Annotated in this window: 52 protein-coding genes, 1 tRNA gene and 1 pseudogene (1 of these 54 cut by a window edge); 21 read left to right on the top strand and 33 right to left on the bottom strand. The window is 56.7% G+C overall.

Translation table 11 applies throughout. The annotated features are described in order from the left end of the window. The 3 genes in view from ACNKH6_RS05085 to ACNKH6_RS05075 are tightly spaced (at most 22 nt apart) and all read left to right on the top strand, a layout consistent with a single transcriptional unit that may run on beyond the window. On the top strand, positions 1–24 hold the 3' portion of the coding sequence (locus ACNKH6_RS05085) for a universal stress protein (RefSeq protein ID WP_417914460.1). It extends 807 nt beyond the left edge of the window; only the last 24 of its 831 coding nucleotides appear in the window; its start codon lies off the left edge, out of view; its stop codon occupies positions 22–24. Between the two features lie 22 nt (positions 25–46). Beyond that, positions 47–598 (top strand): hypothetical protein, encoded by a 552-nt coding sequence (locus ACNKH6_RS05080; protein WP_417914459.1) that lies wholly within the window; start codon positions 47–49, stop codon positions 596–598. A gap of 12 nt (positions 599–610) precedes the next feature. Beyond that, positions 611–1795, top strand: a complete 1185-nt coding sequence (locus tag ACNKH6_RS05075; RefSeq protein ID WP_417914458.1) for a Glu/Leu/Phe/Val dehydrogenase dimerization domain-containing protein — start codon at positions 611–613, stop codon at positions 1793–1795. Here the strand turns inward: ACNKH6_RS05075 and ACNKH6_RS05070 are convergent, their stop codons facing one another. From ACNKH6_RS05070 to ACNKH6_RS05035, 8 genes are all read right to left on the bottom strand, one after another. Beyond that, positions 1796–3778: a tetratricopeptide repeat protein gene (locus ACNKH6_RS05070; protein ID WP_417914457.1), complete on the bottom strand. Its 1983-nt coding sequence runs from the start codon at positions 3776–3778 to the stop codon at positions 1796–1798. It abuts the gene before it with no gap. A gap of 78 nt (positions 3779–3856) precedes the next feature. Beyond that, positions 3857–4417: a DedA family protein gene (locus tag ACNKH6_RS05065; protein WP_417914456.1), complete on the bottom strand. Its 561-nt coding sequence runs from the start codon at positions 4415–4417 to the stop codon at positions 3857–3859. Between the two features lie 166 nt (positions 4418–4583). After that, positions 4584–6539, bottom strand: coding sequence for a methionine--tRNA ligase (metG, locus tag ACNKH6_RS05060; protein WP_417914455.1), 1956 nt, complete (start codon positions 6537–6539; stop codon positions 4584–4586). 52 nt (positions 6540–6591) lie between these two features. Further along, the gene (locus tag ACNKH6_RS05055; protein ID WP_417914454.1) at positions 6592–7137 is read right to left on the bottom strand and encodes a hypothetical protein; all 546 of its coding nucleotides are present in this window, start codon (positions 7135–7137) and stop codon (positions 6592–6594) included. 30 nt (positions 7138–7167) lie between these two features. Beyond that, complete coding sequence (locus ACNKH6_RS05050) at positions 7168–8121, bottom strand: PSP1 domain-containing protein (protein WP_417914453.1); 954 nt, start codon at positions 8119–8121, stop codon at positions 7168–7170. A gap of 31 nt (positions 8122–8152) precedes the next feature. After that, entirely contained in the window at positions 8153–9130 is a 978-nt protein-coding gene (gene holB, locus ACNKH6_RS05045) for a DNA polymerase III subunit delta' (RefSeq protein ID WP_417914452.1), read from the bottom strand. 9 nt (positions 9131–9139) lie between these two features. Further along, positions 9140–9805, bottom strand: a complete 666-nt coding sequence (locus ACNKH6_RS05040; RefSeq protein ID WP_417914451.1) for a response regulator — start codon at positions 9803–9805, stop codon at positions 9140–9142. After that, a complete protein-coding gene (locus tag ACNKH6_RS05035) occupies positions 9802–11226 on the bottom strand; it encodes a HAMP domain-containing protein (RefSeq protein WP_417914450.1) in 1425 nt (474 codons plus the stop codon). The genes ACNKH6_RS05040 and ACNKH6_RS05035 overlap by 4 nt, the downstream gene beginning before the upstream one ends. 15 nt (positions 11227–11241) lie before the next feature. On the opposite strand from ACNKH6_RS05035, the gene ACNKH6_RS05030 reads away from it, so the two are divergent. Then, a complete protein-coding gene (locus ACNKH6_RS05030) occupies positions 11242–11382 on the top strand; it encodes a hypothetical protein (protein WP_417914449.1) in 141 nt (46 codons plus the stop codon). Positions 11383–11478: 96 nt separating this feature from the next. On the opposite strand, the gene ACNKH6_RS05025 is transcribed toward ACNKH6_RS05030, so the two are convergent. From ACNKH6_RS05025 to ACNKH6_RS04990, 8 genes are all read right to left on the bottom strand, one after another. Further along, positions 11479–12876 (bottom strand): NAD(P)(+) transhydrogenase (Re/Si-specific) subunit beta, encoded by a 1398-nt coding sequence (locus ACNKH6_RS05025; protein ID WP_417914448.1) that lies wholly within the window; start codon positions 12874–12876, stop codon positions 11479–11481. Beyond that, positions 12873–13325: an NAD(P) transhydrogenase subunit alpha gene (locus ACNKH6_RS05020; protein WP_417914447.1), complete on the bottom strand. Its 453-nt coding sequence runs from the start codon at positions 13323–13325 to the stop codon at positions 12873–12875. The genes ACNKH6_RS05025 and ACNKH6_RS05020 overlap by 4 nt, the downstream gene beginning before the upstream one ends. 219 nt (positions 13326–13544) lie before the next feature. Next, entirely contained in the window at positions 13545–14315 is a 771-nt protein-coding gene (locus ACNKH6_RS05015) for an undecaprenyl-diphosphate phosphatase (protein WP_417914446.1), read from the bottom strand. A 44-nt stretch (positions 14316–14359) separates the two neighbouring features. Next, on the bottom strand, positions 14360–15496 hold the full coding sequence (locus ACNKH6_RS05010) for a Re/Si-specific NAD(P)(+) transhydrogenase subunit alpha (RefSeq protein ID WP_417914445.1): 1137 nt from the start codon (positions 15494–15496) through the stop codon (positions 14360–14362). A 31-nt stretch (positions 15497–15527) separates the two neighbouring features. Further along, positions 15528–17051, bottom strand: a complete 1524-nt coding sequence (locus ACNKH6_RS05005; RefSeq protein ID WP_417914444.1) for a hypothetical protein — start codon at positions 17049–17051, stop codon at positions 15528–15530. Positions 17052–17237: 186 nt separating this feature from the next. Continuing rightward, positions 17238–20399, bottom strand: a complete 3162-nt coding sequence (gene recC, locus ACNKH6_RS05000) for an exodeoxyribonuclease V subunit gamma (RefSeq protein WP_417914443.1) — start codon at positions 20397–20399, stop codon at positions 17238–17240. 172 nt (positions 20400–20571) lie between these two features. After that, entirely contained in the window at positions 20572–20832 is a 261-nt protein-coding gene (locus ACNKH6_RS04995; protein ID WP_417914442.1) for a hypothetical protein, read from the bottom strand. Positions 20833–21085: 253 nt separating this feature from the next. After that, a complete protein-coding gene (locus tag ACNKH6_RS04990; protein WP_417914441.1) occupies positions 21086–21424 on the bottom strand; it encodes a hypothetical protein in 339 nt (112 codons plus the stop codon). Positions 21425–21427: 3 nt separating this feature from the next. On the opposite strand from ACNKH6_RS04990, the gene ACNKH6_RS04985 reads away from it, so the two are divergent. The 11 genes from ACNKH6_RS04985 to ACNKH6_RS04935 all read left to right on the top strand — a co-directional run bounded on the left by ACNKH6_RS04985 (position 21428) and on the right by ACNKH6_RS04935 (position 33500). Then, complete coding sequence (locus ACNKH6_RS04985; RefSeq protein ID WP_417914440.1) at positions 21428–22363, top strand: hypothetical protein; 936 nt, start codon at positions 21428–21430, stop codon at positions 22361–22363. Then, entirely contained in the window at positions 22350–22895 is a 546-nt protein-coding gene (locus ACNKH6_RS04980; protein WP_417914439.1) for a hypothetical protein, read from the top strand. The genes ACNKH6_RS04985 and ACNKH6_RS04980 overlap by 14 nt, the downstream gene beginning before the upstream one ends. Beyond that, positions 22892–23422, top strand: coding sequence for a bifunctional adenosylcobinamide kinase/adenosylcobinamide-phosphate guanylyltransferase (cobU, locus tag ACNKH6_RS04975; RefSeq protein ID WP_417914438.1), 531 nt, complete (start codon positions 22892–22894; stop codon positions 23420–23422). The genes ACNKH6_RS04980 and cobU overlap by 4 nt, the downstream gene beginning before the upstream one ends. Before the next feature lie 31 nt (positions 23423–23453). After that, a complete protein-coding gene (locus tag ACNKH6_RS04970) occupies positions 23454–24386 on the top strand; it encodes a D-alanine--D-alanine ligase family protein (protein WP_417914437.1) in 933 nt (310 codons plus the stop codon). Further along, positions 24387–25385 (top strand): adenosylcobinamide-phosphate synthase CbiB, encoded by a 999-nt coding sequence (cbiB, locus tag ACNKH6_RS04965; protein WP_417914436.1) that lies wholly within the window; start codon positions 24387–24389, stop codon positions 25383–25385. An 80-nt stretch (positions 25386–25465) separates the two neighbouring features. Next, the gene (locus ACNKH6_RS04960) at positions 25466–25855 is read left to right on the top strand and encodes a hypothetical protein (RefSeq protein ID WP_417914435.1); all 390 of its coding nucleotides are present in this window, start codon (positions 25466–25468) and stop codon (positions 25853–25855) included. Positions 25856–26008: 153 nt separating this feature from the next. After that, a complete protein-coding gene (locus ACNKH6_RS04955; protein ID WP_417914434.1) occupies positions 26009–26365 on the top strand; it encodes a hypothetical protein in 357 nt (118 codons plus the stop codon). Between the two features lie 33 nt (positions 26366–26398). Beyond that, complete coding sequence (locus ACNKH6_RS04950) at positions 26399–26527, top strand: hypothetical protein (RefSeq protein ID WP_417914433.1); 129 nt, start codon at positions 26399–26401, stop codon at positions 26525–26527. Then, entirely contained in the window at positions 26502–27830 is a 1329-nt protein-coding gene (locus ACNKH6_RS04945) for a hypothetical protein (protein ID WP_417914432.1), read from the top strand. Before ACNKH6_RS04950 ends, ACNKH6_RS04945 begins: the two co-directional genes overlap by 26 nt. Continuing rightward, positions 27817–29337 carry a tetratricopeptide repeat protein gene (locus tag ACNKH6_RS04940; protein ID WP_417914482.1) on the top strand — a complete coding sequence of 507 codons (1521 nt, stop codon included), beginning with the start codon at positions 27817–27819 and terminating at the stop codon, positions 29335–29337. The genes ACNKH6_RS04945 and ACNKH6_RS04940 overlap by 14 nt, the downstream gene beginning before the upstream one ends. Further along, entirely contained in the window at positions 29334–33500 is a 4167-nt protein-coding gene (locus tag ACNKH6_RS04935) for a translocation/assembly module TamB domain-containing protein (RefSeq protein WP_417914431.1), read from the top strand. The genes ACNKH6_RS04940 and ACNKH6_RS04935 overlap by 4 nt, the downstream gene beginning before the upstream one ends. A 246-nt stretch (positions 33501–33746) precedes the next feature. Here the strand turns inward: ACNKH6_RS04935 and ACNKH6_RS04930 are convergent. The 6 genes from ACNKH6_RS04930 to ACNKH6_RS04905 all read right to left on the bottom strand — a co-directional run bounded on the left by ACNKH6_RS04930 (position 33747) and on the right by ACNKH6_RS04905 (position 38737). Then, positions 33747–33823: transfer RNA gene (locus ACNKH6_RS04930), tRNA-Pro, on the bottom strand. A gap of 80 nt (positions 33824–33903) precedes the next feature. Then, positions 33904–34182: an HU family DNA-binding protein gene (locus ACNKH6_RS04925; protein WP_417914430.1), complete on the bottom strand. Its 279-nt coding sequence runs from the start codon at positions 34180–34182 to the stop codon at positions 33904–33906. 102 nt (positions 34183–34284) lie between these two features. Further along, positions 34285–35082, bottom strand: coding sequence for an ATP-dependent sacrificial sulfur transferase LarE (gene larE / locus ACNKH6_RS04920; RefSeq protein WP_417914429.1), 798 nt, complete (start codon positions 35080–35082; stop codon positions 34285–34287). 8 nt (positions 35083–35090) lie between these two features. Further along, complete coding sequence (locus ACNKH6_RS04915; protein ID WP_417914428.1) at positions 35091–36311, bottom strand: homocysteine biosynthesis protein; 1221 nt, start codon at positions 36309–36311, stop codon at positions 35091–35093. Between the two features lie 40 nt (positions 36312–36351). Beyond that, complete coding sequence (locus ACNKH6_RS04910) at positions 36352–37704, bottom strand: TrpB-like pyridoxal phosphate-dependent enzyme (RefSeq protein WP_417914427.1); 1353 nt, start codon at positions 37702–37704, stop codon at positions 36352–36354. 334 nt (positions 37705–38038) lie between these two features. Then, the gene (locus ACNKH6_RS04905; RefSeq protein WP_417914426.1) at positions 38039–38737 is read right to left on the bottom strand and encodes a Crp/Fnr family transcriptional regulator; all 699 of its coding nucleotides are present in this window, start codon (positions 38735–38737) and stop codon (positions 38039–38041) included. A gap of 111 nt (positions 38738–38848) precedes the next feature. On the opposite strand from ACNKH6_RS04905, the gene hcp reads away from it, so the two are divergent. Further along, positions 38849–40471 carry a hydroxylamine reductase gene (gene hcp / locus ACNKH6_RS04900; protein ID WP_417914425.1) on the top strand — a complete coding sequence of 541 codons (1623 nt, stop codon included), beginning with the start codon at positions 38849–38851 and terminating at the stop codon, positions 40469–40471. A gap of 101 nt (positions 40472–40572) precedes the next feature. On the opposite strand, the gene ACNKH6_RS04895 is transcribed toward hcp, so the two are convergent. Beyond that, positions 40573–41790 (bottom strand): right-handed parallel beta-helix repeat-containing protein, encoded by a 1218-nt coding sequence (locus ACNKH6_RS04895; protein ID WP_417914424.1) that lies wholly within the window; start codon positions 41788–41790, stop codon positions 40573–40575. A gap of 211 nt (positions 41791–42001) precedes the next feature. On the opposite strand from ACNKH6_RS04895, the gene ACNKH6_RS04890 reads away from it, so the two are divergent. Genes ACNKH6_RS04890 through ACNKH6_RS04880 form a run of 3 tightly spaced genes read left to right on the top strand, consistent with a single transcriptional unit; the run spans position 42002 to position 43809 of the window. After that, the gene (locus ACNKH6_RS04890; RefSeq protein ID WP_417914423.1) at positions 42002–42742 is read left to right on the top strand and encodes an HD domain-containing protein; all 741 of its coding nucleotides are present in this window, start codon (positions 42002–42004) and stop codon (positions 42740–42742) included. A 3-nt stretch (positions 42743–42745) separates the two neighbouring features. After that, entirely contained in the window at positions 42746–43090 is a 345-nt protein-coding gene (gene cutA / locus ACNKH6_RS04885; protein WP_417914422.1) for a divalent-cation tolerance protein CutA, read from the top strand. Further along, the gene (locus ACNKH6_RS04880) at positions 43087–43809 is read left to right on the top strand and encodes an ATP-binding protein (protein WP_417914421.1); all 723 of its coding nucleotides are present in this window, start codon (positions 43087–43089) and stop codon (positions 43807–43809) included. Before cutA ends, ACNKH6_RS04880 begins: the two co-directional genes overlap by 4 nt. On the opposite strand, the gene ACNKH6_RS04875 is transcribed toward ACNKH6_RS04880, so the two are convergent. From ACNKH6_RS04875 to ACNKH6_RS04855, 5 genes are all read right to left on the bottom strand, one after another. After that, positions 43806–46157 (bottom strand): O-antigen ligase family protein, encoded by a 2352-nt coding sequence (locus ACNKH6_RS04875; RefSeq protein WP_417914420.1) that lies wholly within the window; start codon positions 46155–46157, stop codon positions 43806–43808. The two genes, ACNKH6_RS04880 and ACNKH6_RS04875, sit on opposite strands and share 4 nt — an antisense overlap. 9 nt (positions 46158–46166) lie before the next feature. After that, positions 46167–48452 carry a GumC family protein gene (locus ACNKH6_RS04870; RefSeq protein WP_417914419.1) on the bottom strand — a complete coding sequence of 762 codons (2286 nt, stop codon included), beginning with the start codon at positions 48450–48452 and terminating at the stop codon, positions 46167–46169. 111 nt (positions 48453–48563) lie between these two features. Next, positions 48564–49451 carry a polysaccharide biosynthesis/export family protein gene (locus ACNKH6_RS04865; RefSeq protein ID WP_417914418.1) on the bottom strand — a complete coding sequence of 296 codons (888 nt, stop codon included), beginning with the start codon at positions 49449–49451 and terminating at the stop codon, positions 48564–48566. A gap of 29 nt (positions 49452–49480) precedes the next feature. Next, positions 49481–50863: an outer membrane beta-barrel protein gene (locus ACNKH6_RS04860; RefSeq protein WP_417914417.1), complete on the bottom strand. Its 1383-nt coding sequence runs from the start codon at positions 50861–50863 to the stop codon at positions 49481–49483. An 18-nt stretch (positions 50864–50881) separates the two neighbouring features. Beyond that, positions 50882–51400 carry a hypothetical protein gene (locus ACNKH6_RS04855; RefSeq protein WP_417914416.1) on the bottom strand — a complete coding sequence of 173 codons (519 nt, stop codon included), beginning with the start codon at positions 51398–51400 and terminating at the stop codon, positions 50882–50884. Between the two features lie 714 nt (positions 51401–52114). Between ACNKH6_RS04855 and ACNKH6_RS04850 the strand changes: the two are divergent. Then, positions 52115–53466 (top strand): annotated as a pseudogene (locus ACNKH6_RS04850) (sigma 54-interacting transcriptional regulator). Here the strand turns inward: ACNKH6_RS04850 and ACNKH6_RS04845 are convergent. From ACNKH6_RS04845 to ACNKH6_RS04835, 3 genes are read right to left on the bottom strand one after another with little or no spacing between them, the layout of a single operon-like run. Then, a complete protein-coding gene (locus ACNKH6_RS04845) occupies positions 53417–54151 on the bottom strand; it encodes an amidohydrolase family protein (RefSeq protein ID WP_417914415.1) in 735 nt (244 codons plus the stop codon). The pseudogene ACNKH6_RS04850 and the gene ACNKH6_RS04845 sit on opposite strands and share 50 nt — an antisense overlap. After that, positions 54148–54363: a hypothetical protein gene (locus tag ACNKH6_RS04840; protein ID WP_417914414.1), complete on the bottom strand. Its 216-nt coding sequence runs from the start codon at positions 54361–54363 to the stop codon at positions 54148–54150. Before ACNKH6_RS04840 ends, ACNKH6_RS04845 begins: the two co-directional genes overlap by 4 nt. Further along, positions 54332–54898: a peptidoglycan-binding domain-containing protein gene (locus ACNKH6_RS04835; protein ID WP_417914481.1), complete on the bottom strand. Its 567-nt coding sequence runs from the start codon at positions 54896–54898 to the stop codon at positions 54332–54334. The genes ACNKH6_RS04840 and ACNKH6_RS04835 overlap by 32 nt, the downstream gene beginning before the upstream one ends. Here ACNKH6_RS04835 and ACNKH6_RS04830 point away from each other — a divergent pair. Next, a complete protein-coding gene (locus ACNKH6_RS04830; RefSeq protein ID WP_417914483.1) occupies positions 54845–55102 on the top strand; it encodes a hypothetical protein in 258 nt (85 codons plus the stop codon). The genes ACNKH6_RS04835 and ACNKH6_RS04830 overlap by 54 nt on opposite strands. 193 nt (positions 55103–55295) lie before the next feature. Here the strand turns inward: ACNKH6_RS04830 and ACNKH6_RS04825 are convergent, their stop codons facing one another. Both ACNKH6_RS04825 and ACNKH6_RS04820 read right to left on the bottom strand, forming a co-directional pair. Next, entirely contained in the window at positions 55296–55799 is a 504-nt protein-coding gene (locus ACNKH6_RS04825) for a hypothetical protein (protein WP_417914413.1), read from the bottom strand. Continuing rightward, the gene (locus tag ACNKH6_RS04820; RefSeq protein WP_417914412.1) at positions 55796–56074 is read right to left on the bottom strand and encodes a hypothetical protein; all 279 of its coding nucleotides are present in this window, start codon (positions 56072–56074) and stop codon (positions 55796–55798) included. Before ACNKH6_RS04820 ends, ACNKH6_RS04825 begins: the two co-directional genes overlap by 4 nt. Positions 56075–56179: the final 105 nt, after the last annotated feature.

Raw genomic sequence — 56179 nt, 5'->3', positions numbered from 1 at the left:
GGCGGCAAAACGGCTACGGTTTAACATATAATTTTCCCTTCACTTCATGAGCTGGCAGCACGAAATACGCCACATCCGGCTTCCGCAGACGGTCTGGGAGACAATCACCGCCCATTGCCGGAGAAAAATGGCGGGCGAGTTTCTTCCCGGCGAAAGTCCGGTCAAGCGGGCCTTCGGCATCTTGGCTGGGGTGCGCAGCGGCGACGAACTGCATGTGCGGCACGTTGTGGAAATCAAGAAGAACGCCCGTAATGTCGAGCCGCTGAAGAGCTTCATGGACAAGCTCATGGAGCAGTACGCGATTCCTTCCACCACGCCGATGGACCAGCGCGGCTGGGTCACGGATCCGCAGGAGTTCAAGCAGTGCATGGACTTCTGCAAGCGCGAAGGGTTGATCATGTTCGGGGCCTACCATATCCATATCGTGCCGTGGCCCGGCGATCCGCTCCGTGACACCCCGACCGGCCTTGACACGGTGCTGGTCAAAGGCAGCAAGCTGTACTCCTTCATTATCTCGCTGGTTAATCCAGAGCAGCCGATCATCCGCGCCTTTTATGAAGGCGAGATCAATGCCGAAACCCCTATCCTGATCGCATGACCCCGCAGCGGCATGAAAAAGCCTGAACTGATTGTTGAATACACCGACCCGCTGGAGGGCTTCAAAGGCTGGCTGGCGATAGACTCCCTCACGCACCGGATGGCCGCAGGCGGGATGCGGGTGCAGCGCGGCCTTACCCGCGAGGTGGTGGGGGATTTGGCCGCGACCATGACTCTGAAGATGCGCATTGCAGGCATCCGGGCGGACGGGGCAAAATGCGGTATTGACTATGATCCGGCCAGTCCAAACAAGCAGGAGGCCATGCTCCGCTTCATCCGGGCGATCAAGCCGTATCTGCTCGAACGCTACTCGATGGGGCCTGATCTCAACACCACCATGCCGGAGCTGGACGAGGTCTGCGCCCGCATCGGCATCAGCTCGATCAAGGCGGTGATCGCCACGTGTCAGGAATTCACTCCGGCTGAGTTCGAGGAGCGGGTGCGGCTGCTCAAGCGGCCTGTCGGCCATGCCACGCTGGGCAAGTTGCGCTCTGGTGCTGGCGTTGCGGCCTCCTGTCTCGCGGTCTTGGAGTTCTTGCAGATTCCGGCAGCGGAGGCGAAAGTGGTCATTCAGGGCTTCGGCAGTCTGGCCTCCAGCGCGGCCTATTTCCTGCATCAGGCCGGGGTGCCGATCATCGGGCTGGCTGACTGCGAGAAAAGCCTGATCAGCGAGGACGGCGCACCCTTGGATATTGCTGACCTGCTCGACCGTGTCTGCGCCGACTGCACCTGTCAGGCCAAGGGGCTGATCCCCAAAGAAGCGGCGGTGGGCTGCTACGGCAGCCGGAAGGAGATATACAGCCTGCCTTGCGATGTCTTTATCCCTGCGGCCATTGAGCGGGCCATTGACCGGCAGGCGGCGGAAACTATGCAGATCAAGGCGGTGGTCGCCGGGGCAAACTTGGCTGTGACCGATGAGGCCGAGGCCATCCTGCATCAGCGCGGCATTATTGTCATCCCAGATATGGTGGCTGGTTGCGGCGGCTCGCTCTCCATGCAGGGCCTGTTCGGGCCGGAAGAGCCGCCTTCAGCGCAGGACGTGCTGCGTCACGTTGACCGTAAAACCCGCAGCATCATCAGAAATCTGCTCGAACGCAGCCACCGGGACAGCATCTCACCGCGTGAGGCCGCACTGCGCATCTGCGCCGAGGCCCCGCTGCATCCTGACACCAAGCCGTATGGTGGGCTGGGTTCATGACTATTTTTTTTCACCTGATTTTCCTTCTGATGCCACGCGCAGATTATTTTTAGCCAGCTCGTAACTTGGATCAAGTGCCAAGGCCTTTCCGCAAGCCTCTTGGGCTTTCTCCCATTCAGCCAGCGCATTGTATGCGCTGCATATATTGTTATATGCGACAACATTGCCTGGTGCCAAGCGCAGCACTTTTTCACAGACAGCAATGCTGCGTTGAAATTCTCCAGCATTATAATAACTCAGACTGAGATTGATATAGGCCGCCTCTTGCGGATTTTTATCTATGTCGCTCTCTTGCTGCAGCAGCGCATCTAATTTCTTGTCCTGCGCTGTTTTCAGCCGCTGATACAGTTCATGAAACCCGTCGTAGTTGGGGCTTATTTTTATGCCCTGCTCAATTAACTTGAGAGCCTCGGCTGCTCTTGAATGTTTTTCAAGAAATACAGCATAATAATAATAGGAATTTGGATTCAGGGCATGATATTGAAGTGCTTTTTTGAAATGCTCCTCGCCTTCTTCCGGTTTGCCCATAGCATTTTTCAAAATACCCATATTGATATGCACATACGACCAATTGGGCATCAATGCCAAGGCCTTGTTGTAATAAAGCAAGGCATCGTCATATTTCCCTTTTTCCATCAAGGCAAGGCCATAGTTCAGCTGAACTCTTGCGTTGTTTGGCGATTTTACGGCTGCGTCACCCCAAAGCGATTCTGCTGAATCCCAAATAATATTCCGCTGATATGTGCCGTAAGCATGAAGTCCTATGACCAATAAATACAAGGCCGCAGCAGCAGGAAGTGCAGCCTTGCTCGTCTCTGTGTTGTCGCGTATCTGAATGATTTTCAGAGCAATCCACCAACCTGCCGCCATGACAAGCCCGATATAGGGGAAAAAGGTGCGGTGATCATTGGCAATTTGTCCGAACGGGATGAAACTTGAGGTCGGTGCTAAAGCAAAAAAGAACCAGATGATGCCGAAGGCTATTGGACGTGTCTCCTGTTTTCGTGAAGCATAAATGCCAAATCCAGCTATTGCCAACAGCAGAGCAAGACTGAGCAGCACCTTCCGCTGGAGCGGATTGGTGATGAGGGAAAAATCCGTGTCAACGCTGAGATCAAGCGGAAGAATAAAATTGCCGAGATAATGTGCAATGACGTACCATTGCGTGACAAAATAATCAAAAGCCTTTGAAAATCCTGAACCGCTTGACGGCAGCGGATTTCCCTGTTTGAAGCCGTGCCGTTCCAGATGAAAAACTAAGGCAGCAATTAAGAGAATCGGCGTTGCTTTTGTAATAAATCTGACAGTTTTTCTGAAATTTTTTGTTATCAGCAACGCCCCCCAGAATGGCATTTGTTCCTCAAACAGCAGAATATATGCTGCCAGCAGCGGCGCGAAGATGAAACCGGTGGCTTTGGTTCCCAAGCCAAGAAAAAAGGTTATGTAATGCAATTTGAATCGTCTCGCGCTTGCATCAAAATAAAGAATAAACGAGGCGACGATCATCAATGTGGAAAATGAATCTGACCGCATGATGATGTAGTTTATTGTCTCGGCATTGGCTGCGTGCTGCATATAAAACGCAGTTGCCAGCATGGCAAACCAGCTGTTCCAGCGATCAGCACGTGATAAGTCAAAAATTGTTTTAAAGAATAAGTGGAGGAAAGCTCCGAGCAGTAAATAGCTGACAAAAATTGATATATGAAAAACTTTTGGCTTCAGGCCGCCTCCAATCCAGTAATCAATGGCATTGAGCGTGACCAGCACCGGATTAAATGTTCTGTTGTCCGGGTTAGTGCCGTAGGTCTCAATATCTGTAAAGAAACGGCCAATACTACCGATATCTCTGATATGTGTGTTGTTGACTATGGTATGGAAATCATCAAATTGAAATCCATTGTCAAAATGATTTGCGTAGCTCAAACAAAGCAGCGCAGTGAAGGCCAGTGCTGCTGCGGAAAAAAAAACTTTTTGTAGATTCATTATGCTGCTCTGTAAACAAAAATGACAAGCGTATAATTATTTCACAATACCATAGCCATATCATGTAAAATCATGAATCTACATAAGGTTATCAGGAGGAGATTTTCTTCTAAAATAGAAGAATAAGGCAACAGCACCAAGTACTGCAAGTGCGGCTATTTCATATCGCTTGATTTCAATAAGAATTTTTTCAAAAGCAGGCCCAAACACGTAGCCCAATATCCCGACAGATATGGCCCAAATTAATGCGCCAATAATGTTGTAGATCAAAAAACGTTTCGGATCAACCTTGCTTGCGCCGATAAGAAATGGTGATATTGAACGAAGTCCATACAGGAAACGAAAAATAAGAATAAGCCATATTTGATGCTTGTCTAACAAAACAAAGAGCTTTTCAGATTTTTTTTTCCATTTTGGCCTCTTTTTGATAAAACTTTTCCCCTTTATGCGTCCTATGTAATAATAAAGTTGGTCTCCTAACAAAGTGCCAATAAATGCCCACGTGATTACCCACGGCAATTCAAGATAGCCACGATATGCCGCGAAACCTCCCAAGACTAAAATTGTCTCGCCTTCAAAAAAGGTACCGATGGCAATTGCAGCATATCCGTATGTTGCAATTAGCTGTTCAAGAAACATATTTTTAATTAACCTATGATTGTCTTAGGCCGAGTGCATTTCTCGAAAATGCACCAAAAGACCGTGAGATACTGAATCTAATCTGCCGCCAATCTGCTTTATAGCGCCTGCATTTATTGGCGGCTCTATAGACCTATCCCCATCGGGCTGCAGGCGAATCTTTCAATTACGCCACCCTCGACCCAACCGCAATATCCGCCGCCACGGCAGAAAGCACCAGCCGCTCGTTGCCGTCCGCGTCCTTCTCCTTGGCAGCCAGCACCATGCCTTGCGAAGCAATTCCCATCAGCTTGGCAGGCTTGAGGTTGGCCACAATAATCACCTTGCGCCCGATCAGCTCTTCTGGCTGATAATGCTTGGCAATGCCCGCCACCAGCGTGCGCTCTTCCGGTGCCTTCACCGTCAGCTTGAGCAGCTTCTCCGCCTTGGCGATTTTTTCCGCCACGACAATCTCCGCCACCCGCAGCTCAACCTTGCCGAAATAATCAAAGCTGATCAGGCCATCCTCTTCCTGCGCCGCTGGCTCTGTCTTCTTTTCCGTCTTGGCCTGCGGCTTGACTTTCTCCGGCGCGGCAGGAGCAGCAGCCTTTTTCTCCAAGCGAGGAAAGAGTGCCTCGCCAACGTTCAGCGCAGTGCCGGGCTGCATTCCTCCCCAGCGGCCTGCTTCAGACAGCACGGCTTTGTCTAACGCCTCGCTCAAACCAAGCGCGGCAGCCATTTTTCCTGCCGCAGTCGGCATGATTGGGCGCAGCACCAGCGCGAGAATCCGCAGGCTTTCCGCGAGGAAATAAAGCACTGTCCGCAGCCGTCCGGCTTGGGCCGCATCTTTGGCCAGCTCCCACGGCGCATTGGTGACAATAAAACGGTTCAGCATTCCAATTACTTCCCAGACTGCCTGCAAAGCGCGGTGGAACTCAAAGCCATTCATGCAGGCCGCGTAATCAGCCAGCATCTTCTCGATAGCGGCAATCAACGTCCGATCTTCCTCAGTAATGGCAGCATCGTCCGGCTGCGGCACCTGTGCGTCCGCATACTTGGCTAACATCGTCAAGGCGCGGGAGAAAAGATTGCCAATATCGTTGGCTAAATCGGAGTTGCGGCGTTCAAAGATTGCTTCTTTGGAAAACGAGGCATCGCGGCCAAAGCTCATCTCGCGCAAAAGGAAATAACGCACCGTATCCGCGCCGTATTCGTCAATCAAATCAACGGGCCTGATGACATTGCCGATGGATTTCGACATTTTGGTTTCATCCACATTCCAGTAGCCATGCACATGCAGCTTTTTGTAAGGCGGCAGTCCAGCGGCCTGAATCATGGTCGGCCAATAAATGGCGTGCGGCTTGAGAATATCCTTGGCAACAATGTGTTCTGCAACTGACCAATATTTGGTGAAATTATGGCCGTCAGGATAACCAATGCCGGTCAGATAATTGATCAGCGCGTCAAACCAGACGTAGGTGACAAAGTTTTTGTCAAAGGGCAGGGGAATTCCCCAAGTCAGGCGCGAGCAAGGCCGGGAAATGCACAAATCCTCCAGCGGCTCGCTGAGGAAGGACAGCACCTCGTTGCGGTAGCGTTCCGGCGTGATGTAGTCAGGATTGGCTTTGATATGATTGATCAGCCAGTCTTGATATTTTGACATGCGGAAAAAATAGTTCTGCTCGCTCACCTCGTCTGGCGCAGTCAGATGATCTGGACATTTGCCGTCAACTAATTCTTTCTCGGTCAGAAAACGTTCGCAGCCCTTGCAGTAATGCCCGGAATAAGAGGAAAAATAAATGTCGCCCTGATCATAGACCTTTTGCAGAATGTCCTGCACCACCTTGATGTGTTCAGGATAGGTGGTGCGGATGAAATGATCCGGCGCGATATCTAACAGCGGCCAGGTGTCGCGGAAGGCGGCGGAAATTCGGTCAACGTACTCACGCGGGGCTATGCCCTCTTTCTCCGCTGCTTGAACGATCTTCTCGCCGTGCTCATCCGTGCCGGTCTGAAAGCGCACGTCATCGCCGCAGAGCCGCCGGAAACGGCTGTAGGTGTCGGCAATGATGGTGGTATAAGCATGGCCGATGTGCGGCGTGGAATTGACGTAGTAAATCGGGGTGGTGATGTAGGTGGTCATGGTTAGATACGCAGGCTGAAAAGCGTGTTTGGCCTCGATAAAAGCAAAGCTGCTACCTCAAGGTTATCCGCTTATGATCAAAGAAAAAGTTAGAATCCTTCTTCAGGAATTTTTCTAAATAGGATTTTTTCGCATAACGATATTTCAAGGCATTAAGCGGAGCAACAAACAGTTTCTCTGGCTTATCCGGTTCTCCGCCCAAACCGATGACGACAAAAACAGGAATATTATTTTTCTCAGCATATTCATTGTAGTTCTGTATTTTTTTATCTCCGCCTGCCCAGTCAATTGACTCTTCTCCATCTCCTCTTTTCCACCAATCAGCTCGCCATTTGCATTCAACTGCGAACTGAGAAGAAGATGGTTTGTATTCAAGAACTAAATCCGGGTACTTGTTCGATTCAGGATAGAAGCCATTGCTTCCTTTATCGCTCCGCATGTCTTTCAATCGAAAAAATTTCCGATCAAATTTGCTGACAACATAGTTTTCAAATGCGTCGCCTTTTTCCTTGGCAGTTTTTTCTTCCTCCGCATCAGGTGCAGCCTCATTCGTTTTGCCAAAACCGAATAGCTTTGAAAGCACATCAAAAAAGCCCATTTTTACCTCCGATGGTAATTGCTTGTTGCATCAAATTTTCTTGTTTTTCCTGGGAAAACTCTTCACCGCAGCACCTTCTTTAGGCTTGCCCTTCTTCCGCGCCTCATCCCCGCGCAGCACCGCATTCTCCGCCTCGCGCCACTGCGTCTCGGTCAGCGTCACCTCCGCGCCGCCCTCTTCGGCGACCGCCTGCACCGTGCCCTGCATCGGCAGCACCCGCGTGACTTTATACATTTTGTCGGCATGATAGAGCTGCTGCCCCAGCCGGGGCATCTCGCGCTTGATCGCCCGGTAGCTTTCAAATTCGTAGGTCAGGCAGCAAAGCAGGCGGTTGCAGACCCCGGAAATTTTGGCCGGATTAAGCGGCAAATCCTGCGCCTTGGCCATTCTGATGGACACCGACTCAAAATTGCGGAGAAAGGCGGCGCAGCACAGCTCGCGCCCGCAGGCCCCGATGCCGCCGGTCATCTGCGTTTCGTGGCGGACACCGATCTGGCGCATCTCCACGCGGGTGCGGAACTCATGCACCAGCTCCTTGACTAACTCGCGGAAATCCACCCGGTTTTCAGCGGTGAAATAAAAAATCACCTTGGAGCCATTGGCGTAGCATTCCGCCTGCACCAAGTGCATGGGCAGATTTAAGGCCCGGATCCGCTCCTTGCAGAAAACGGCGGCGGCGCGTTCGCGGGCAGGCAGCTGGGCGAGACGGTCCTTCTCCTCGGCGTTGGCGCGGCGGGTGATCTCCCAAGCGTGGTCAGCGCATTTGCCCGGCAGCGGCGCAGGAAGATGGCAGACAAGCGTCACCGGCTCCAGCCTCTCCTCCGTCCTGATCAGCACGATTTCGCCGGGAGAAAAATCCGCCTGGAGGCTGCGGGCGAGATGCTCCTGCCCCAGCGGGCGGCAGCGGACGCGGTAGAAATGAACTTCTCCGTCCTGACGGGCATCCGGCAGAATTTCCTGTGCTGCCGCTGTATGTTCTGTCATTTATGAAAAATATGAGTATGTTCTGTGCCATTCACCCGCAGAACAGCTCCAACAGCAGCACCTCGCAGACCAAGGCGCGGCTGCAATTTCTCGCCAGATCGCTGCGGGCCGATTCAACCGCCTCCACCATAGCAGAAAGCCGCTGCAAATTCCAGCGTTCTCTTGCTTTGGCCAGCGGATGGCCAGCTTCCAGCTCCTCCCCGCAAAGGAGGGCGGTCATCAGCTCTTTGCAGGAGAGGGCAAGGAGATCAAAAAAAAGATTCAGCTCGTCTTTCAATTCCGCCAGCCGCCCGGCCAGAGCAAGCGCCTGCTCAACCGCCGCCGCCTCGCCTGCGCTTTCGGCCAGCAGGGCACGCAGGCAGTCTTGATGCAGCTGCAAGGCCTCGCTGCTGTGCAGTGATTCAGCGCGGCCCGGACAGCCGCCGGTGAGCTTGGCCATAGTCCGCACCTCGTCCATGCTGAATTGAGGATGGGCGCGGCGGATGACCTGAACCGTCTCCGCCTCAGTCAGCGGGGCAAAGGGAATGACTTGGCAGCGGGAAACAATAGTTTCCAGCATCGGCTCGGCATCCGAAGCGATGAGCAGAAGGATGTTGTCCGGCGGCGGTTCCTCCAGCAGCTTGAGCAGGCTGTTGCCTGCCTCGCGGCCCATGCTCTGCGCGTCTTCGATGATCACCGTCCGCATTCCCCGCTCGAACGGCGGAAAGGTCAGAGCCTTTTTCAGCTCACGGATTTGATTGATTTTGATGCCCGCGCCTTCGGGCTGAAGCAGGAGAAAATCAGGATGGCTGCCTGCGGCGAATTTCCGGCAGCCGGGGCATTGATTGCAAGGCGGGCCGCTCTCTTTTCGCTCACAAAGCAGCGTGGCGGCCAAGGCATGGGCAGTGGTGCTTTTGCCCACGCCTTCTGGCCCGGTGAACAGATAGCCGTGCGCCAGCCGCCCGCCATTCAGGGCGCGGCGGAGCAGGCCCAGCGCCTTGCGCTGACCGATAATTTGGGAAAAGGGCATGAGGCGGCGTTATTCGGCTTCTTCCAGCAGGCCGAGCTTGGCCGCGTAGCGAACCAAATCCGCCGTGCTGTGCAGGTCGAGCTTGCTGAGAATGTTGGCCCGATGATTGGTGACGGTCTTCACGCTGATGCAGAGCTGGTCGGCGATATCTTTGACCGCATCGCCGCGTGCCAGCATCCGCAGCACCTCCTGCTCCCGGCTGGTGAGATTGCCATAGGTCGCGTCGGCAATGTCCATGACCTCAGCGGTTTCCAGCAGCCGGGACGCAATTTCTTGAGAAAGCGCGGCATCAAGATAATGCTCGTTGCGCAGCACAGCCTCCAGCGCATCGCGCAGGCAGCCAGAGACCGACTCTTTGATCACATAGCCCGTCGCACCAGCCCGGAGCGCACCGACAATATAATCTATTTTCGAGTGCATACTGACGATGACGATCTTCGTCTCCGGCACTGCCAACCGCAAAATCCGGGTGAGCTGGATGCCGCTCCGATCCGGCAAAGAGAGATCAATCACGGCCAAGTCAGGGCGGAGCCGCCGCACTTCCGCCTCACCTTGGCGCGAGTCGGCGGCTTCGCCCGCGACCGTGAACCCGGCCATCCTGCCGATGATCTGCCGCAGGCTGGCCCGGAACGTGTCGTGATCGTCTATGATGACTATGCGTTTCTGCGCGTTCATGGCTCTGCGCCGGTCTGAAGTTCTGCCTGATCCAGCGGCTCCTCCTCATCTGGCGGAGCGGCGATCAGGCCCGGAAATTCTACAAAAATTCTTGTGCCTTCCTGCGGCGCAGATTGAATGCGGAACAGCCCCTGCATCATCCGCACCCGTTCTTCCATGCCGAGCAGGCCGAAGCGTTTTTCCTGCCGCGCCCGGCTGTAGGTCTCTGGCAGGAGAAAACCGCAACCCTTGTCGTCAATGCGGAGGATGAGGCTGCTCCCGGAGACGATCAGGCGGAGTTCTGCCCGGCCTGCCGCCGCGTGCTTGCTGATGTTGTTCAGTGCCTCCTGCGCCAGCCGGTAGATGTTAATAGCATATTTGAATTCAAGCTGCAAATGTTCCGCGCCAACAGCGGAAAATCGCACCGCCACGCCGGTGCGGCGGAGGAAATCACGGCAGAGATCGGCAAGCGCGCTGGCCAAGCCGATTTGTTCCAGACCGGGCGGACGGAGATTGTAGGACAGCTCGCGCACGGTGCGGATGCAGCGGTCGAGCTGGCCGCTCCAGTCATGCAATTCCTCCTCCTGTCCTACGGAGGAACCGCTGAACAGCGCGCCTGCTGCGATTTTGAGCGACGACAGCTCCTGCGCCACCTGATCATGCAGGTACAGGGCAATCTGCTGCCGCTCTCGCTCCTGCACGGTCAGCAGCTCCTGCGAAAGCTGATGCACCTGTTCTTCGGCCCGGCGCAGTTCGGCATTGGCATGAAGCAGCTCCTGGGTGCGCTCCTGCACCTTCTGTTCCAAACTGCCGTGATACTCGGCTAACTGTTCGGCCATTTTGCCAAATTCCTCCGCCAGAAATTCAAACTCATCGCCGGAGCGAATCAAAGGCCGATGCTGCAAATTGCCCGCGCCGAGCTGTCTGGTGCCTTCTTGCAGCACCTGCACTGGACGCAAGACCGAGCGCATCAGCAGAATAAACACCATCACCGCCAACAAGGCCGCCGCCGCGCTGGTCAGAACGACCACCAGCAGGGTGTGCTCGTATTGCTCAGAAACAAAGGCTTCGGTTTTTGTCAATTCTTGCAGATGGAGCTGGAGATGCCCGTCAATCACTTCGCCCATTTTTTCCAGCTCCTGCCGCACGACTGCGGCAATCTGGGCAAACTCCTGCTCCGGCCAGCCGCCAGCGGATTCGTTGAGTATATATTTCGACAGGCTCATGGCGAGGACACTATGATGGAGCATTTCATGCGCGGCTTGACCTGCGGGATCAGTCTGCGTGTGCGTGTGGCGGGCGGCATGAGTGCCAATCAGTTTTTGCAATTGCGCGGCCTCAGCGGCGATTTTTTCCCGGTCAATCCGCTTTTCCCTCAGACTTTGCTCCAAAGAAAGCAGAAGTTTTTTCAGCTCCAGCGACGTTGCCGCGTTTAGAGCCATGTCATTCTGCAAGGCATGAAATTGCCGGTGAATGCCGGAAAAAGTGCAAACGCAGAAAATGCTCAGAAAAAAAATAACGACGAGCAGGGGCAAAAAATAGAGAATGAATTTATTGCGCAGACTGAGTTGGAACATGGCGGGCCGGAGAGTGACTGAGATTGAGCGGAACGGCTGCCTGCGGAGGATAAAAAACAGGCGGACGGTTTGATTTTCAGCCGCCGTCCGCCTGCGTTGTCTGATCTCAACTCATACTCAGTGCATTCCGCTGCCCGGCGTGAGATGGCTGACGATCTCGCCGATAACCTGCTTGGCATCACCGAAGAGCATCCACGTTTTGTCGGCAAAGTACAGCTCGTTGTCAATGCCGGCAAAGCCGGGACTCTTGGAGCGCTTGATGGCAAAGACCATCTTGGCCTTGTCCGCCGCAATGATCGGCATTCCGTAGATGGGGCTGCTAGCGTCATGCCGCGCCGCCGGGTTCACCACGTCGTTGGCCCCGACGACTAAGGCCACATCGCACTGCGGCATGTCGGAGTTGATTTCGTCCATTTCCACCAAGTCGGTGTAGGGAATGTTTGCCTCTGCGAGCAGGACATTCATGTGGCCAGGCATCCGGCCCGCAACTGGGTGAATGGCGAACTTGACGGTCACGCCGCGCTGCTTGAGCTGCTCGTACAGCTCTTGCAGCTTGTGCTGCGCCTGCGCCACGGCCATGCCGTAGCCAGGGATGATCACCACCGTGTCAGCCTGCTCCATGATCTGGGCCGCGCTCTCAGTGCTGTCAGTCTTGTACTCCTTCTGCTCCCCGCTTGCCGCGCCCTGCTTCACTTGGCCGAACGCGCCGAAGAGCACGTTGATGAAGGAGCGGTTCATGGCCTTGCACATGATGATGGAAAGGATCAGGCCGCTCGATCCGTCCAAAGCGCCAGCGGTGATCAGCAGCTTGTTGTCGAGCACAAAGCCCATCGCCACAGCGGACAACCCGGCATAGGCGTTGAGGATGGCGATGACCGTGGGCATGTCCGCGCCGCCAATGGGGATGATCAGCATCACGCCAAAGACTAAGGCGATAAGGATGATCACTGGAAAGAGGCAGGCCGCCAGCGTGCTGGAAGGGTTGAAGATAATCCAGATGCCGATGAGGAAGGCCAGCGCAAGGGTGCCGATGTTGACGACATTCTGGCCTTCATAGGTCACGGGCCGCTGCGGGAGCCACTTGATCTCTTGCAGCTTGCCCGCAGCCATGAGGCTGCCGGTAAAGGTGAGGAAACCGAGGATGATCTCCGCAATGATCGCGGCCACGCGGAAGGTCGTCAGCTGCTCTGGCCCTTCGCCGAGCCAGAGATAATACTTGGCGGTGCCCACCAAGCCCGCAGCAAGGCCGCCAAAGGCGTGCGACAGGGCAGTCCGCTGCGGCACTGCGGTCAAAGGCACCATCGCCAAAGGCCAGCCCACGGCCACGCCTGCGAGCAGCGGCACGATGATCCACAGGTGGTGGACGATCACCGGCTGCGCCCAGGTGGCGAGGATGGCGATGAGCATGGCGGCCACACCGGCGAACACGCCTTTCCGCGCAGTCAGCGGGTGGTTCATCCAGTGCAGGGAGAAGATGAACAGAATCGTTGCAAGCAGATAGCAGGCCTGAATCATGGCTCGTCTCCTGTCGGCGCGGCCTTCTTGGCAGGCTCGGTCTTATACATCTTGAGCATCCGGTCGGTGATCAGGAAGCCGCTGACGATGTTGGTCATCGAGGCGAACAGGGCAATTGCGCCGAGGATGCGGATGGATGCCGGATAGTCCGAGCCAGCCACAAGGATTGACCCGACCACGGCAATGGCTGAGATCGCATTGGTGATGGACATCAGCGGGGTGTGCAGCAGCCGTGAGACCCGGCGGATAATCCCAAGGCCGATGAAGGTGGCCAAGGTGAAGACAAAGAGCAACGACCAATAGTCGGTAGCCGCAGGACTGTGGGCTGCGTCCGCAGCCTGCGCCGCTGTTCCCCAGCACAGCGGCAGCCCGGCTGCAAGTGCTGTCTGTGCCGCCTGACGCAGCCTGTTCCTGCTCTGTCCCGCAGAGCATTCCTCTTGTGTGCGCATGATGTTTCAATCTCCTTGTGTCAGTGCATACATCGCCCGCAATTTGCTTCTTGGGTTGCTCAACCCAGCTACAATTCATCGGGCGTAGATTCCTACTTGGGTTACTCAACTTTTTTCAAATTCATCGGGCGTAGTTTTTGTGTCGGGATGCCAGACCTCTTGCATAAGCCGCGAATTGAGCTATGCCGGGCCGGTGTAGGGGCAAAAAATCTTTTGCCCCTACATGGTCATCGTCAGCAAAAAGACCACGCCGACGGCGATGCGGTACCAGCCAAAATGCTTGAAGCCATACCGCTCCACTAACTTGCGGAAGACGAGCACCGTTATTCCGGCAACAGCAAAGGCTATTGCCGAGCCAAGCAACAGCAGTTTCAGCTCAACACTGGAAAAGGCGAGCGGCGTTTTCAACAAATCATAGCCGGTGGCGGCGCACATCGTGGGAACAGCCAGCAGGAACGAGAACTCCGTGGCCTGCTTCTTGTCCAAGCCATTGAAGATGCCGCCGATGATGGTGGCCGCCGCACGCGACACACCTGGAATCATCGCCACGCATTGAATCAGGCCGATGAAAAAGGCGTTCTTGTACGAAATCAGCTCCAGCGTTGGCGTTGCCGAATCCTTACTCGTCACATGCCGGTCAATCAGAATCAAAACAACTCCGCCCACGATCAGCGAGACAGCCACCACAATTGGATTGAACAGATAGGTTTTGATGATGCCATGCGCCAGAAATCCAACAAGGCCAGTCGGCAGAAAGGCCATCAGCAGTTTAAGATGCAGATTGATGCCTTTCAAGAACTGCCGGGCGTAAATCAGGACGATAGAGAGAATGGCACCAAGCTGAATCGCTATTTCAAAGGTTTTGACAAACTCGTTGTCCTGTATCTTCATGACCGCAGAGGCCAAGATCATGTGCCCAGTTGAAGACACCGGCAAAAACTCTGTCAGCCCTTCAATCACAGCAAGGACGACTGATTGCGTCAAGGTCATGGCTTATCTCGCGGGATGCTCATTCCTGTTCCAATTCATTGAGTTCACTTGCTGATAATGCTTTTGTACATCTCGCTGACGATCTCGCCGTCATGGGTGATCAGTGCGCCCTTGATGATCTCGTCGTTGCGGTTGAGATGGAAGGTCTTTGCCTTCTTGTCCCAGAAATGGTCGACAAAGCTGCCGAGGTTGGCTGAATACATCTCACTGGCGGTCTCAGCGAAGCGGCCCGGCAGATTGCCGAAGCCAAGCACCCGCACGCCGTCGAACTCGATGATTTTGTCTAATTCTGAGCCTTCCACGTTGCCGCCGCTTTCCACGGCCATGTCAATCACCAGCGAACCTGGCCGCATTCCAGCCAGCATGTTCCGGTCAATGACACGCGGCGCACGCCGACCAAAGAGCTGGGCTGTGGTGATGACCACGTCAGCGCGGGCGCAGGCCTTGGCCATGCCCTCTTTCTGCAACGCCAGCTGCTCCGGCGTGAGGGCTTTGGCGTAGCCGTCCTTGGTCTGGCCGGTTTCGCCGAGATCAATTTTGACGAACTTTGCGCCCAGCGACTTGACTTGTTCTTCCACCACAGGCCGGGTGTCGAAGGCCTCAACCACCGCGCCCAGCCGCTTGGCGGTGGCGATGGCCTGCAAGCCAGCCACGCCCACGCCGATGACAAAGACCCGCGCCGGCTTGATCGTGCCTGCGGGCGTGGTCATCATCGGGAATATCTTGTCCAAATGCTCGGCAGCCAGAAGCACTGTGGCGTAGCCCGCAATATTGGCCTGCGAGGAGAGCACGTCCATCTTCTGAGCCAAAGTGCTGCGGGGGATCATCTCCAAGCTGACAGCGGATATGCCCGCCCGGCGCAGCAGCTCCACCAGTTCCGCTTCATTAAAAGGATCCAAGTAGCTGACATGAATGCAGCCCTGCCGCATCAGCTCAATCTCGTCTTTCGGCGGCTTGCGCAGGCGGAGTACCATATCGGCGGACTGAAGCAGCTCGCGCCGCGAGGCTGCAACAGTAGCACCGGCTTTTTCGTAGTCCGCGTCCTCGAAACGGCAGCTCTGACCCAGCCCAGCCTCAACCACCAGTTCCGCGCCCAGCTTGACCAATTTCTCCGCTGTGGCCGGGATCAGGGGAATCCGCTGCTCCCCTGGATGATTTTCCTTCATGACCGCAATTCTCATAAGCAGCTCCTTGGTGTTATTGTTTAATATTTTATTTAAAACAATCATTAAAGCGAGCTTGATATAGTGTAATGTCGCCTTTTTTTGCTATTGCATTAGTTAACATTTGCTTGTCAGGCAGCAGATTGTTAGTCCCAAGAAGGCATATCTGTTTATTGTTAGAAACAAGCAAACAGATATCGTTTGTAGACATGCTTTTATCTATACTACGAAACTTTTTTTCAAAATCATTATAATATATATATTCAGGGTATATAGTTGCCAGTTCTTTGTTGTATCTGCTTCCAGCAAAACCATTGCCAAAAACTAAAGCGTACTGCTGAGAAGATGACCTGTAGTATTCAACAGGAATACATTTTTTTTCTGCTATTTCATGTAAATAAACATAGTTGTCGTGGATGCTTTTATATTTTAAATAAACTTTTTTCGCTTCCACGAAAGAATTGCATGTCAAGATACATGAAATTGCTGCAATAGCATAAAGTGTATATTTATTTTTACACAACAACACAGATGCAGCAGCAAAGAGGAGACAGCTAAATCCCATAAGTTGCATAAGATAGTGCTGACTGTAATGTTTTATTACAATAATAATGCAGCATATAGATGCTGACAACATTATCAAAAGAACTCGTTTTTTTTCAGCAAAAAAAAGTGCCGTCAGCAGCATGGCCATCGGAAAACAGAGCACAGGGTTTTCTTTGAATAAACGGATGCCACTTGCGAGCAGAGTCGAAGCTGAGGGCAGCCCGGTCGGGCCGGTTGCATAGTGGCCAGTGTGTGTCATTATTCCGAACAGCCAGCTTGCAACCTGCCGCATATTATCATGTATTGGAATTGTCAGTAAATATGCGGTTACTATGCAACTTAAAAGAGCAATACCTCGTGTAGTGTTTTTAGGCAATATAAACACGCTAAGCAGCAATGGAGCAAACGTCACCTTAGTTGTCACTCCAACGCCTAAAATAATCCCGACAATAATAGCCCTCAGCGTGACACGCTGTTCATCAACAGCCCCGGTAGAAAAAGGAACTAATGCTGCTGCTAACAAATAAGCAGAAGCAACAAGAAGAGGCTCTGGCTCCAGCCTGGGAAGATGCTCTAATAAAACTGGAAAAGACAAAGGAAATATTTGTGAAGCAATTGACAATAAAATATTGCTCGTGTTTTTGTGGAGCTGAATTCCAAAAATGAAGACTGATATAGCAATGATACATATAATTGCATCGCTGATGATACTGATAAAATCTTCAGGGTTCAACAGAACTTTCATGGTGATATCTTCACTTTTTCCATGTAACCATCCGAAAAGTGAATTAATTTTAAGAATCATACCGCCAAATAGCTGGACCGTTGTTCCTGGATGATCTACATGTGCAGGCGGTTCTCCGTGAGCAATATTCAAAGAGTTCAGCAGGTATGCATAAGAAGGATCTAAAAAATATGCTTGATAATATGCCCCCTGCAACATTCTCATATTTATAGATATGAGAATGAATAACATTGGAGCAATAAGCAATAACAACATATGATTGTTTGATTGTTTAGCAGGCATTTCAGGCAGGATAATTTCGTTGGGAAACTGAAAAAAACCTAAATTACAGGGCGGTTAAGATTCGTTTGCGGTCGCAGACAGCTGCAAGCTTGCCGCCATAAAATCGCACTGAGGCAATACCGATACTTCTCCTGCGCCGCCTCAGCAGAAAGGGCTGTTGTTTTTTACACGAAAAAACGAGAAGGCTCAATCCATAAACCTGAAGAACAGCTGCGTCAGCTCCTCAAATTGCTGATCCAGCGGTGTGTGGCCGCGCAGGCCGATTTCATACGCAGGGTCATCCTGCTCGCCTTGGAGATAACCAGATTGCCAGGCCCGCTGGGCTGCCGCCAGTGCGGTCGCCGGGCATGACTGCACCTTTTTCGCCCACGCCCAGCTTGTTTCGGGATAAAAATGCAGCGGCTCGCAGCAGCCCTGCTGGAAAAGCTGCACCAGCTTGGCCAGTTCGGCTTCGGGATCAGGCACCGCAGCAAATTTGACCGTCGCTTCTTTGCCAAGACCGATGTGGAGCGAACATGGCTCCACGCCAGCGGGCTGATGCAGGAGCAAGGCGAGATGGTGAATCCAAAGCTGGAGCCGGTCTTTCACCTTCAGGCTGGCTGGACGGAAGGTGATCCGTCCGCAGCGGCAGAGGGAAGTCAGCCGCCCAGTCAGACGCACCCCGTCAATTGTCAATTTGACCTCGGCAGGCTCAACCGGCTGACTGAGCAGCGGTTCCAAGGCCGCAGCCAGTTCTGTTGCTTTGGCCCGCAGTTGTTGGTGCATGAGTTGACCAAAATAGCCGCCGGGCAAGGTGCCAGCAGCTTGCCGCCGATGCAAGGGTGCATGACAGTCTGGTCTGCCGCAGCGGAGATCATGCAAAATATCTTCGGCAAGATGGTACTGCTCCAACTTGTCGAGGACAAAGGATTCTGTTTCCGGCAGCAAGCCATGATTTGGGAAAAAGGTGCGCAGACCGAGCCGATGTTCCAAGAAGAAGCGCACCGGATGCCGCCAGAAACGGACGAGCTGGCTGAGGTCAATCTGCCGCGCCCACTGCTCCGGCTTGGGCAGCGGACGGCTGGCAAAGGCCGAAATTTCCACAGGAGCAGGCAGCCATTCCGCCCGAAAGGAGGCAGTTTGCGGGTGCTGGTCCGGCGTGAAGCAGTTGCGGCTGAAGGGCTGAAGCGGATGCTCGACCGTGAGCAGCGCGGCAGCAGGGCCGTCCGCTGTCCGCCAGCCCTGGCTGATGTAATCGCGCAGCTCGGCAACAACGGTTGAGGGCGGCCGGGGCGCGTTGTCGCGCTGATCACGGCCCAGCCACGAAATGATGAAATGACGGCGGGCGGACAGCAGGGCTTCCAAAAACAAATAGCGGTCGTCGTCGCGGCGGCTGCGGTCGCCGGGCTGGCGGCGTTCGGCCATCAGATCAAAGGCAGGCGGATGCTGCGAGCGGGGAAAATCGGCATCGTTCATGCCGAGCAGCCAAATCACCTTGAACGGCACCGAGCGCATCGGCACCATGTTGCAGAAAGTGACGCGCCCGGCGAGAAAGGCTTGGCCGCCTGCCGGAGCTGCCAACTGCTGCTGGAAAAAACGGCGGACAACATTCAGGCTGAGGGGGCGGGCAAACTCGGCTTGAGCGCAGTTGTCAGCGAAGTCGGTGATCGTCCGGCGCAGGAGGAGCAAGCCGGTCTCATGCTCAGAGCTGCCGCTGTCGAGCACGGTGGTGAGCAGACGGAGAAGCAAGCCAGCCCAAGCCTGCGGCAGCAGAGGGCGGGCGGTCTGCCGCCGCAGCCGCCGCAGGCTGCGGATGAATTCCGCCAGACTGCCCAGCCAGTCCGCACCGCCGCTGACCGGCATGATGCCCTGCCACGGTACGTCAAGCGGCCCGGTCAGGCAGCCGAGCAGCAGCCGGTCTATGCCCGCCTCCCACGTGTGCAGGGCATCGGCATCCTGCCGCATCCGCTGCTCCAACCCCCAGCGGATACCTGCTTCAGCGACCATCTGTCGCAGCAACGGCACTTCGTTTTCGCTTAAATTGAAGCGAGCGAGCAGAACTGGATTCTCCAGCACCGCCATCACCTCTGGCGCAGTGCAGCGGCTGGAAAGCAGGCCAAGCACCCCAAGAAACGCATCCATCACCGGCTGTTCCTCGCGGCGGGACTGATCGGCGACCGACCACGGAATGCGCAGTTTGTCTTTTGCCGAGCCGAACACGCCAGCCACGGCTGGGGCATAGCGGCTGATGTCTGGGGCCATGACGAGAATGTCCGCCGGTTTCAAGGCCGAATCAGCGGCGAACAGCTCCAGCAGGCGGTCGTGCAGAACTTGTATCTCCCGCAGCGGGCTATGGCAGCAGTGAAAACGGATGGAGCGGTCAGCCGGACTGAGTGGCTGCGGCTGCCCTTTGCTGCGGTCGCGCAGATCAAGAATGTCTGCTTGAAGCTGGCCGAGCAGGCTGTCCTGCCCCGGGGTTTCGTACAAATCCTGCTCTTCGGAATCCGGGTGCAGGTCCATCAGCATCCCGAAAAATTCCCGGCCCAGCCCGCCGAGCGAGGCCAAGAGCGGATTGCCGGGGCTGTAGTAGCCGCTGACATCGGCCAGCCCTCTGCGCCGCCACGACTGCCGCCGCAGGGCAATCAGCCGCTCCGGCATGATGTCGTCCCAGGCTTGCCGACAGGGGCTGAAATGGAAAATGCGGATGTCCACATAGTGGCTGATTTGGCCGAGCACCCGCAAATACACCGGAGCGAGCGAGTTGATGCCGAAGATGCAGACCCGCTTGGGCAGGCTCTCAGTGCGCAGACTGCCGTTTTCCGCTGCCAGCAGGAAGCGTTCAACCACCTCAGCCCGATGCCTGCTGCCGCCCTCAGTCAGCCGCCGCCAGAGCTGGGCCTGCCAATGATCTTCTTGGCCTTTTTCCCAGCCCAGCACCATTTCGTGGCGGTACACCAAGTACTGATCGAACAGATCGCTGATTTTTTCTGCCAGCTGAAAGCGTCTGCGCCCATCGCGGTCATCGGCCAGATAGCTCCTGATCTCCTGCATCGCCGGGGTGTCGAGCAGCTCGTCCAGCTCGTTCAAGATGCGCCAGAGCAGCACCTCACGGCTGAACTCGCGCAGATCGGGCAGGCCGCCAAGGGTTTTAGCGAAGAGGCTCCAGATAAAGGAGGCAGGCAGCGGAAAAACGATGTTGGCGCAGATGCCTGTGCTCAGGGCAATTTGCTGCGAAAGCCAGCGGGCCATGCCGGGATTCTGCACCACAACCAGCTCCGGCACAAGCGGACTGCCCGCAGGCTGGGCCAGCACTGCGCAGAGGGCGGTCAGCAGGTGCTCAAGGCGGTTGGATTGACAGAGACGGAGCATGGGGCAAGCAGCTTTTTATAGTAGATATTTTGCAAAACTGCCCCTGCTCTGAACGGCTGCGCCAAGCATGTGCGCACTGCCGGGGCGAAAAATTTTTCGCCCCGGCAGCTAGTTACGCAAGAGGTCTCTTATTTGACCGTTTTCAGAAAACGGCTGGGATGCACGCCGTCAATCACTCTTTGGGCTTTTCTCCCCCGCTTTGTTCAACCATGTCCTGCATTTTCTGATTCTGGACATTCTGCAAGGCTTGCGAATCATGCGCTTTATTCAGCGGCTGCTGAATCTGTTCAACCACCTTGTGCGCCACCTTGTCTGAAGCCTGCTCAACCACACCTTTTTTTTCGCCTTCCTTTTTTTCTTCCGAGCAGCCAGCCAGCAGGCCGAACAACGCCAACCCGCAGGCGGCGGCTTTCAGGAAGTTTCTGTTTTTCACGGCGCTGCGCATAGTGTTCCTTTTCATGTCAAATGCCTCAGTTGAAGAAGTTGCTTCTGCCGCACACGCTGACGGCATTGTTGAATCCGTTTTCTTTTATAAGAACTTGCGCTGTTCACCGCAAGGACTAAAACAGCAAAATCTGCAATCCTGCATCCAGCAAAGAAACCTGTTGACAGCCGCGCCGCGCCGTTTTAGGATAGGCGGCTGAAAAGTTCAGCGCGTCATCTCAAGCAGTTGAGCCGTGCTTTTGCTATAAGGAGGGAGCGTTTGAACCGGCGGCGGGTGCTGCTTCCTGTTTCCTGCCGGTCAGTTCCATGTGCTCATAGAGGCCGAAGAAAAAGCCGAAAAAGATGCCGACGGTGAAAAAAATGCGGGCGATGCGATCCCAAGGCAGCCGCCTGCCCTGATGCAGGAAGCTGATGCTCCGCACCAGAATAAAGGTGAAGCCGATGGCATAAGGGGCCGTGGTCAGCAACTGGATGACCGTGCCCGACAGCATTTCGCCGATAGTTTGCCCGCCCCGCAGATGCATAAGCAGATAAACTGCCGCAGCGGCGGCGAATGTGATTTTTTCTTGAATGGTTTTCATCTGATGCCCGCTGAATTTGCCTGTATTTTTCCCGATGTCCTGCCCAAGGACGAAACGCTGTTCCCTCTTGTACAGCTTTTTGCCGGACTTGTCTATCTTGCGCCTGCGGAAAACGATCTGCCCTCGCAGGACACGCTGCCGCCGCTGGCTAACGAGCTGCTGGCGCAGGGCTTGCTCCGTTGCCACTGCCCGGCACCGCTGGGGGCAGACCGCGAGCGGTTCTTCCGCTTGCTTGCTGATCTGCGGCAGCGGCCCGGCGAGCACGCCGCCCTGTTCGTGGCCGGAAACAGCGAACCGGAACGGCAGGAGGATATCATCAGCGCAGTGAGGCGACAGAAGACGGATATCGCCGAAGCAGAACGCCTCTGGCAGGCGCGGCTGCTGCTGAAGCTGGGCGAAGTTGTCGAGCGGCAGGAAGAGGAAATCCGCCAAAGCCTGCGGCAGATCGCCCTGCGCGAAAAGGAGCTGCTGCGCGTTTTGCGGGATGAGCAGTCTGCGGTACCGCTGCACGCCGCGCCGACAACGCAGCCGGACAGCCGCCGCAGCAAATTGCTGCTCAAGGCATGGCAGACGTTGCTGGCCAGCGGCCCGCTGCTGACAAATGTCTTTGTCACGGCAGACCGAGAGGCGTTTGCGGCAGTTATTGAGGCAAGCGAGGCGGAGCTGCGGCAGACGGTCAATTTGCTGCTGCCTGCACTTCCAGCGGGCGTTGCGGTTGCGGAACAGCGGAGCCGCTTTCAGCAGGCGACGGCAGAACTGCGCAACGATCTTCCTGCCTCTATGAATCAGGAGCGGTGGGAAACTGTGCTGGAGCAGCACTATCCAGCGGCAGCGCACGGCAGATGTCGGCTGACGCTGCATGTGACAGACGGCAGCTTCGGTCTTGTTGGTCAAAACATGCTGATCGGCTTCTTGGAGCAAGCACATGAAAGAAATTGATTCGTTTGCGCGAACGCAGTATTGGCGAATTTTTTTTGCCTTGATTTTCCCTTGTTGTATTGGCGGGTTTGCGGCATTTTTTGCAATCGGATGGATTGCCCTGCCCGTGGCGTTGCTGCTCAACACGCTGCTGCCTTTTGTTCTCAGAAAGCTGACCGAGCGGGCGGCGGATTTCTTTGTCCCGCTCTTCACCGGTGGCTTGCGGATGCCAGCCACGCTGCACGAACAGCTTGCTGGAGAGCTGGTCAAAGCGAGACATTTGAAAGCCGGAGGGCGATTTGCCGAAGCCTTACATGCTGCCAATCTCGTTTTGGAGAAATTGCCTGCACATGCTGAGGCACTGCTGCTGAAAGCACAGATACTGTGCGAAGGCTTTGCCGATGAGGCGGCGGCAAAAGACTGCCTGCGGACGATCATCTGGCAGGAGCCGCCGCCAGAGGAAACCGTGCGGCGATGGGCAAAGGAAATGCTGGAGGAGCTGAACAGCCGTATGTGGCAGAAAGCGGCGGCGCGTCTTGAGGCAAATCAATGATCACGTTTGTCACTGGCGGCAGCCGCTCCGGGAAATCAGCGTTTGCCCAGCAGATAGCGGAAGGGCTGGATGCGCCACGGCTTTTTATCGCCACCTGCCCGCGTCTTGATGCGGAAATGGATGAGCGCATTCTTCGGCATCAGCGCGAGCGCACAGGCCGAGACTGGGAGACCCTTGAGGAGCCGCTGCGGCTGGCGGAACAGCTAAACAGCGTTCCTGCCGGAACGGTGGTTTTGATTGACTGCCTGACCTTATGGATCAGCAATTTGATGCACGAGGCGGCGCAGGCTGGCAAAGAGCTGGGCGAGGAGCAAACCGCTGTGCTAGCGGCGCAGCTTCATGCGGCAGCCCGCAGACATCAGGGCCGGACTGTCATCGTCAGCGGCGAAGTGGGGATGGGACTTGTTCCAGACAACCCGCTGGCCCGCCGCTTCCGCGATCTGGCAGGCCGCTGCAACCAAGTTGTGGCCGCTGGTGCTGATGAAGTATTTTTCGTCTGCTGCGGCCTGCCGCTGCGGATAAAGTAATTTGCAATATCATACAGATAATTATCAAACAATGAAAAAAATACGATTGGCATTGATCGCGGGCGGCATCTCTGGCGAACGCGAGGTTTCTCTGCGCGGGGCGGCAGGGGTAGCGCAGGCTTTGAACAAGGACAAATACGAGGTCGTGCGCTACGATCCAGCGACCGATCTTGCCCGGCTGGCCGCTGACGCGCCTGAGCTGGACGCGGCCTTCATCCTCCTGCACGGCATTGGCGGCGAGGACGGCACGGTGCAGGGAATGCTGGATTTGCTCGGCATTCCCTACCAAGGCTCCGGGGTGCTGGGCAGCGCACTGGCGATGGACAAGCATTTGGCCAAGGTCATGTATAAGCTGCACGGCCTGCCGGTGGCGGCGTGGGAGATGGCGGAAAAAGCGCATGTCAGCGATCCGGCACCGTTGTTCGCCAAGCTGCGGCTGCCGGTGGTGGTCAAGCCGGTGCGGCAGGGATCCTCGCTGGGCATGTCCATTGTCCGGCAGGCGGAGCAGCTCGCCGCCGCTTTTGCCAAAGCCTTTGAGCATGACAGCAAGGTGATGGTCGAAGAATTCATCGCAGGCCGGGAAATCACCGTCGGTGTGCTCGGCAACGAGGAGCTGACAGCCCTGCCGCTGGTGGAGATCATCCCGGACCGCCGCTTTGATTTCTTCGATTATGAGGCCAAATACACGCCCGGCGCGACGAGGGAGGTTTGCCCGGCAGAAGTCAGCGACAGCATTCGCCAGAAGGCTCAGGATTATGGCCTGCGGGCGCACAAGGCCTTGCAGCTGCGCGGATGCAGCCGCACGGACATGATCATCCGCGAGGACGGCGAGATTTTTCTTTTGGAGACCAACACCATCCCTGGCATGACCCCGACCAGCCTCCTGCCGCAGGCGGCGGCGCAGATCGGGCTGGATTTTCCGGCCTTGCTCGACCGGCTGATTGAGCTGGCTTTGGTCAAGTGAATGTCCTTTTTGCCTGTTCTGCTGGCCGCCTGCCTGCTTGATTTGCTGCTGGGCGACCCACGTTGGTTTCCGCATCCGGTGCGGCTGATCGGCTGGTTTGCCGCCCGGATGGAGCACGTCACCCGCCGTCTGCCGATCAGCGAGCGGAGCAGCGGCAGCCTTACGGTGCTGCTGGTGCTGCTGGCCACCGGCGGCATCAGCGCGACACTGCTGGCGTTGCTCGCGCAAGGCCCTAAGCTGCTTCTGCTTGCCGGAACCGCCTTCATGCTCTACACGACGATTGCGGCCCGTGATCTCCTCCGTCATGCCCTGCACGTTCATGCCGCGCTGGACGAAAGCCTTGAAAAAGCCCGGCAGCAAGTGGGCCTGCTGGTTGGCCGCGACACGGCGCAGTTAGATGCGCCTGCGGTGATCCGGGCCTGCGTGGAGAGTGTGGCGGAAAATATGTCCGACGGCATCACCGCGCCGCTGTTTTGGGCAGCGACCGGAGCGGTGCTGGCTTTGCCTGCCGGAGCGGATTGGCCTGCCGCCTGCGCCGCGCTGGCCGCCATGCTGTATAAGGCGGTGAGCACAATGGATTCGATGTTCGGCTACAAAAACGAGCAGTATCTGCATTTTGGTTTCTGCCCGGCCCGCTTGGACGATCTGGCCAATTTTCTTCCGGCCCGGATTTCCGGCTTTGCTCTTGTTCTTGCCGCGCCGTTCTCCGGCGGCAGCCTGCGGGCCGCGTGGCGCATACTCCGCCGCGACTGCCGCAATCATGCCAGTCCTAACTCCGGCTGGCCAGAGGCGGCGGCGGCGGGCGCGCTGGGCCTTCAGCTAGGCGGCGCAGCCAGCTATTTTGGCACAATTGTCAGCAAGCCGCTGATCGGCGATCCGCTTGTTCCCCCGGAGCGGCGGCATATCCTGCGCGTCTGCCGCTTGGCCCTGACCGCTGCGCTGTTTTGTCTCTTGCTCTTCGCCGGAATTTTCCTGCTGGCGGGCATGTTCTGCGGTTGAAAAGACGGCGGTCTGCTGCTATAATCGAAGCTGCGAGGCAATAACAGACTGTTTTTCAACTGCATTCAGGGGGAGACAAGATGCGCGTCAGGCATATCTTCTATGCGGTGGCTGTTCTTCAGTTAGGAATTTTTTCAACCGTGTCAGCGGAATCGCTGTCGCCAAAGGAGCAGGCATGGTTTGAAACCTTCCAGAAAGGCACCATCTATGCCAAGGGCTGGCGGGAAATCACGGCGGAGCTGGTCGCCAAGGCTCCTGCCGAGATCAAATGCGATCTCCGGCAGCGTCTTGATGCTCTCGGCGCGAAGATCGGGCGCGAGTGGAGCAAAAACAACACGATCAGAAAAATTGACAGTGCCATGCTGCGGCAATGGGGAGACATGCTGGAAGAAGCGGCAGAGCGTGAGCCGGAAAAAATTTCACAGGCGGTGGACAATCTCGACCGCAAGGTGCTCGCCCTGCTGAATTGAATATAATCCAAGTTCGTCGGTTGGATTGATTGGATTCATCTTGTTGACAGGTTCTGCCTGTCAACATTTTTTGGAATTGAATTTTTTTGTTCATCTTGGCTTGCGGCAGTGAAAAAACGTCACAACTTGGGTTGCTGCAACAGGCCCTGATCCATGCCCGAACCAAGCCCAGCGCCCCGCAACCCCGCCTTCCGCCGCCCGCAGTGCCGCCTTGCCCTCCGCTGCGGCCTGCTGACGCTGCTCGCCTTTTTCGTCTTCGCCTGCTGCGAAGTATGCTGGTTCTTCATCCGCGAGCGGAAGATGCAGGACTTTTGCGGACAGATCGCCGCCGGAATGCCGCAGGAGGCAGTTATCAAGCTGGCTGCGGCGCATGGGCACGAAGTTTCTCCTGATGCTCAGGATGAAAATTCGTTTTTTGTGGTGGACAGAAAAGCGATGGGCCGCTTCATCTGCGCCGTCCGCCTTGAGCAAGGCCGCGTCACAGCGGCACAATATGTCTCCAACGACTGACACGGCGCAGACGGCAGGAGCTGGGCCGCGCCGATGATCCGCCTTGATCTTGCCGAGCCAATCTCCAAAGACGGCTTCTCCGTCCGCCTGCACATCACCTTGGGGGCGGCCCTTTCTGTTTCAGGGAAAAACGTATATGACAAAACGAGCGCAAACTATTGATGAGGTTTATCAATTCTGCAACCCAGACAAGCCCTTGCCGCCGGACGACAAACGCTATGTTGATCTGACAGAGAACCGGGGCGTGAAGCAGATTGCCAAGACCGTCACCCGGCGCATCAAACGGAGCGAAGCGGATGTCCGCGTCAAGCTGCTTTTCACCGGGCATCGCGGCTCCGGCAAGACCACCGAGTTGCTGCGCCTGCAACAGGAGCTGGAGGACAACCAGTTCTTCACCATCTACATGGATGTTGAGGAAATGCTTGATCTGGGGTCACTCAGTTATCTTGATGTGCTGGTGGCAATGGCAAAGGAAGTGGAGGCGGAGCTTGCCCGCAAAAAGATGCCGCTCTCGTCAGAACTGCTGAACGGCATTGCCCAATGGTTTTCCGAGCGCATTGTTGAAGAAAGCAAGTGCCGGGAGATGCAGGGCAGCCTCAGTGCTGAGGCCAAGGCTGGCAGCGCGATTCCTTTCTTTGCCCAGTTCTTTGCCAGTGCCACAGCCAGTGTTAAGGCGGGAAGCAGTCAGCGCGAGACCATCAGGACAGTGCTGAAGCGGGAGCTGAATGTGTTCATCGACAGGCTCAACCTCCTGCTTGCCACGGCCCGCGAGAAGGTGCAGGCCAATGGCTGCCGCGACATCGTCCTGATCGTGGACGGCATGGAGAAGATGCACTACGAGCTGAACAGCGACGGCGTGTCCACGCATACTGATCTTTTCATCCGTCATGCCGAGCAGCTTCGTGCGCCGCAGTGCCATATCATCTACACCGTGCCGGTCTCGCTGGCCTACAACCAGAACCTCGGCGCAGATTTTGACGATCCTTTGGTGCTGCCGATGGTGCGAACCGATGCCGCAGGCATTGCCAAGCTGACCGAGCTGGTTGAGCGGCGCGTGGACACGCAGCACGTCTTTGCCGAGCCGCAGCTGCTGGAACTCCTTGTCCGGGCCAGCGGCGGCGTGGTGCGTGACCTGATGCGCTTAGTGCGGCTGGCGGCGGACACTGACGCGGACAGCATCACTGCCGCTGATGTGAACTATGCTCTGAAGACGCTGCGCAACGAGTACGACCGTCTCATCCGCAGCGACGACCTCCCCATCTTGCGCCGCATCCAGCAGGAAGGGCGCATCCAAGTTCAAGGCGGCGATGAAAAGGCTGGCCGCCTGCTCAATCTGCGCTTGGTGCTGGAGTATCAGAACGACGATCCACAAGGTGAACGCTGGGCGGCTCTGCATCCGGCAGCGGCGGAAATTCCCTGGGTCAAGGCCGCCTTGGCCGCTGCTGCGGGCGATGATGCAGTCTGAAAGTGCTGAATCCCTCATCCGCCGCATCTGCCGCGCCCTGAGCATGGCGGACGGTTTTGCCCTCTACTTTGTCCTCGTCAATCTCCCCACCGCCCGCAAGCTGCTCTCCCTTCAGGTGCAGGAACAGCTCGCCCGACCCGTCATTGAGCTGCACGTGCCGCCAGAGGGTTTTGGCGACACCACCTTGGACGGCTGGCTGCTGACGCAGGTGCAAGATGCACCCGCAGAGAGCGCAGTCTTCCTCCACGGCTTGGAGCACGTGCTGCCGACAGGACAGGCAGCCCTGCGCCGCGTCCTCCAGCAGCTCAACTGGCGGCGTTCCGCGCTCAAGCAGATTGCCCGGCCCCTCGTCCTCTGGCTACCGCGCCACGCCTTGGACAGCATGGCCGAGCACGCCCCGGACCTCTACGACTGGTACAGCAACGTCTATGAGTTTGCCTCGCCGAAAGAGGAAGCGGAGCAGCTGCGGGGCGACTTTCTCACCGAGTTCAACACGAACGTGCATCCGGCTCAACGTCTGAGCAAAGCGGAAAAGGAGCAATGGCTGCACACCTTAGCTGCGCTGCTGGACGAGCACCCGCATCGCAATGCCTACCGTGCCAAGCTACTGAATGATGCAGGAGGATTGCATCACGTCTCTGGCAATATGGAGGATGCACTTGAGCTATACAGGCAATCGTCCACGATCACGCAGGAGATTGGCAACAAGGAAGGCGAAGCCGCAACGTTGAACAACATCAGCCAAATTTACCATGCGCAGGGCGATTACGATACGGCCTTGAACTATCTGGAGCAGAGCTTGGCCATCCGCCAGGAGATTGCCGACAGGGCAGGCGAAGGCATGGCACTGAACAATATTAGCCAAATCTACAAGGAGCGGGGCGATTACGCTAGTGCCCTGAAATATCTGGAGCAGAGCCTGCGCATCAGGCAGGACATTGGCGACAAGGCGGGGGAAGGCACGACGCTACACAATATCGCTGGTATTCACTGGGCCCAAGGTGACTACGTTACAGCCCTGCCCATACTTGAGCAGAGCCTTGTGATCAGGCAGGAGCTTGGCGACAGGGCAGGAGAAGGCACGACGCTGAACAACATCGGCCAGATTTACCATGCACAGGGCGGTTATACCAAGGCCATGCCCCTATTTGAGCAGGCTCTTGCTATCAGCCGGGAGGTTGGTGACAAAAGGGTGGAAGGCGTGACGCTGAACAATATCAGCCAAGTTTACGATGCGCGGGGCGACTACGCCGCAGCCTTCACGTATCTGGAGCAGAGCCTTTCCATCAGGCGGGAGATTGGCGACAAGGCAGGTGAAGCGGTGACGAGCTGGAATATCGGTCGTACTCATGAGAAGCAGGGTGACATAGCCAAGGCGGAGCAGCACATCAGCCGGGCTGTGCAGCTTGCCGAGGAGCTTGGCCATCCCAAGCTGGAGGAATGGCGCACGGCATTGGAAGAAGTCCGCACCGAGCTGCGCGGTGCAGGCAGGATATCGGGATCATGAGCAACATGCTGCAGGATGCTGCTCCTCCGGCCAAGGGCAGGCCGCTGCTGAAACGCTGGCTGCGCTGCGGCTTCGCTGGCCTGATTCTCCTCGCCGCCAGCATCGCTGCTCTTGTCAGCACGGAGCGCGGCTTGCAGCTCCTTGTCCGCACAGCCGGACAGATAGCCGGGCCGTACTTCTCGGCTGACGAGGCGCAGGGCCGTCTGCTCGACCACTGGCGGCTGGGCAAGGTGCGCATCCGCATCAAGGACGAAGTTGAGATCACGGTCAAGGACTTCAGCTTCGCTTGGCAGCCGCTGGCCTTATTCCAAGAGCGGACACTGCATGTCAGCAGTGCTGCCGCAACAGGTCTGACTGTCCGCATTCTCGATTCCCATTCCCTAAAGCAGGAGAAGAAAGAACACAAGCGCATTGTGCTGCCGGAACTCAGCCTGCCGCTGGGAGTGCGCATAGATGAGCTACACCTTGCTGACAGCAGGATTGTGACCAAGGACGGCACGGACGCGCTGGTCATCCATGATGCCTTCGCGCAGGCGGCGGCGCAGGGTGATCACGCCGAGGTGCTGCGCCTGCACGCGGACACCTCGCAGTTCGGCGCGGACTTGAGCGGCAAGGTGCGCTTCACCGGCGCGTGGCCGGTGCAGGCGGGCGGCAGCTGGAGCGTGCCGGATCATGGCATCAACCAGCTTGTCGGCACCGTGGCCGCGCAGGGTGATTTCAGCAAGGCGGCAGTGCAGGCGACCATGAGCAGCCCGGCCAAAGTGACGCTGAAAGGCGAGGCCACCGACATCTTCAACGAGCTGCATTGGCAGGCCGCAGCGGAGAGCGGCCACTTCCGCCTCAGCGACCTCAAGATAAACGTGCCAGTGGACGGCGCGCTGCGCATCGTCGAGGCTTCGGGCACGGTCAAGAGCTATCGCGGCACGGTGGCCGCAGAGATTCACCACGAGGGTTATCCCGCAGTGCAAGCCGAGGCCAAAGTGGAGGCGGCGGACTACACCGGCCTGAAGGTTGACTACTTCACCGTGAAGCATGAGGTTTCTGAGCTGACCTTGCGCGGCGACATGCGCTGGAAAGGCGGCTTCTCCTGGCAGGCCGAGCTGGCGGCCAAGGACATAGACCCTGCCCTTGCCGCTGCTGACTGGCCGGGCAAGATCAATGGCCAGGTGCGCAGCAGCGGGCTGCTCGCTGCCGGGAAGCAGTCGCTGGAGCTGCATTTGGACGGCGTGCAGGGCGAGCTGCGCGGCCAGCCCTTCAGCCTTGGCGGCAAGCTGGCTCTGGCAGACAAGAAGCTGGCCATAGACGGGCTGGAGCTGGACTCCGGCATAGCCAAGGCGCGAATCAGCGGCACAGCGGACGCGGCCAAGCAGATCAGCCTGAGCGTGCAGGCCGAGGCGGCTGATCTGTCCGCCTTCAGCCCGGAGGCGGGCGGCTCGCTCCAGCTTGAAGGCAGCGCCGCCGGCCCGGCTGAGAATGCGGCTGTCACCCTGCATCTCAATGGCTCGCAGCTCAAGTTCCGCAATCATGCCCTCTCCGCGCTGGAGGTCACGGCGGCTGGCTCGCTGACGGACAGCGGCGGCGGTTTGACCGCGCAGGAGATCAGTGTTCTCGCGGACGGCAAGGCAGCCTTGCAGCTACGCGGCAGCCTCGGCTGGAAGGGCGGCCTGAGCTGGCAGGCGGAGCTGAAGGCGGCTGGGCTTGATCCTGGCTTGATCGCCCCTGACTGGCCCGGCGCAATCAACGCTGAACTGCGCAGCCAAGGCAGCAGGACGGCGGAGAAGCTGGCCGCTGCGGTGCAGATTGACAGGCTGGACGGCAGCCTGCGCGGCTTCCCCTTGCAAGGCGGCGGCAAGGCGGCTTTCGACGGCACGACCGTGACCGTGGACGGGCTGCGCCTGCACTCCGGCTCCACCTTTGTTCAGGCCAGCGGCACGGCGAACATCAAGCAGGTGCTGGCCTTGCAGTTCAAGGCTGGCTCGGACAACTTGGCCAGCCTTGCTCCGGCAGCAGCAGGCAGCTTTCAGCTTGAGGGCGCAGTCAGCGGCACGGCGCAGCAGCCCGCTCTCAGTCTGACCGCCAGCGGCTCCAAGCTGCGCTTCCAAGACTACAGCCTGAAGGAGCTGAAGGCGGCGGTCAAGGCGGACGTGTCGCCCAGCGGGCAGGTGGATGCCAACATTCAGGCCAAGGGCGTTCAGGTTAAGCAGGAGCAGATCAGCGCCGCCAGCCTGCTGCTCAAAGGCAGCGCGGCGCAGCACCGGCTTGATGCTGCTGTTGCGGGCAGTCCGGGCACGCTGCGGCTGGCCGCTGCGGGCGGCTGGCAGGAGCAGCAATGGCAGGGCCAGCTGGCGGAGATGGAGCTGGAGAACAAGCAGTTCGGCACGTGGAAGACCGAGCGGCCCGCTGACCTGCTGCTGTCGGCGCAACGCTGCTCGCTCTCCGGCTTCGCCCTGACTCAGGACAAGGTGCGGGCGGCAGTCAGCGGCTCGTGGCAGCAGGGCGCGGGCTGGCAGGCGCAGGTGCAAGCAGAGCAGCTTTCGCTTGACCTGCTGAAGAAGTGGCAGCTGCCTGTGCCGGAGAGCTTCCCGGCAATGCAAGGCGTGCTGGCAGTGAGTGCGGCGGCGCAGAGCACGGGCGCATTGCCGCAACAGGCCGAGCTGACGGTCTCCCTGCCGGAACTGGCCCTGACCGCAGAGAATTACGATGCGGATGAAGAGCAGACCACGTGGCGGTGGCGGGACAATCAGATAGCCGCCAAGCTGAAAAACGATACGCTTCATCTGACCGCGCGGACTACGTTTCAGGATGGCAGCACAGCCACGCTGGACGCTGCCGCCAGCAGCTGCGGCGACTTCCGCCATTCGGAGCAGATGCCGCTTTCCGGCAAGGCGGTGATCAACATCATGGACATTGCCCCGCTGACCCAGCTCACCAACTATGCGGTGCAGACACAGGGCGGTTTCGGCGGCACCGTTGACTTGCGCGGCACAGCGGCCAAGCCTGAGCTGGACGGCCTGCTCGCCCTGAAGCAGGGACTGAGCGGCGAGGGCAAGATTCACGTCCCAGCAGCAGGCATCAACCTGCGTGAGCTGCGGCTGGCGGTGAACGGCGACGGCAGCAGCAATCAGCTCGATCTGACAGCGGGTTCAGGTCAAGGACAGCTGCGGGCGCAGGGCACCGTGTCCCGCAGGCCGGAACAACCGCTGGCCGCCGAATTCACCATCAAAGGGGAGAACTTTCAGGCCGCTGACCTGCCGGAATACAATGTGCTCATCAGCCCGGATTTGCAGCTATTGCACAATGGCAAGGGCACTGCCATCAGCGGCACGATTGTGGTGCCGAAAGCAAAAATTGCCCCAAAAGGCTTCAGCGGCGCAGTTTCCTCATCCAAGGACGTAGTTGTCATTGATAATGGTGGCAAACCGCCAGAACGTAGCCTGCCATTTTCTGCGACTGTCGCTGTGGAGCTGGGAAAGGATGTGGCGGTAGATGCCTTTGGTCTCAAGGGCTATCTTGACGGCGGCCTGAAAATCAATGCCAAGCCGGAGCAGACTGTCACCGCCCTTGGCGCGATTTACCTCCGCGACGCTTTTGTGGATTTTGAGGGTGTCGCTCTCCAGCTCAATGAAGGCCGGATATTCTATCAGGGCGGCCCTATTGACAAACCCGGCCTCGACATCCGCGCATCCAAAACCGTGAACAAGGTTGAGGCAGGCATTCATCTCACCGGCAGCCCCCCGGACGATATGAATATTAAACTCTTCTCCGACACGCCGATGCAGGATTCGGAGATACTCTCCTGGCTGCTCTCCGGCCAGAACGGGGTCTCGTCCAGCCGGAAAGGTGAGGCGGCTCTCTCGCCCGCAGCAGCGGCACTCAGTAAAATAGGCGGCGGAGCATTGCTCAAGTCCGTCAACCCGCTGGCGGCCATCGACATGGAAAAGTTTGTGGATGTGAGCATTGGCGGCGGCAAGGAGGCTTCGGATGTCTCCTTGGTCATGGGCAAGGAGATCTACAAAGACCTGTATATCAGCTACGGCAAGGATCTCACCGGCGAGGGCGGCTCTTTCAGAGCACGCTATGACCTGAAATACGGCTTTTCCGTGGAAAGCGAGACCACTGCCAAAACCACCGGCGCAGATTTGATGTGGTCACTGGAACGATAGACCTCTTGCGTAACTGCCCTGCGTCAAGTGGCTGCATCAAGCATGTGCTTGATGTAGGGGCGAAAAATTTTTCGCCCCTACTGCTTATGCAAGAGGTCTGATGAGCAGTGCCGCATCACGTTTTCGGATAATGTAAGCAGCGGCCATTTCGTACCATCCAACTGTACTTTGGCCCCGCTGAAATGCAGAAGGGGCCTGTTGATATTTTGCAGCAATATCAACAGACCCCAAATTATTTTCAAAAAATGGTCGGGAAGAGAGGATTCGAACCTCCGGCCCCAGCGTCCCGAACGCTGTGCTCTACCAGACTGAGCCACTTCCCGACGTGCTGCCGTCCCAAACGGGACGGCATTTATATACTACGCTCCGCCTTTTTTGGCAAGAGAAAATCTGCGGAAAAAAATCAAGCGACGTTGACGGCTTCAGCCAGCTTGCTGCCTGCCTTGAACTTGGCGATGGTTTTGGCTGCAACTTCGATGGGTGCGCCGGTTTTTGGATTTTTGGTCTGACGGGCGGCACGTTTCACAACAGAGAAGGTGCCAAAACCGACTAAGGTAATTTTATCCCCTTTCACCAAGGCATCAGTGATGCCAGCCAGTGCGCTGTTCAGAGCTTTTTCTGCTGCGGCCTTGCTGATGTCTGCCGCTTCCGCCATTGAGTCAACTAATTCTTTCTTGTTCATCTCTGTTCCTCGCTTCTTTTTTTGCCGTGCCTGCCGTCCGCAGCAGACTCAAAACAGCCAGTTCCTCAACAACGGGCATTTAACAGGATAAAATCCCTCCTGTCAACGCCCATTGAGATCAAGAAATATCTTTTCTGCTCCTGCGCTGCGCAGCTGACCGCGCAGTTTCCGCAATATCGCCAGCGCAGACTGCTGGCCGATGTCCTCTTCCGCGAGCTGAATACAGACCATTTTGTCATCCAGCAGCCGCGCTCGGCAGCCGGAAAACCCTGCGTCAGCCAGCACTTGCTCCATCGCCGCGACCCGCGCCAGCCGCTCTGCCGTAATGGTCATGCCCACACGAAGGCGCGTCGCCAAGCAGGAGCCGGAAGGCCGATTCCATGTATCCAACTTCAACTCGCGGCTCAGTTCCCGCACCTCCGCCTTGCTCAGGCCGCAGTCAGCCAAGGGCGTTTGCACGCCAAGTTCGGCGACCGCCCGCAGGCCGGGCCTGCCTGCCGCGCCCTGCTGAAGATCATCCGCGTGGGTGCCGTCGAGCAGGACAGCTATTTTCTCTTCGGCCAGCAGCTCTAAAAAGCGGCTGTAAATCCGCCGTTTGCATAAATAGCAGCGTTCTGGCGGATTGGCGGTGAAGTCCGGCCACGTCAGCGGCTCAAAATCAAGAATCCGCAGCCGGACAGAACAGCCCTGCCGCTGCGGCCACGACTGCGCCCGTTCCTGCTCCTCGTGTGTTTGCAGGCAGGAGCGGGCGTGGAGGGCCAGCACGTTCTCCGCGCCCAAGGCATCCGCAGCGGCCCGCAGCAGGAGCGAGGAGTCCGCGCCGCCGGAAAAGGCCACGCCGACGCGGCCATATTCCCGCAGCTGCTGGCGGAGCCGCTCCGCCTTGCCGTGGAGCCGCATGGCTACTGTTACTCCTGCGGCTCCGGCTTGTCAAAGGAAAAATCCGCCGAAGGGAAATAATCCACCGGTTCGCCGAGATGGAACTTGCCCTGCTGGATCCAGCTTTTCAGCGTTTCTGCGATCTTTCTTGCGCCTGTGAGCGAGGAGAGCGGCGAGGTCGGCACCTTCTTGCCCGCCACCTCAATTTCGCCGCTTCTGAGCTGGGCGTAGCTGACTTTGCCGTAGGTGCGGGCCACGCCGTTGGTGTAGTCGTAGCCGTAATCAACAATGTGGGTGAAGATTTCCTCGTCCGAAACGCCGGTGAAGCGGGCCATCTCCTCATTCAAAATCGGAATCGGCACGCCAAGACCGACCGCGAGCGAGCAGCCGTAGCCTTGCAGGCTGACTCCGCGCAGCCATTCCGGCGACATCTGCTTGAGATCGCCTTGCACCATCATCGTGCCCGCCGCCCGCATCGGCACGCCGTTTTCACCACGCGGAGCCGCCGGATTGTGCTGCGTGCCTTGGAACGTCACATAACCAACGCCGCCGCCAAGGAAAATGCGCGTGCCGATGCCAATCGTCCGATACAGCGGGTCATTGAGCAGCGGACTGAGCTGGCCCGCGCTGCAATAATTGGCGTTGCGGCAGTTGGGCTTGAGCGTGCCCATGTAGGTGTAGATGATGCGGTCGGAAAAATTGACCGCGCAGTTATAGTTCTGATAGCCGTTGCGCGGATTGCAGAGCAAAGCGTGGGGCAGATCAGCCAAGGTGACTTCCTTGTGCATCTTGGTGTTGGCATAGCAGTCCGTCGGATAGGCCTTCACTTCGATCAGCACCTTTTTGCCCGCCACCAAATCTTCAATCACGTGGCCGCCGCCGTAGCGGAATTCGCCGGGATAAACCTGATTGAGCGGGTCATTCTCGGTCGGCTCAGTCGCGCCGATGTAGGCATCCACTGCCGCCAATCCCGCATAAGCAGGCACCTTGTTGACCCATACTTTCTGGCCTTTGATAGTCGGATTGGTCTGGCCGAAGTTGAAAAAGAGGCCGGACGAGCACATCACCGAAAAGGTGCCGGTAGTCACCACGTCAATCCGGCGGGCCGCCTCCACCGGGCCTTCGTTTCTGACGATGTCCACCATCTCGTCTGCTGTGACCACCACCGCCTCGCCCGCCTTGATCCGGGCGTTGATTTCCGCATAGGTTTTGTTGACCTGAAACGCCTTGCCCTGCTTCTGCACGCTCATCGTTGTTCTCCCGCTTGTGTTCGCGTCAAAGTGAGTCGGTTCAGCCGACCTTGGGCAGATGCTCCAAGGCGGCGCGGATGGCCTCGTCGGGATAATCGTAGTCCTCCAGCTCGCCGCTGAAATAGCGGTCATAGGCCCCCATGTCGAAGTGGCCGTGGCCGGAGAGGGTGAAGAGGATGGTCTTGCTCTCGCCGGTCTGCTTGCAGCGCAGCGCCTCGTCAATGGCGGCGCAGGCGGCGTGGCAGGATTCCGGCGCAGGCACGATGCCCTCGGCTTTGGCGAAGAGCACGCCCGCCTTGAAGGTGGCCACCTGCGGCACAGCCAGCGCCTCCAGCACGCCTTCCTTGCAAAGCTGTGAAACCAAGGCCGAATCGCCGTGATAGCGCAGGCCGCCCGCGTGGATGCCCGGCGGCATGAAGTCATGTCCCAAAGTGTACATCAGCATCAGCGGGGTCAGGCCGACCGAGTCGCCGTAATCATAGGCGTAATGGCCGCGTGTCAGCGTAGGACAGGAAGTCGGCTCCACCGGCACGAGGCGGATATTTTTGCCCGCCGCCTTGTCCGCAACAAAGGGGAACATCATCCCGCCGACATTGGAGCCGCCGCCACAGGGCGCGAAGATCACGTCCGGGTAATCGCCGACCTTCTCCAGCTGCTTCTTGGTCTCCAGGCCGATCACGGTCTGATGCAGCAGCACGTGGTTGAGCACCGAGCCAAGGGCGTAGTTGGTGTCTGCACGGCTGGCCGCCTCCTCCACCGCCTCGGAAATGGCGATGCCGAGCGAGCCGGGATTGTCAGGATCCTGCGCCAATATCTGCCGCCCGGCATTGGTGAGATTGGTCGGGCTGGCAAGCACTTCCGCGCCCCAAGTCTGCATCATCGAGCGGCGGTAGGGCTTCTGCTGATAGCTGATTTTGACCATATACACCCGCACTTCCAGCCCGAACATGCTGCCTGCCAAGGCCAAAGAGCAGCCCCACTGCCCGGCCCCGGTTTCAGTGGAAAGCCGCTTGATGCCGCAGATTTTGTTGTAATACGCCTGCGGAATGGCGGTGTTCGGCTTGTGCGAGCCAGCCGGGCTGACTCCCTCATATTTGTAGTAAATCTTCGCGGGTGTGCCGAGCATGGCTTCCAGCCGGTGAGCGCGGAACAGCGGGCTGGGCCGCCAGAGCCGGTACACCTCCCGCACCTCGTCCGGGATTTTGATCCAGCGTTCGCTGGACATCTCCTGCTCCAGCAGGGGCATGGGGAAGATGGCCGCCATCGCCTCCGGCGGCACCGGCTTGCCGTCCGGCCCCAGATAGGGCGCAGGCGGATTGGGCATATCAGCCACCACGTTGTACCAATGGGTGGGTATCTCAGACTCGTCCAGCAGGATTTTGGTGATGCTCATGGCTCCTCGCGCGCTGTCTTTATAAATGTAACTGAGGGGAATGATCGCCCATCATACAGCAGGCAGCGGCGGCAGGCAACCGTCGGATGCGGAAAGCGCCTCGCGAACGGCGATGCGTCACCGCTTTTTCAGAACTGCAAAAATAGCTGCCACAACAGCAGGCAACGTTTATAAACTTGCCTCATGCGCCTCCATAATCCAAGCGGCATGACATGGTTCTCCTGCAAGCTTTGCGCCGCAGGGGCAGGCCCCTGTCTCGATGTCTGAACAGACAGCCTGCCTTTTGATTCTCAAGATAAACGGCCTGCGGCATGGCCTTGCTGCCAAGAAAAGCTCACCGCTCCCGCAGCTCCTCGTACTTGAGCAGCTCAATCTTTCTGCCGTCCACCCGGATCAGCCCTTCCGCGCTCATGCTGTTGAAGATGCGGGACAAAGTTTCCGGGCTGGTGCCAAGCAGACTGGCAAGCTGGCCTTTGGGAATGTCGAGCGTGACCTGATCGGTGCGGCCCTGCTCTTCTGCTAAATACACCAGATGCGCGGCCAAGCGGCTCGGCACTTCCTTGAGCGAAAGGCTTTCAATCTGATTGGCAAACTGGCGCAGCCGCCGTGCGAGCACCGCCAGCATGGACAGAGCCAAGTCCGGCGAGGTGCTGATTAGGCCGACAAACTCGCGCCGGGGGAAGAAGAGCAGCTCGCTCGCGCTCAGACTGACCGCACTGGCTGGAAAGACTGCCTGTCCGCTGAAGACCGGCACTTCGCCGAACGGCTCGCCGCGCCCAAAGACGTGCAGTATCTGCTCCTTGCCCTCCAGCGAGGTCTTGAAGATTTTCACCTGCCCTTGGCCGACCAGATAGAACCCGGAGGCAGCTTCGCCTTCAAGGAACACCGTCTCATTCTTGGCAAAATGCCGCTCTTGGGCGACAGCGGCCAGCCGGGCCAGCAGCGGCGGCTCCAGCCCTTTGAAGAGCAGCGAATCCTCCAGCAGCAGTTCCCTGCTGGTCAACTGCGGATGCAAGCGGGATGCAATTTTCATTTTTCTTGACATAGGTCAAGGGAAAGGAGTTGTATAACGGGTATCATCTTCCTGCATGAACTCTGAACTTTCAAGCGCGGCTCTGCGCAATTTATTATAAGGAGGAACACCATGTACTGCAATCAATGTGAACAGACGGCCAAGGGAATTGCCTGCACCGCCGCTGGTGTCTGCGGCAAAAATGGAGAGCTTGCAGATATTGAGGATGTGCTGCTGTATGCCCTCTGCGGCCTGTCGCTGTATGCGAATCAAGTGCGGCAGAAGGGCGTTGCCGATCTGGAGCTGGACCGCTTTGTGATGAAGGCGGTGTTCTCCACCCTGACCAACGTCAACTTTGATCCGGCCCGCTTCGCCGCGCTGATCCGTGAGACAGTGGAGCGGCGCGAAGCGCTGAAGGCGAAGCTGGACGGCAAGGACAGCGTCAGCCACCCGGCGGCCTCGTTTGTTCCGGCGGACAGCGTGGAAGGTTTGACCAAGCAAGGAGCAGAACTCAAGTTCATTGAGAGCTTGGACAAGGACGAGAACATCCGCTCGCTCAAGCAGACATTGCTGTATGGCCTGAAGGGCATTGCCGCGTATGCTGATCATGCCGCGATTCTTGGTCAGGAAGACCCGGCTGTGGCTGGCTTCATGTATGAAGCCCTCTCCGCGCTGCTGGCTGAAGGGCTGACCATTGAGCAGTGCGTGCCCGTGGCGATAAAGGCAGGTCAGATCAACCTGCGGGCGATGGAGCTGCTGGACGCGGGCAACACCGGCAGCTACGGTCATCCTGTGCCGACTTCAGTGCCGCTTGGCCATCGCAAGGGTAAGTGCATCCTCGTCACCGGCCACGATCTGCGCGACCTCCAGCTGCTCTTGGAGCAGACCGCAGGCAAGGGCATTGACATCTACACCCACGGCGAGATGCTGCCCACGCACGGCTACCCGGAGCTGAAGAAGCACCCGCATTTCTACGGCCACTTCGGCACGGCGTGGCAGAATCAGCACAAAGAGTTCCCCGAATTCCCCGGCCCGGTGCTCTTCACCACCAACTGCATCCAGAAGCCGAAGGACGAGTACAAAGAGCGCATCTTCACCACCGGCTTGGTTGGCTGGCCGGGTGTGACGCATCTTGAGGGCAAGGACTTCAGTCCGGTGATTGCAAAAGCTCTGGCAATGGACGGCTGGCAGGACGATGCGGAAAAAGGCAGCGTGCTGGTCGGCTTTGGCCGCAATGCTGTGCTTGGCGTGGCCGACAAGGTGATAGCGGCTGTGCAGGGCAAGCAAATCCGCCACTTCTTCTTAGTTGGCGGCTGTGATGGGGCCAAGGCGGGCCGCAACTACTACACCCGCTTTGTCGAGCTGGTGCCCAAGGACTGCGTGGTGCTGACGCTGGCCTGCGGCAAATTCCGCTTCTTTGACCAGCAGCTTGGTGACATCGGCGGTATTCCGCGCCTTTTGGATGTGGGCCAGTGCAATGATGCCTACTCAGCCATTCAGATTGCCGTGGCCCTGTCCAAAGCCTTTAACTGCGGCGTGAACGACCTGCCGCTGTCCATGATCCTTTCTTGGTACGAGCAGAAGGCGGCGGCAATTCTCCTCACCCTGCTCTCGCTCGGCATCAAGGACATCCGCCTTGGGCCGACGCTGCCTGCCTTCATCAGCCCGGCAGTGCTGAATTTCCTCGTCGCCACCTTCGGCATCAGGCCGATTGCAGCCACGCCGGAGGAAGACTTGCAGGCGATATTGGGCTGACAGCTCTCTGGCAGGGGCAAACAATCTTTTGCCCCTGCTTGGCTTTCCTTGAGCCTTCAGAGAGATTCCTCCCGGCGGGCGGAGATTGCGCTCCTGCCCGCTCATTCCTTATTCCCGCTCCGCTGCACATGCGCTTCGCAGCCTAGATCAATGAGCCATGCGCCTTCGGCGTTGCCACGAAGATCATTATCCTCGAAGATGCCGCCTCCTTTGTCACTTATCCAAATACCATATTTACCATTATTAGTAATGATGTTGCGGCGCACAGTTAGATTGCCACCTCCCATGCCGATCGCTATTCCATACATTGCATTAGCAATGATCTCATTATCCTGCAACGTTCCTTTACCTGAGAAACAGGCAATAATACCACTTGTCTTCCCGTTATGAATGCGGTTATGGTAAAGACGTGCGTCTGCATCATCGTGAATTCCTACACACGCACGATCTTGACTTGAGATGTCGCAGTCCTCCATCTCGAACCTGCCTTTAGTGATACTGACACCATATCCTGTTTCGCCAGCTTGCCGTAGAGTCAGGTTAGCAATTCGTCCGATTTTTGCTTGAAAGAGAACTACATCTTTACCAGAAGACTCAATCACAATATCGTCTCGATTGCCGTCACCGATTATTTCAACGGGTTTATCCAGCACAATACTTTCTTCGTATAAACCCGGACGGACAAGGATGCGAGTGCCTGCTTTAACAGCCTTGAGCGCATCCGTGATGGTTGCATAATCGCCTCGGCCTTTTTGATCCACAATCACAGTTGGTGACTGCACCGAAGCAGCACGAGCAGACTCCTTCTTGCTGCGATGCAATGCTGCGGCAATCTGCTGGGCCATCTTGGCAAGGGACTTGCGCACCTGCTGCGATGAGAACTCTTCATAGCGCAATTCACGCCAATCAGCATACTGCCGCGCTGCGATAACCTGAGCCAACTTGTCGTGCTTCAGTTCTTCTTTGTCCTCCAAGACAAGGCAGTTGACATAATAGACCGGCAGGATGAGATCATCTCGGCCCAGCTCTTTTTCCCGCTTGAGAAAACGCTCCAGCTCGTCACGGCAATACGCGCTGTTGAAGAATGACGGCGTGATGATTGGCAGCAGAAAGGTGGTTGCCGCCAGCGAATCGTTGATGCGCTTCTCCCATGGCTGGCCCCAGACAATATCCTTGCGGTCTTGAAATATCTCAAAGGCTTGGCCGGTGTGCATCCGCACCTCGCCGCTGAGACGCTCGCGGAGCTGAGTTAAGCGGCCCTGCTCATGCTGGTCGTCCAAATTCGCATAGCTCAGAAAGGCAAGTGGTGCTTGGCTCAACTCAATTTCCTCCGCAGGGTTGATAAATGCTTGTTCGTGCCGCAGCCGTATCCTACCTATATTTCTGCTCTCTTGCAAGCGGTTCAGGCTGCGCCGCCGCAGGCAGTTTTTATCCAGCTCTTGACACAGATCAAGGGAATGAGGTTTGCTTCTTGCTACTATCCTTACACCGACTCAAAGAGGACAGGCAGTCATCCCAAGGAGGACAATCATGCAATGCCCCGGACAGGACAGCCGCTACTGGAGCGGCGAAGCGGTCTTTGAAAGCAAATGCCCGCACTGCGGCCAAGCAGTTGAGTTCTTCAAGGACGACAGCCAGCGCCCCTGCCGCAGCTGCGGCCACAAGCTGCTCAATCCGAAGATGGATTTCGGCTGCGCCTCCTACTGCCCCTACGCCGAGCAGTGCCTTGGCTCGCTGCCGCCTGAGCTGGCCGCAGCCAAGGGCCAGCTCTTCAAGGATAAAGTCGCTGCGGCCATGCGCAGCTATTTCGGCAGCGACAGCAGGCGCATCAAGCACGCTGAGGCGGTGGCCGAGCAGGCCGAGAGTATTGGCAAGGCGGAAAGCGGGACGGACATGCTGGTGATCATCGCCTGCGGCTATCTGCACGATATCGGCATCAAGGAGGCGGAGCGCAAGTTCAATTCCTCGCTCGCCCGCTACCAGCACAGCGAAGGGCCGCCGGTGGCGCGGGAGCTGCTGACCGCGCTCAAGGCGCAGCCGGAGCTGATTGACGAGGTCTGCGACATCATCGGCCATCACCACAGCCCGCGTGAGACTGAGACGGTCAACTTCAAGGTGCTCTATGACGCGGATTTGATTGTCAACATGACTGAGGAGCATCAGGACAAGCCGCTCTCGCAGCAGCAGTTGGACAAGGTGATCAGCGTGATGCTGACTGAGGCGGGCAAAGCGCAGGCCAAGGCCGCCTTGCAGCGGTTAGTGCGGAGCTGAATCATGCCAAATGACTGCTGCATTGTCATCACCACCTTTGCCGACGACGCAAACGGCCAGCAGATCATTGACGCGCTACTGGCGCAACGGCTGGCCGCCTGCGTGCAGGTCATGCCGATTCAGAGCTGGTACCGCTGGCAGGGCAAGGTCAACTGTGATGCGGAAAAGCTGGTGCTGATCAAGACCACGCGGTCGCTGTACAGGCAGGTGGAGGAAGTCATACGGACGAATCATGCCTACGAAGTGCCGGAGATCATGCAGGTGCCGGTGGAAAACGGCTTCTCCGGCTATCTGCGCTGGATTACTGCGGAGTGCCAACAACAGCCCCCAACAGGAGGGGAATCATGAAGCGGAAGATCATTGAGATTGACGAGGAACTCTGCACTGGCTGCGGCGAGTGTGTGCCCAATTGTGCCGAAGGCTCGCTGCGGATTGTGGACGGCAAGGCTAAACTGGTGGAAGACAAGCTCTGCGACGGCCTTGGCGCCTGCCTTGGCCATTGCCCGCTTGGCGCGTTGAAGATCATTGAGCGGGATGCTGAGGACTTTGATCAGGCGGCGGTGGATGCCTTTTTGGCCGCCGAGGGCAAGCAGGCGCACAGCCATTGCCCGTCCGCGCAGCTCAAGACGATGCAGCCCTGCGCCTGCGAAAGTGCCAACGCGCCTTCAGCGCAGCAGGGCGGCGCACTCAGTCACTGGCCGGTGCAGATCAGGCTGGTGCCGCCGTCCGCGCCGTTCTTGGAGAACTGCGACCTGCTCATTGCTGCGGACTGCACGGCAGTGGCCTACGCCAGCTTGCACCACGACTTCCTGCAAGGCCGCAAAGTGATGATGGGCTGCCCCAAGTTCGACGATCAGCAGCTCTATGTGGACCGCTTTACCGAGCTGTTCAAGACGAGGAAGCTAAATAGCGTGACCATCCTGATCATGGAAGTGCCGTGCTGCGGTGCCATGATCCAGATCGTTAAGGCGGCATACAGCCAAGCGCAGACTGCGGTGCCGGTGCGGCACGTGGTGGTCTCCACGGAAGGAAAGGTGCTTGCTGATGTGCCGTGGCAAGCTGCTTAGGGCTGCTGCTGTTCCTTTTTGAGCTGCTTGAGTTTTTTTTGCAAAGCCTCATTGCTGGGCTGAATCAGCAGAGCCTGCTCATATTCTTCAATCGCCCGGTAGGTGATGCCTTTACCTTTGTAGTAATCGCCAAGATAAATATGAAAGGGAGCGTAGTCCGGCAGGCGGCGGATGCCCTCGCGCAGCACTTCCACCGCCTTGTCTCCTTGCTTCTGATGATAGCTGTACACTTGCATGAACCAGTACGGCTGCGGTTTTTCTTCCTCCTGATCAAGATAGTCCAGCGCACGCTCGGTGAAGAATCCAGCGTCTTCCTCGTTGCCTGCGCTGCGGGCAAGATTGGCATAGCCCAGCCACGCTGAGGTGAGCTGCGGCAGAATGACAATTGTTTCAGCCCGGCTGAACTGGTATTCAAGCAACAGCGGATACATGGGTTGCAGCAGACGGGGATCACGCCGCAACTCCTGCCGAAGAAGTTGCATAGCCTTGACCCTGCGCCGCTGCGACAGTTCAAACCCTGCCCAGACTCTCAGCGGCACTTCCTTCAGCCGCGCTCTGAGATAGCCCGTCTCAAGCAGCATGCTTCCTGCGCTGGGGTCAGTCTTGGCCAAGGCCAGTCCGGCAGCTTGCAGATAGGTTCCATTCAAAGGATCAAGAACGATCGCGTGGCTGTAGAGCTGCTGGGCCAGCTCAGGCTGCTGCTGATACTGCCGGATATTGGCCAGTCCGTAGGGATAACTGCCGTCAAAGGGCGCATTCTTTGCTGCTTCCTCAATCAGTTCAGCCATTCTGGCTAGCTTTTTATCCTGCTCAATGTTTTGATTCTCTGACACCAGATGCGCCCGCTCGTAGTGCCGTGCGGCCAAGATGTCGCCGCCGTGCAGCCGCAGCCCAGCCAGGAGCAAGATTGCCGCAGCTATGAAGGCCAGCGCGTTGGCTTTGCCCGGCGCGGCTGCCGCAGCAAGCAGCGTGGGGCGGTGCCGGTACTGCTCGCGGGTGTGCCCTGCTGAGACCAGCAGGCCGCAGAGGAAGAAAAAGTACAGCCCATTAGCCCAGTTGTGCAGATTGAAATCAGTGATGCTGAAGAAGAGCAGCCCGCCGATGCCGCTGAAGGCGGCGAGGGCAGTCAGGACAGCCTGCCGCTCATGACGACGGAAGAGCTGCCGCCAGCCGCTGCGCAGCACCGCCATGATAAACCATGCCGCCAGCAGAAAGCCAATCAGGCCGCCGTCGGTGAGCAGTTCGATGAAGTCATTATGAGCATGGTCATAAACCAAGCTGTCGGCAAAACTTTTATAGAGGGGAAAAACATCAATGAAGGTGCCAAACCCGGAGCCGGTGACAAGATGTTGGGGAATGATTTTGACTGCGTCATTCCAGATGCGCAGCCGTCCATCTTGAAGGCTGCCGGAGGCGGTGTCAAAGACCCGGTCGAATCTTTCCAGAATCGTTGACCAGCTAAACCAGCCGCTGGCCAGCAGCAGGCCGCAAAGCAGAAATAGCAAAGTCAGCGGTTGGATCTTTTTCTGACTGCGGGCGAGCAGAAGAAAGAACAGCAGCAGGGCAAAGGCAAGACTGAGAAGACCGCCGCGTGACTCGGCAAGCAGGACGGAAGCGATGACCACAATCAGGCCAAAGCCGAGAAAAAGATGGAGATTGGCCCCAGAGCCGGAAAAAAGATGCAGCAGCCGTTCCCGAAAGGATGCCTCCTCGTCGGCAATGGGCCGGTGGAGAAGAAAGAGGGCCAACAGCAACGGGCAGGTCATAACCATGAAGCCCGCATACTGATTTTTATAAATCCACGGGCCGAACGAGCCGACACCGCTTTTCATCTCCCGCACCCAGAACAGGGTGTTTGGAGCTGCGGCCCGTTGGAGCATAGCGGCAATGGCGATGAACAAGCAAAGACCAGCGATGCTGCTGACTGTAACAGTAAGCCTGCGGCTGCTGGTCAATAGCTGCACCGTCAGGACGTAGAACAGTCCATAGGTGGCGAAACGCAGTCCTTCCAAGAGGGTGGACTGCCGATTGACGGTCAGGGGTATCCACGTGTCCGGTGGCAGTAGGTCAAGTACCGGCTGATACGCTGCCGCTGTGCCGGACGCAAGCTGCCGCACCCAAGAGAAGGGCAGCGGAATGCACTGAAGAAAAATCCACCCCAAGCAGAGCAGCAAAGGCAGCAAGGCGGGAATTTGATAAAATACCGCCTTGCGTTTGCCTAAAGGGAAGAAATAAGATACTGCCGCCAGCGCGGTCAACAGCTCGGCAGTGACTGTTGACCATGTTTCGGTGGTGCCAAACGCCAGCGGGGCAAAAAACAGCAGAACAAGAAACAGGGCAAAAGCCATCGGCTGGAATTACGCCTCCTGCTTTTTGTCGTCTTTCTTCTTCGTCTTCTTGCCTTCGGCCTTGTAGCTGCTGTAGTAGCTGCTGTAACCGTAACGCGAATAGGAATAATATCCGTAATAGCCCTTGTCCGCATGTTTCTTCTTCAAGCGGTTGAGGACGATGCCCAGCAGATGACCATGTCCCTCACGCAGCCGTTTAATACCGCTGTCAAGCATCTCATAGGTGGTTCGGCCAGCATGAACCACCACCACGGTGCCGTCAGCAATCGGCGCAAGGGCAAGACTGTCTGTCACCTGCTGCACCGGCGGCGAGTCGAGCAGGACATAATCGAACTGTTCCTGCATGTTCTTCACTAACTGCGCCATTCTGGCGGAGTTGAGCAATTCAGCCGGGTTGGGCGGCACTGGCCCGGAGGTGATCACGAAAACTTGGCTGTCAGGCACCTGCTGGATCAGCGTCTGTTTCTCATCAACATTGCCGGAAAGATAGTTGCTGAGACCATAGGTGTTGATAATGCCGAACATCGAATGCTGGCGTGGGCGGCGCATGTCGCAGTCCACAATCAGCACTTTTTTGTTGTTCTGCGCCAGAATGTGCGCCAAGTTTTTGGTGGTGGTGGATTTACCCTCCTGCTGCACCATACTGGTCATCAGCACGACCTTGGGAGGCCGCTCCGGCGTGGACAGAAGCAGGCTGGAACGGATCAGGCGGTAGCTCTCCGCTGTCGGCGACAGCGGATTGTCACGGACAAAGGTCTCAATGTTGCGCTTCTTCGGATTCACATCCTCAATTGAGCCTAAGACGGTCAGGCCGTAGCGCTCCTCAATCTCTTTGCCGGAACCGACAGTGTTGTCCAGGTAATCTAAGAAAAAGATCAGACTGAGACCGCTGCCTATGCCAGCCAACAGACCGGCCATCAGCGACATCTTTTTATTTGGTTTCGACGGCCTATTCGGCAATTCTGCTTTCTTGACGGCCCAAATCTTGATATCAGCAGCTTGGGTGGTGACATCCGTCTTTTTAATGCTGGAGGACAGAGCTTCAAATACTGTCCGGTTCATCTCCTTGTTCCGGTTCAGAATCGAATATTGCACGAACCGTTCATTGAGGGTCTGCAATTCGGCCTTGGTCTCGTTCACCATCACCGAGATATCCCGTACTTTTGCCTTGGCCAGCTCGTAAGAATTTCTTGCTGCGGCGGTGATCCGGTCAATTTCTGTCCGGCGTTCCCGTTGCAGCACCCGCTGTTCGTCCAAGGCCTGCTGCATAGCCGGATGCTTCTCGCCGTATTTGGCAGCCAGCTCCCGTACTTTCTGTTCCGCTGTGACCATTTTGGTGCGCAGATCGCGGAGCACTGTATTTTCAGCAAAAAGAGGGATGGTCTCTAACAAGGTGTAATCTTTGCCCGCCCGTTCAATCTGCCGGTACATCGCCTCCTGTTCCTTTTCCTTGGTCTGCGCGTCAGACAGCTCTTTGCTGAAACTGGAAAGGCGCTCCGGCAGGACGGTCATTTTATTTTCCACGGTGACAATCTCATTGTCCCGCATGTACTTTTGCAGATTTTGCTCAGATGCCTCCAGCTTTTTTTGCTCTTCCTCAGCTTTGGCCGTCATCCATTGCAGCGCGTTGCGGGCAGTGCTGGTTTTGAGATCCAAGGTCTCATCAATATAGGCCTGCACCAAGCCATCTGCCACGAGCTGGGCAATCTCAGGCTTTTTATGGGTGAAGAACACATCCGCAAGCTTCGTGTTGCGCACCGGCTTGACATCAATGGCTGCCTGAATCATTTCCGCAATTTTTTCCGCATCGCTTTCCGGCACCGCTGTAATCTGTTCCACGCCATTTTTTTCATCGGGCGCGGCGGCTTCCTCCTTCTGGCCCAGATACGAGCTGAACAGCCCCTCCAACGCGGCTGCCGTATCCTTAACAAAAGAAGACAGCCCTTCCATAGCACCGCTGATCAAACCAGTGGACGCGGTTTGCGTCTGCTGGAGAAAATAATGCCGGTATTTGGTGTCTAATTGAAGATTCTTAACCACCCGCAGAGCGACATTTTCACTGCAGATCATTTCAAACTGGGTCTGCTGAAAGTTTGGATCCCAGCCTGCATAAGGTGAACCATTGACACCTTCAATTCGACCTGTATCAAAGTTTTTATCAATCAAAACTCTGGTGGATGCCGTGTAAAGCGGTGTGGTTGAATACACAGAGAGCAGTGCGGCAAGAACGCAGATACTGATGAGAGTCAGCAGCAGTCCTTTGCGCTTGGAGACTATGCGCAGATAATCGCGCAAATGCAGGCTCCGTTCCTGTCCTTCAAAAGAATCTTCAGGAGGCATGTATGAAAAATAAAAAGGAGGGGGATAAAAAACAGCTAACCAAGCGCAGCGGAGCAGCGCAACACGTCAGAAGAAACTTTCCGGCACTTCAATGACATCGTCTTGAAGTACCTTGGCATCCACGCTTACATCTTCCATCACTTGCTTTTTTCCATCAACAATTCTGGTGATTTTGACATGAGATTCAGAAGCCATGCCTGTAAATCCACCGGCTAAGGAAACTATTTTCAGCACAGTGACATTTTTTGTCCACGGATAGGATCCTGGCTTTTTTACTTGGCCAGTAATATAACAAACTGGCGGCTCACCTTTGGCCACAGAAACAGTTTCGCCGCCAAGAATCGGAATATTGCTGGCCGCGTCACCATCTTCTATCAGTTTTTTCACCTCGATATTGATAACTTTTTGTCCATTTTCTGTTTCACGAGTCACTGTGATGGTGTCGCCTGCTTCTTTGTGAAGCCCTCCTGCCTTAGAAATCAGCTCCAGCAAGGTGGTTGGCCCATTTAATTCAATCAGGCCAGGCTTATTGAACGGACCCAGCGCAGCAACTTTTTTGCTTCTGAATTCTTCAATATAAATTTGAACCTGCGGTTTGACAATATACCCGTCTGCCAGTTTGCTTTCTATCTTCTTCGCCGCCTCTGAAGTTTTTATACCGCCGACCTGCACGGTTCCAATCAAAGGAAATTCTATGCTGCCGGTTTCAGAGACTCGGACTTTTGTTTTCAGCTCATCGTGATCAAACACCGTAATAGAGAGCACATCCCCTGGACCTATCTGATAATCTTCAGCAATGGATATTGACACACGCAGCAGAAGGCAAGAAAACAGCATGGCTGCCAAAATGGCCTTGCCAAGATTCCTTGAGTGACATGAGAGCGACATAATTTCCCTTGCTTGCAAAACAGGTTTGATGGAGAAGAAAACACCTGCGCCTGCTTTGATGCGCAAAACGCAGGTGATGTTGCAAAAAAAGCTGCTTAGAACGAACCTCGCACACCGAAACCGATGGTGGTGGTGTCGTAATCCAGTGCGTCGTAATTGGAATCCTTCGTGTCGTAGCTGCAATACGCATTCAGGAACAGCCATTTGTTGACCGCAAACTGCAATTCCGGCTTCAAATACCACCGATCGTCACTGCGGGTGTCGCCGCTGAACTGATTGTAGTCGGAGGTCTCATAGACAAAGTTGACATCGCCGCGCAGCCGCTCGGTGAAACGATGGTCAAGGGCCAGCCGGAAGGCCAGAACATCTTTACTGAGAGCTTGAGCGCTGTCTGACTGCTCAATGCTGTACTTGCTGTTCAGGAGAAGGCTGGTTTTATAGGTCGCTTGCCAGATGCCCTGCGCTTCAAAGAAGAAAGAAGAAGCACTGTCATCCATCTTGACATTAGGCAGCGCATCATAATCGACTTGCTGATAGCCTCCTTTGGCCATCAGCGTGGTTTTGACAGTTGCCTGCCAATTGACACCAAGACCAAAGAAATTATTGTCGTTGTCCGCCATCTTCTTGGTGTCATACTCTGCCATCAAGTACTGATACTGCACAAAAAAGTTGGTTTTGTCGCTGTACTCGTAGTACGCCGCGATGTCAAAACCATTGTCCGTGCGGTTCATGAACTCGTTGATGACATCATCATATTCCAAAAGGAAGTTTCTATATCCGCCTTTGACAGAAAATCTGTCCTCGGAATACCATGCTGCGCCTAAGCCGAAGATATTGGAATTGTACACCCGGTCATTGTCCGAGGTCGCTTCAGCGAGGTTGAAAATGTCTTGGCTGTGGGTGTATTTGTCCAGCAACTGAAGAGTGATCGGATCAGATGGTTTAAACTGGACCAGCGCATCAATATCCCCTTCCGCATGATTCAGGTCCGAATCTTCAGAATAGGCCAAGAAATCAATAGTTCCAGCCAAATACGCCTCAAGCTCGTTTGCTTGGTCTGTATCCGGCAGAGAATACTGCATACCCCCGATCGCTGTGTTGTCCGCCACAATTTGGAGCGGCTTTTTCGAGCGTCTCGGCAAGGTCAGCCAGACTGACGGAGATATCTTGGTCAGGAAGTTCTCCTTGGTATTGTTGGCGGTGTTGTAGAGGTTGTCCGTCCATTCCTCTTTTGCTGCCAGAGCGGCATGAAGATAGCCGTTCTTGAAGCCGAAAACATAGCCTTCGTCCGAAGAATCAGCCGCTTCGCCATCTCCCGTCTGTTCAGCCCCTGAGGCGGTGGCGGCACCGCTGTCGTCAACTGCTGCAGCCTCGCTTTCCGGCGCAGCTGCATCCTGAGCTGGCGCAGCATCTTCCGCCTTCACTTGGGCTGCGCAAAGCAGAAGCAGCAGACCAGCGATTTGATATTTTTTCGTCATAATTCTCCTCACTTTTGGTTATCTATTGGGGCTGGGATTTTTTTCCTCGTCCCTGCGTGTTTCAATCAATGTGGAAGCATTGCCAGTTTGCTGCTGCTGCGCTGGCTGCGCCGCAGGGGGTTGAGCAGGAGGGGCTGAACCTCCTGAACGATTGCCGTTATCCGCCAACTTTTCTTTCTCTACATCCCGGTCCTGCAACGCCATCTTTGACGAGCACTCTTCAATGCTCTCTTGCAGCGCCTTGTTGATTTCGTCTGGAGCAACGCCGAGCTTGCTGGCCGTCTCCTGCACCAAATCACGATTCACGGAAGCGCAATACAGCGACTTCATAGACATCTTGACGCTAATTTTTTCTCTGTTTTTCATCACATGGGCCAGAATATCCTCTGGCTTAACATTGTCGGCAAGGGCGTTTGTAACCGCCACGTCAAGGCCGAATTTATCGTAATCCTTAACGAATTTTTCAGACCATTCTGCCGCTAGAACCGGTTGGGCAAGCATCGCCAAGAGGAATGCCGCGCAACATGCTTTTTTCATTTTTTGCTCTCCTTTTCCTTGCAAAGATAAAAAATCCTACTGTCTGTTCCTGCCTATCTATACACCTCCATCGCGAGAAGTGCAATTTTTTTTATACGCAGAACGTTTTTTTTAAGAGTTAGGAGTTACGCCGCACCTGATGGCAGACTGCCGCAACGCTTCAACGCCAAGAGGGCAGTGGGTGAAATCCGTTGATTTATATTTTTTCAATATAGTTAGTCAACTGGCAGACAGCACTTGCAGTCCGTCCGCAGCAGGGCAGTCAAATTGATACCTGACACGGCTCGTTTGTGTTTTCCTGACCAATGACGAGTCATCGCAAATCAGAAAGCCTTCTGTCACATCAACATGACCCCGGACTTCCAGCCAACGCCGACCTGCGCCCGGAAAAAACCGATGCAATTGACGGGTGAACGCGTCATGCGACAGGCTGTCTGTTTCATCAGGCTGAACACGTTGCGCTTCCACGCAGCTATGTTGCCAATTTTTTGACAACTGCGGAACTTCTATTGCATTCACAGTCCACTATATTTTAATCTGACCGCTAAGTTCCTTTTTCTGACGCGCCAGTACCTTGGTGCAATACGAAAAACAAAGTAAGCTCCCTCTGTGGACAACACGCTGGAGGAACAGCGCGTTTCCTCTTTCGCGGGGCGAACCGACCTTGTCAGTTCGCCCGCCGCTCTTTGCATCATTCATTTTTTTGGAGGGAAAATGGATTCGGCAATGGTGTATTCATGCGGGTGTGCAAGCAGTTCCTACGCTGACCGCTGTCTCAGCGCACTGGAGGGGGCAGGTGTGCAATTCAAAGGAGTATCGTCGGCAAAGGACAGCCGCCGCCGTTCAGTCCTGCTTTTTGAAGAACCGGACGAAGAAGTCAGTCGTTTTCTCCATGAGGCGGGCGGCCCAGAAACGAAGCGGGTGATTGCTGTCAGTTTGGCCCGGCCTTTAGGCAACAGCGAGGTTTCCGGCCTGCTGGCAACCGGAGCAGCAGATGTGCTGATCTGGAAAGACAGCGAGCAGAACGCTCTTGCCGGACGGATCAAAGCCTTGCTCGACCGCTGGGCCACGGTGGACGAGCTGCTTGATTCCAGTTGGCTGCAGCAGCAATTAGTAGGCGGCAGCGCGTGCTGGCGGGCGAAACTGCGGGAGCTGGTCGAGGCCGGACGCTTCACTGATTTCCCGGTGCTGCTGACCGGTGAGAGCGGCACAGGCAAGGAGCTGGCCGCCCGTCTGATTCACGAGCTGGATCAGCGTGCCAAAAAGGGCGGATTTGTCGTGGTCGATTGCACGACTCTCATCCCGGAGCTGGCAGGCAGCGAGCTGTTCGGCCACGAGAAAGGCGCGTTCACCGGCGCGAAGGGGCCTTTGCACTGGCGGATAAGGGCACGCTGTTCCTCGACGAGATCAGCGAGCTGCCACTGCCGCTTCAGGCCCAGCTCCTGCGGGTGATTCAGGAGCATTCCTACAAGCGGGTCGGCGGCAACACCTGGCAGCAAAGCGAGTTCCGCCTGATCTGCGCCACCAACCGCAATCTGGAAGAGGAAGTTCGGCAGGGCCGCTTCCGGGCTGATTTGTATTACCGCATCGCCGGACTCACCTGCGCTCTGCCGCCGCTGCGGGAGCGGGCCGAGGACATCTTGCCCTTGGTGCAGCATTTCATCCGCGAGCTGCGGCCAGATGAAGCCGTGCCGGAGATGGACGAGGCAGTGCGGGCGTATTTCCTCTGCCACAATTACCCCGGCAATGTGCGCGAGCTGAAGCAGCGGGTGATGCGCCTGCTGCACCGCTACGCAGGCGGCGGTTTTCTCAGCATCGGCTGCATCCCGCCGAATGAGCGGGCCGCCGCAGGCAAAGGGCTGAAGGAAATCGGGCAGACGGCGGAGGATTTGGCGGTGCGGATCGCCGTGGAGGATGCTGGGGGCAGCCTCCAGAAGGCCGCGCAGATGCTTGGGGTGAGTGACCGCGCCTTGCAGCTGCGCCGCGCCAAGGAGAAGCAGGCTTCCGCCGCTGTCCTCATGATGCCGTCTGCCCGATCAGCCGAAGCAGGTTGCCGTCGAGAATAAGGTCCTCGTCCGCAGGCGGCAGCCCCAACGCATAAACCTTGGCCAATTCCAGGCCCGGATGCAGCCAAGGGCCGTCGGAGCCGAAAAGAATTTTTCCGGCTCCGGCCCGCCGCGCCGCCTCGGCCAACAAGTCGAAGCGGCGCACCCCGGCGGTGTCGGTGTAAATATTCGCATGGCGGGCCAAGTGGTCAATCAAAGCCACCTGCGCCCGCCAGTCGTCGCCGAAGCTGCCCAGATGCGGGATGATGAAGTTCACATCCGGGTATTCCTCGGCCAGCAGCTCGCAGACTGCGACCTCGCCGGTCACGTCATACAGCACCGGCAGCGAGAAGGCGCGGGCCGCCTCGCAGATTTCCCGGCTGATCGGCGCGTCGTGCCGGTGCGCCTTGATGCCGACAAAGCCGAATTCCTCCACCGCCTGCCGCACCATCGGCAGGATGCGCCCCTTGTCCCGCGCCGCATGAACGAATGCGAAGCCGAAGAAGCGTTCCGGCTTGGCGGCGATGATTTTGGCCACCTCGCGATTGACAACGGCGTAGTCAGAAGTCAGCACTGAGAACAGCACGGTCCGGCTGATGCCCGCTTTTGCCGCCCGGCGCAGATAGTTATGCAGCGGCGCGGCAGTGTCCCACGGCCCGGTGAAGCCGTCGCCTTTTCCGGCGTGGCAATGGCAGTCTAGGATCACAGCACCGCCGCTGTGGTGTTGCTCGGTTCGAGCACCTTGAGCCCCATGTCAAGCCTGACTTGCCTCGTGTGAGGCAGCACATGGCGCATGTGAGAGCCGATATGATCCATGTGCGGGCGTATTTGCCGAAGACAAGGGCGGCAATATTGATCTTGCTGATAGTTAAACAAAATATGAATATCAAGCACCGGCTGGAAAGGAAGAAAAATCATCTTCGTATTCTCTGGAAAAATATAATTTCATGTTTTTTTCTGTGCGGGCCTTATTTTTAAGATACGGTTTTTCATTTGCTTTTATATATCGACGCATCTTTCGAGCGAATTCTTTAATTTCACCTGGCTTGGCAGACTTGTTATTTTTGAAGAAAAACCACCATTTTCTATTATATCCGTTATTGTGGATCAATTTATGATAATCTTTTTGCAGTGGCTGATTCATATCAGAATTTTCTATTATCATTTTTACTAATTTTTCTGTTCGAGGATGCCTCAAAAATTCCTGTGGAATCAAATGGTGAGTTACTTCATCTTCTAATTCCCAGTTATATTCATATATAAAAGGCTCTGCTTCAAAGGCAAGCATACCCTCTCCTTCCAGCAGCTCAGGCTCCACCGCCGCCTGACCGCCTTCAGCCCGCAACGCCTCCTCAGTGTCCGGCCCCACCAGCCCAGTGACAGGCAGCCCCTTCCGTTCTTGGAACATCCTGACCGCGCTGCGGGTTTCCCGGTTCATGATGCCGTCCACCATCAGCCGCAGGCCAAGAGCGCGGTTGAGCGTCTCCTGCACCCAGCGGACGTGCTCGGAAGAAAGAGCCTGCGCCGGAGCATTGGCGAAGCTGCCTTCGCCGCCTGCGTTGCCGCTGGAGCTGGACTGCCCGGACGGACGGCGGTCATCTGCTGGCGGCGGAATCTGCGGAAGGAGCGGAATTCTGCTTGGCTTTCTCAGGGATGACGCAATGCGGGGCGACATTCCCTTTGCCCGTGCAACCCTTGGCCGGGATTGTTTTCCACGGACAAATCCTTCCTCCATATCCATCTCATCAGCCAGCGGCGCATATTCAAAATTCTCAAGTTCCAGATTGTCAAAGGTCTCCGGGGTGTAAGCAAGCAGATTCTTCATGGTCGTATATCCTTTCTGACTCGTGTCAGTTGTTCGCAAGATGATGGACAATTTCTGTTAATGAACACGCCGCCTGCTCAATCTCCCACGGCTCATGCTCCGCCGTGATCAAAAAACTGAGCTGGGCGGGCCGGTTTTTTCGTGCCTGATGCAGCACTGTGCGGATGCCCTCAGCCTCCAGCCGGGCATGAACCGCCGCCGCATCAGCAATGAGCGGGGTCTGCACCGGGAACAGTCCGCCCTTGACCGGAATGCCGGAACAGTGCAGCAGCGAGCGGAACTGCCGCACCCGCTGCGCCAGCCGCTGCCGGAGCCGTGCGCCCCAGTGCTGATTGAGACGCAGGGCGTGATCCGCCGCCGCCACTGCCGCTGCCGACGGCGGACTGCAATGCACCCGGCAAAGACTCCGCTCTTCATAAGCGGACGGCCTGCGGTCAGCGTGCGCCAAGGCCGCAGGCAGCAATGCGGGTGGCGCATTCCCAGATACAAGGCTGAAGTGAAATCCAGCATTCCGCCTGCGCGGACTCATTCGCCCTGCTCGTACTTGATCGCCCGCAGGCGGCTGACGCGGCTCGTCTGCTGCGGCCTTGGCAAAGCGGCGTAGCCTTGTCCTGCCGGAGCGGCAATCGCCTGGCGGCGGGGCGCGGTCAGCGCGGCAGGCTGCCGGGATTGACCTGCAAGCCTGCGCTGAAGCAAGGCCGAAGGCTGGAGATAGCGCACCTCAGACTCGCGAGTGTCCGTGACCTCGTTCATCAGATCAACGCCGGTGACCGCCAAATATCCGTAGAGATATAGCTGAAGCACTATAAAATGACACCATACTGAACCACACAAAACAGATGGCCTATTCAATAGATTTTCGTCGGAAGGTTTTGGAGATTAAAGAGCGGGATGGCCTGAGTTTGGAGG

It is taken from the genome of Candidatus Electronema sp. JM (assembly GCF_048287415.1).
GTDB lineage: Bacteria > Desulfobacterota > Desulfobulbia > Desulfobulbales > Desulfobulbaceae > Electronema.
The sequence above is the reverse complement of the archived record's forward strand: the minus strand, read 5'-3'. Positions and strand labels throughout refer to the sequence as shown.

What these genes read in the sequence shown, in the direction of transcription:
- ACNKH6_RS05080 (WP_417914459.1), top strand. Translation starts at nt 47, where the DNA reads ATGAGCTGGCAGCACGAAATACGCCACATCCGGCTTCCGCAGACGGTC.
- ACNKH6_RS05075 (WP_417914458.1), top strand. Translation starts at nt 611, where the DNA reads ATGAAAAAGCCTGAACTGATTGTTGAATACACCGACCCGCTGGAGGGC.
- ACNKH6_RS05070 (WP_417914457.1), bottom strand. Translation starts at nt 3,778, where the DNA reads ATGAATCTACAAAAAGTTTTTTTTTCCGCAGCAGCACTGGCCTTCACT.
- ACNKH6_RS05065 (WP_417914456.1), bottom strand. Translation starts at nt 4,417, where the DNA reads ATGTTTCTTGAACAGCTAATTGCAACATACGGATATGCTGCAATTGCC.
- metG (WP_417914455.1), bottom strand. Translation starts at nt 6,539, where the DNA reads ATGACCACCTACATCACCACCCCGATTTACTACGTCAATTCCACGCCG.
- ACNKH6_RS05055 (WP_417914454.1), bottom strand. Translation starts at nt 7,137, where the DNA reads ATGGGCTTTTTTGATGTGCTTTCAAAGCTATTCGGTTTTGGCAAAACG.
- ACNKH6_RS05050 (WP_417914453.1), bottom strand. Translation starts at nt 8,121, where the DNA reads ATGACAGAACATACAGCGGCAGCACAGGAAATTCTGCCGGATGCCCGT.
- holB (WP_417914452.1), bottom strand. Translation starts at nt 9,130, where the DNA reads ATGCCCTTTTCCCAAATTATCGGTCAGCGCAAGGCGCTGGGCCTGCTC.
- ACNKH6_RS05040 (WP_417914451.1), bottom strand. Translation starts at nt 9,805, where the DNA reads ATGAACGCGCAGAAACGCATAGTCATCATAGACGATCACGACACGTTC.
- ACNKH6_RS05035 (WP_417914450.1), bottom strand. Translation starts at nt 11,226, where the DNA reads ATGGCTCTAAACGCGGCAACGTCGCTGGAGCTGAAAAAACTTCTGCTT.
- ACNKH6_RS05030 (WP_417914449.1), top strand. Translation starts at nt 11,242, where the DNA reads ATGAAATTGCCGGTGAATGCCGGAAAAAGTGCAAACGCAGAAAATGCT.
- ACNKH6_RS05025 (WP_417914448.1), bottom strand. Translation starts at nt 12,876, where the DNA reads ATGATTCAGGCCTGCTATCTGCTTGCAACGATTCTGTTCATCTTCTCC.
- ACNKH6_RS05020 (WP_417914447.1), bottom strand. Translation starts at nt 13,325, where the DNA reads ATGCGCACACAAGAGGAATGCTCTGCGGGACAGAGCAGGAACAGGCTG.
- ACNKH6_RS05015 (WP_417914446.1), bottom strand. Translation starts at nt 14,315, where the DNA reads ATGACCTTGACGCAATCAGTCGTCCTTGCTGTGATTGAAGGGCTGACA.
- ACNKH6_RS05010 (WP_417914445.1), bottom strand. Translation starts at nt 15,496, where the DNA reads ATGAGAATTGCGGTCATGAAGGAAAATCATCCAGGGGAGCAGCGGATT.
- ACNKH6_RS05005 (WP_417914444.1), bottom strand. Translation starts at nt 17,051, where the DNA reads ATGCCTGCTAAACAATCAAACAATCATATGTTGTTATTGCTTATTGCT.
- recC (WP_417914443.1), bottom strand. Translation starts at nt 20,399, where the DNA reads ATGCTCCGTCTCTGTCAATCCAACCGCCTTGAGCACCTGCTGACCGCC.
- ACNKH6_RS04990 (WP_417914441.1), bottom strand. Translation starts at nt 21,424, where the DNA reads ATGAAAACCATTCAAGAAAAAATCACATTCGCCGCCGCTGCGGCAGTT.
- ACNKH6_RS04985 (WP_417914440.1), top strand. Translation starts at nt 21,428, where the DNA reads ATGCCCGCTGAATTTGCCTGTATTTTTCCCGATGTCCTGCCCAAGGAC.
- ACNKH6_RS04980 (WP_417914439.1), top strand. Translation starts at nt 22,350, where the DNA reads ATGAAAGAAATTGATTCGTTTGCGCGAACGCAGTATTGGCGAATTTTT.
- cobU (WP_417914438.1), top strand. Translation starts at nt 22,892, where the DNA reads ATGATCACGTTTGTCACTGGCGGCAGCCGCTCCGGGAAATCAGCGTTT.
- ACNKH6_RS04970 (WP_417914437.1), top strand. Translation starts at nt 23,454, where the DNA reads ATGAAAAAAATACGATTGGCATTGATCGCGGGCGGCATCTCTGGCGAA.
- cbiB (WP_417914436.1), top strand. Translation starts at nt 24,387, where the DNA reads ATGTCCTTTTTGCCTGTTCTGCTGGCCGCCTGCCTGCTTGATTTGCTG.
- ACNKH6_RS04960 (WP_417914435.1), top strand. Translation starts at nt 25,466, where the DNA reads ATGCGCGTCAGGCATATCTTCTATGCGGTGGCTGTTCTTCAGTTAGGA.
- ACNKH6_RS04955 (WP_417914434.1), top strand. Translation starts at nt 26,009, where the DNA reads ATGCCCGAACCAAGCCCAGCGCCCCGCAACCCCGCCTTCCGCCGCCCG.
- ACNKH6_RS04950 (WP_417914433.1), top strand. Translation starts at nt 26,399, where the DNA reads ATGATCCGCCTTGATCTTGCCGAGCCAATCTCCAAAGACGGCTTCTCC.
- ACNKH6_RS04945 (WP_417914432.1), top strand. Translation starts at nt 26,502, where the DNA reads ATGACAAAACGAGCGCAAACTATTGATGAGGTTTATCAATTCTGCAAC.
- ACNKH6_RS04940 (WP_417914482.1), top strand. Translation starts at nt 27,817, where the DNA reads ATGATGCAGTCTGAAAGTGCTGAATCCCTCATCCGCCGCATCTGCCGC.
- ACNKH6_RS04935 (WP_417914431.1), top strand. Translation starts at nt 29,334, where the DNA reads ATGAGCAACATGCTGCAGGATGCTGCTCCTCCGGCCAAGGGCAGGCCG.
- ACNKH6_RS04925 (WP_417914430.1), bottom strand. Translation starts at nt 34,182, where the DNA reads ATGAACAAGAAAGAATTAGTTGACTCAATGGCGGAAGCGGCAGACATC.
- larE (WP_417914429.1), bottom strand. Translation starts at nt 35,082, where the DNA reads ATGCGGCTCCACGGCAAGGCGGAGCGGCTCCGCCAGCAGCTGCGGGAA.
- ACNKH6_RS04915 (WP_417914428.1), bottom strand. Translation starts at nt 36,311, where the DNA reads ATGAGCGTGCAGAAGCAGGGCAAGGCGTTTCAGGTCAACAAAACCTAT.
- ACNKH6_RS04910 (WP_417914427.1), bottom strand. Translation starts at nt 37,704, where the DNA reads ATGAGCATCACCAAAATCCTGCTGGACGAGTCTGAGATACCCACCCAT.
- ACNKH6_RS04905 (WP_417914426.1), bottom strand. Translation starts at nt 38,737, where the DNA reads ATGAAAATTGCATCCCGCTTGCATCCGCAGTTGACCAGCAGGGAACTG.
- hcp (WP_417914425.1), top strand. Translation starts at nt 38,849, where the DNA reads ATGTACTGCAATCAATGTGAACAGACGGCCAAGGGAATTGCCTGCACC.
- ACNKH6_RS04890 (WP_417914423.1), top strand. Translation starts at nt 42,002, where the DNA reads ATGCAATGCCCCGGACAGGACAGCCGCTACTGGAGCGGCGAAGCGGTC.
- cutA (WP_417914422.1), top strand. Translation starts at nt 42,746, where the DNA reads ATGCCAAATGACTGCTGCATTGTCATCACCACCTTTGCCGACGACGCA.
- ACNKH6_RS04880 (WP_417914421.1), top strand. Translation starts at nt 43,087, where the DNA reads ATGAAGCGGAAGATCATTGAGATTGACGAGGAACTCTGCACTGGCTGC.
- ACNKH6_RS04875 (WP_417914420.1), bottom strand. Translation starts at nt 46,157, where the DNA reads ATGGCTTTTGCCCTGTTTCTTGTTCTGCTGTTTTTTGCCCCGCTGGCG.
- ACNKH6_RS04860 (WP_417914417.1), bottom strand. Translation starts at nt 50,863, where the DNA reads ATGACGAAAAAATATCAAATCGCTGGTCTGCTGCTTCTGCTTTGCGCA.
- ACNKH6_RS04855 (WP_417914416.1), bottom strand. Translation starts at nt 51,400, where the DNA reads ATGAAAAAAGCATGTTGCGCGGCATTCCTCTTGGCGATGCTTGCCCAA.
- ACNKH6_RS04840 (WP_417914414.1), bottom strand. Translation starts at nt 54,363, where the DNA reads ATGATTTTTCTTCCTTTCCAGCCGGTGCTTGATATTCATATTTTGTTT.
- ACNKH6_RS04835 (WP_417914481.1), bottom strand. Translation starts at nt 54,898, where the DNA reads ATGGTGGACGGCATCATGAACCGGGAAACCCGCAGCGCGGTCAGGATG.
- ACNKH6_RS04825 (WP_417914413.1), bottom strand. Translation starts at nt 55,799, where the DNA reads ATGAGTCCGCGCAGGCGGAATGCTGGATTTCACTTCAGCCTTGTATCT.